We start from the raw sequence: 55,749 nt of genomic DNA, 5'->3' as shown, positions 1-55,749 counted from the left end.
CCTTGGCTACGGCGCATTCACCGGGGGCGCGGTCAACCTCACTGGCATGACGCTTGATCAGGTCATAGCCCTACAAACGCAAATGCTTCGGCACCCAGCGAACACCTTCAATTCGTCAGCGGTAGGCCGCTATCAGATCACTCGCACGACACTGCAAAGCCTGATTCAAGAGCTTGGGCTCACAGGTGATCGCATGTTTGATCAGGAGACCCAAGACGAGCTTGCCCGCGCCCTTCTTCGGCGTCGTGGCAATGATCCGGCAGGACTTCGCAACGAGTGGGAAGGTTTGCGCCGCGTGGATGATTCCACCATTCGCAACGCCTACACCGGGACCGCGACGGGTGCGCAGCCCCTAACCCCGACCGATAACCAGCAGCGGCAAACGGAAATCCTTCGCCAGCAAGCGGAAGCCCGCCGCAATCTGAATATGTCTGTAGAGGAAGGACTTCGCCTTGCTGAATTCGAGCGCTCGATTTCCGGCATGTCGGAAAGCCAACAGCGAATTGAGCTTCAGCTTTTCCGCGTGAAGGAGGAAGCCCGCCGAAATGGGATCACCCTCTCGAATGAAGAGATTGCCAAGCTTCGCGAACAGATCACCCTCACGCAGCGCCTGGACACCGAAAATCAGAAGACCGCTAAGGGCGCTGAAGGGCTAAAAAACGCTCAGCAGTTCTTCGCGCAGTCGTTCACAAGCAGCCTTTCCGGCCTGCTCACCGGCACGACTAGCCTTAATCAGGCAGTTCAGAACCTCCTGAACAGCCTGATTGACGCCACTCTTCAGGCGGCGCTTCTCGGGCAAGGCCCGCTTGCCGGTCTATTCGGTGGCATGGGTAGCGGAATTCTCGGCGGGCTATTTGGCTTCAGCGAAGGCGGCTACACTGGCGATGGTGCCAAATATGCTCCGGCAGGCGTTGTCCATCGCGGCGAGTATGTCATGTCGAAGAAGGCCACTAGCCGGATCGGCGTTCAGAACCTTGAGGCCCTGCATAACGGCGCTCTTCGCGGCTTTGCGGATGGCGGATTTGTCGGCAACGCGCCATCCTATAGGCCGCTTAAACTGAAAAACGCTGGTAGCGCAGCCCCGAATATTCAGATCAATGCACCTGTCACCGTGAACGCGACAGGTGGAACCCCACAACAGAATGAAGACCTCGCCAAAAGGGTAAGCAAGGAAATGGACGCCACTATGCGCAACGTTGTCGTGGATGAACTACGCAGGCAGATGCGCCCCGGAAACATGCTCAATAACGGACGAAGGGGATGAAAAAAACGGGTGCCGCCAGACACCCGTTTTTTTGGAGGATCGGCCATGCCCACAACCAATCTGAAAACATCCTAATTCAGCGCCCAATTTGGTGCAATATAATTATTTTATGTATCATCAAATATTAATTTAAATGGAACCGTCGCCTGACTGCTATACTATGTAAAAGGCCAGCGCTTGGGGAAGCGCTGGCCTGAGTAACTAGGGTTTCCAAACCTACATTCTCTCGCAAGAAAGAACTTGATATGCAGTATAGCAGAATTATTGAACAATTCATTCAGAAAAAGTCTGAACGCATAAAAAAAGATCGAGCGGAGTTCAGCGATCTTTACGCGCTCGCTTCTGAACTGAACAAGACTCCCGACCTTAGACAAAAAACATACGGCGATTGCGGCCTTGAAGAACTTCTTCAAGAGCTTGAGGCGATGGTTGCCGCGCTGCCGGATGATGACGACGCTGAACCCGAAACTGTGCAACAAGTTTCTGCGCACAATGCTACGCAAGCCCATACAGCGCAGGCTATTCCGGAATCTTTTGCGCCTTCATCTGAGGAAGGTGTAGTAGATGAGGATACACAACAACCCTCTAAGCTCTACTCCGAATCCCCTTCCCCCCTCGCTACCCTTCAGCAAATCGTTGAAACGATTCGCAAGCATTGGAAGCCCGTAGCGATCCGCAAGCCGCGCCCGGTTGAAACCTTCGGCGCGTGGGAAGACCTCGATAGCTTCGCCCGCCTTCATCTTTCTTTCCGCAATGCTGAGCGACAGGAAGGGATTGCCTTCAGTCTGAACTTCTCCCGGAGGAAGGCAGATCAGCTTTTAGCTTCCGGCGATCCTGCCCGCGCCCTGTCCCGGTCTATCAATCGGTCTCTCAAGCAGGAATTCGGCTACATCCTCGAATATGCGTTCGTCTTTGAATTCACGCCTGACAAGCGCATTCACGTTCATGGGTGCATCGTGCTTCCGGCTATCGATGAAGAGCGACTTGCAAGGCTTCGCGCCTGTCTGAAGCGTTCGGGCGGCAAAGCTCTTGCAGGGCGTTACTCCGGTTATGGGCGCGGAAGGCAGGTTGATTTGAAGGAGCTTTATAACGGCGCACGCTGGCATAGCTACAGCCTGAAGGATTGGCAGCGGACGGTTGAACTTCTTTCGACTGAGAAGATCAGCTTCATTTCCCAAAGCCTTCGCCGGGACACCGAAGCGCGGCATAGGGCAGAACGGGCCAAAATGACCCACGGGCGCGTTTCGAGGGCTTCCCCGGCACCAACCCCTACCCTGCACTAAATGCCTCTCAGCGGGCCGTTATGAGTCAAACAGGAATAGCGGCCCTGGACTATTCGTTTCCGGCAGGGGTTAGACGGGATAAGTCACCGCTTACTTACTTGTTTTTATTGTCTTTTTAGCTTTACAGATCGTTTCGCCTTGCTATGATTCTTGCAAATCAACAGGGAGAAACCCGCAATGCCGACGACCTACCTCAACACCGAATTCCATTCCCGGTTTGTTGAACAACTTTTTGAATTCATCGTCTCAGGCGGAATGGAATGCCCCGCCACCTGCAAGCCCGATATTGACCGGCTAAGGGATGCGGTTTGCACCTATGGGGATATCTGGCCTGAAAACATCAAAAAGGATGATGAAAATGTTCGCACTGCATAGTCCTAGCGTGGTCCCCGGCAAGAAGGGGTGCCTTGTATCGGCAACACAGAATTTCGATCATTTCGAGTATGTGAAGGACTGGAATCGCGCCCGACGGTTTAGCACGATTGACGACGCACTGAGGGCGAAGGAAGGATCACGGCATATCGTCAATCCGATTTCCCTCGAAGAGTGGGAACGCCTGTAAGCCCGCGATTGAACGGCTCCCACATTAGGCTTGATCCACTGATACACTCTACAGGAAGCGAGTGGAGACTGGGAAACAAAATATACGTGTCATTAACTGATAGGCGGCGGGGCTTACTACGCCCCGCCCGCCCGTATTTACCAAGCAACTCTAAGGCTTTGCGTCGCCTTTTAAGCCTCGCTCTTTGTGCACAGGAAGAGGGGGGAGACTTGTGTCTGCGGCCCAATCCAGTTGAGCGACCAACGACCTAAAGTAAGGATAGCAGGTGAACTCCCCTACCCTCCTAAGGAACATTTTCACGGCCTCTTCATCACACTTCTCTTCAATGCCATAAGCGACTGAGTATCGAGCCTTAGCAATTACGAGTGGGTCGGCTTCTTCATCATCGCCAGATTCATGGTTACCATCGACTCGCTGCTCTTCTTCAGGCGATGCATCAAGGTCAGATTTTTGAATGGCTTTGTGAGCAGTAACTTCGGCATCGACAAAGCATGCAGCAAGACCAGACTCTTCGTCGTAGTGTGCACTCATAACCTTGATAATATATCCGAGATCTCTGTCTTCAGGTGCCGTTACGTAAAGCTCAGGCTGCACGTCGAAATTCAAATCTATTAGTCGAACGTGAAGGAGCTCGGCAGCCCTCACTACCGCATTATACTTCTCAACTCTTTCATCAACTTCTTTGTTAGCTTTATTCTTAGCACTCTTAGCCATTACGCAGCGCCCAATTCCAAATCACAGTAGTTACCATTGGCAACGGTTTTGCTTTGCGGAACCCACGACTTAAAATTGCCGGGAGCTCTTTGAGAGGCATGCCAACCTGCAACACCGGGCCGGCGGCTATAGATGCTATCATTACTTTTCTTGATGGCCTCCCAATCAGCCTGAGGATCCTTACGCAGTTTATTGCGGTATTCCGCTTTAAGACCCAGAACGTCGAGGGCTCGACCGACCAGTTTGATCGTCGGATTTGCCTCAGACGAGAGCATCTGACTAACTCGCGCCCGCGATACGCCAAGCAGTTCCGCAAACTCCGTTTGAGAAATCCCACGAGCGTTGAGTGCGTCAATCACTGCAAACTGGAAATCCATCAGAGCATCCTCTGCAGCGATAATTTCAGAAGGAGTGAGCACGCGATTAGCCTTAGCCATTTGTAATCCTCAGATATTCCTCTGCCGCCTTACGAAGCTTCGCAGGATCGGCCTTGTCTTTCTTTTTGTCCGGGTCACAGGCAGTGCCCAAAAAACATCGTTGACCTTCGTATTCCCCGATCACGCCGTAGATCCGAAACTGCCAAGCCTTGAATTCCCAAATCATCACCTCCGTTCCACCAATCTTGATTCTCGACTGCTTCTTGAACATTTTCTCATTAAGAGATGTAGGCCCTAGCGCCACGAAGCGTTCGAAATAGCGGGAAATGGTTCGGAGCTTTTTGACGCTCAGTTCGTCAGTCTTGGGATCAAGTGCATGGAATTCATCGTATGCCTCACCGAATAGTCGCACACCCGCATAGTCACCCTTGCATTCAAGAGTTCCAACCTTGGTTTTCGGATCGTTTCGACTGCTTTTCTTCATCTAACACATACAGAGTTAAGTTATGCCTAAACAGGAATCAAGGCCTTGCACCTAGAAGTGGGGGCTTTTAGGCGACCGTGTCAAGCACGACACACCCTTAAGCAGCCTTTAGGTTGTGTCTCACCTTGCCATTCACGTTCCTTACAAAACAGGTTGTGGTTGTCGATTCGCGTAAGTTGATGCCTCGGGCAACACGCAGATCGCACGAGAGCATCCGCCTAAAGATTTCGCAGGGCTTCCAATTCTGGAAAGCTATAGTATTTCACTTCCGGCATATAGCACCCCGGCGCATCTTGTAGCGCACCTACGATTTTTCCGTCCTTGAAGCGAACGGAAGTGGCCGTTCGTCCCGTGTAACCACCCATCCTGTTCTTGGAATTGGCCTTCACGCAAACCGCTAGATAGCCCGTATCGAGCAACGTCCGCACATCGGAAATTTCAGCATCGCGCACCGAATAGGGATCAATCAAATAATCGCGAGCGGCGGAAACAATTAGCGCCTTCTCACTTGCAGTCGCGGGCCGCGCCGATGCGTTGATTTTCTTAATTTGCTCTTGTGTTACGCATCCGGTGAGAACAACCGCGCACCCAAACACTACAATCTTTCTAAACATTCCCGCTCCATCCCCTGCTTTAAGGTTGCATGGAGTGTATCCATGGAAGATCCACAGCCTACAAGTCGTAAAAACGATTGCTCACCGAAAATGTATCGATTGCGGATCGTCTTCGCGGCTTATAGCGTCACAAAACACAACCCGTCACAACGTCACAATTCATACAGTTATGATATTCTGATATATCCACTAATTCAGCATATTAAATGTCGTTATTATGAGAGATTTGAGTCTTCGAGTCTCTCATCGCCCACCATTCCTTCCCTTTCTGCCTAATTGGTGTTTTGGTTTCGCTTCGTGTTAAAGGGCGAATCGAGGCTTTCCATGGGACATCGCAGGCCTGATCTCACGCGTGACATAGGCATTCGGGGCTTTAACGCCTGGTACTGGCTGAAGGCGGAATTGACGGCTTTTTGCCGTGCCCATGCCCTTCCCGGATCCGGCAGCAAGGAGGAGCTTCAGCAGCGGATCAGGGCCTTTCTCGCCGGCGCTACTCCCACCTCGCAACCCACGGAAAGAGCACCCGCGTCCCGGGCGTCCCTGCCTGACGACCTTACGCCCGCAACGGTCATCGGAACGGGCTGGAAGCTCTGTGCCCGGCTGCGCGCCTTCTTTGTCCTCCATCTCGGCCATTCCTTCCGGTTCAATCAGGGCCTGCGCGATCTGTTCCGCAATCCGGCGGGAGCGACACTTGACGATGCGCTTCGGCTGTACAGGGCCTCGAAGGCCACACCTTCCGTCGAGATCGGACCGCAGTTTCAGTATAACCAGCATCTGCGCGCCTATTTCGCGGCAAATCCCGCGGGAACACGGGAAGAAGCCATCCGATTGTGGAGGGAAAGGCGGCTTACCGGCGGCGCCATTCCCCACAGCGACCGTCCGCTGGACTGAGTCTGAAACAGGACTTTTCTGCGGGCGCACCAGGTTCGCCCATCGGCTAATTATGTGTCCGTATAATTTCTTCCATTGCCAGCAGCCTTGCTGTCCGCTTAGCCTGTGTCCGGATCGTCAACACAGCAGGGCTGCATCATGTCTCATTACGCAGAGGTCATCGTCGTCAATGCGCGGGTCAAAACCATGGATCCGGACAACCCCCGCGCCGAGGCCATTGCAATTGCCGGCGGGCGTTTCCTGAAGGCGGGGAGCCGCGCGGACATCGAACCGATGAAGGGGCCTCATACGCGCATCATCGATGCGCAGGGCGGTTCCGTACTTCCGGGCTTCTCCGAGAATCACATGCATATCTTCTCCGGCTCGGCGGAGCTGGATCATCTCCAGCTCGCCGGCGTTTCGGGAGAAGCGGAACTGACGGCCCGGATCCGGGCCTATTCTGGGGAAAAGCCGGATGAAATGGTGCTCTATGCACAGGGTGCCGATTACACGCTGCTCGGCACCGGCGTTTCCGTGACCCGCCAGGACCTCGACCGGATGATGCCGGACCGGCCGCTGGTCATCTTCGCCCATGACCACCACACGGCCTGGGCCAATACCCGCGCCCTCGAGATGGCCGGCCTGCTGCATGGCGGAACCGTGCCGCCCGGCAACGAGATCGTCATGGCCGCCGATGGAACGGCGTCGGGCGAGCTGCGCGAGATGGAGGCCTTCAATCCGCTGCTGGAAATTTCCGGCTTCGACCGTTTTCGCCAGGGGCTCGCCACCGGCCTCGAACCCAACCCCTATCCCGACGAGGCGACCTTCCGCCGGGACATGGACGTGATGCGGCGCGGGCTTGCCTATTGCGCGGCGCACGGCATTACCTCGATCCACAACATGGATGGCAACCGTTACCAGCTGGAGCTTCTCGAAGCCGTGCTGAAGGAAGACGGCTACCTGCCCTGCCGCATCAAGATACCCTTCCACTTCAAGCCGTTCATGGAGCTTTCGGCGCTGGAGCGCGCGAGCGAGATGGCGGCCCGCTACAACAACGAATACCTTTCCTCCGGCCTGGTGAAGCTTTTCCATGACGGGGTGATCGACAGCGGCACGGCGGTGATGGTCGAGCCCTATGCCGATGACGGTAAGAATGGAGAACCGCTGTTCACCGAAGAGAAGTTCCGCGCCGCCGTCATCGAGGCAGACCGTCGCGGGCTGCAGATTGCGGTCCACGCCATCGGCGATGGCGCGGTGCGCGCAGTACTCGACGCCTACGAGGCGGCGCAGAAGGCCAACGGCCGGCGCGACAGCCGCCACCGCATCGAGCATATCGAAGTGATTCACCCCGACGACATTGCCCGCTTTGCGGAACTCGGCGTGATCGCCTCCATGCAGCCTCCGCATCCGCCGGGAGCCATGGGCCTGCCCCTCGAGCCAACCGTGTCGAAGATCGGCCGGCATCGCTGGCGCTACTCCTATGCGTGGCGCACGCTGAAGGAGGCGGGAGCCCATATTCCCTTCGCGTCGGACTGGCCGGTTTCTCCGATCTCGCCAGTGCTCGGCATCGAGGCGGCGGTCAACCGGAAGCCCTGGGGGCCCGAGGATCTCGATCAGTCCTTCTCGCTGGACGAGGCGATTGCAGCCTATACGGCAGAGGGCGCCTATGCGGAATTTGCCGAAGACCGGAAGGGAATGATCCGGCCGGGCTACCTTGCCGATCTCGTTTTCCTGTCGGGGGATATCGAAGCGGTGGCGCCATCCGAGATCCACACGCTCGGCATTCGCGGCACGCTGATCGGCGGAAGGACCGGTTTTTCCGATCACTCCGATTGGCAAAACGGATAACGCGCAGCGCTTGGTTTTATTGCGAAAACAGCATTGTCAAAGGAGGGGCAGCATGGTCTTCTGCCCTCCAAGGGGAACATAAACAGGGGTGACGAAAAGATCATGCCTTCGTCCAATGCCATCGACATCCGTAGCGTCTCCAAGACCTACGGTGCCGGCGAAGGGGCGGTGACCGCCGTCCGGAGCGCCAGCCTTTCCATACGCCAGAACGAATTCTTCACGCTGCTTGGCCCTTCCGGCTGCGGCAAGACCACGCTCCTGCGGCTGATCGCCGGCTTCGAGTTTCCAACCACCGGGGAGATCCTGCTCGATGGGAACGAGATCGGAGCGATGCCGCCCTACAAGCGGCCGATCAATACCGTTTTCCAGAACTACGCGCTCTTCCCGCACATGACCGTTGCGGAGAATCTCGGCTTCGGTCTCAAGATGCTCGGCCGGCCCAAGGCGGAAATCGACGCGCGGGTTGCGGAAATGCTCAAGCTTGTGCGCATGGAGAAATTCGGCGGCCGCAAGACCAGCCAGCTTTCCGGCGGGCAGCAGCAGCGCGTGGCCCTTGCCCGAGCGCTCGCACCGAAGCCCAAGGTGCTGTTGCTGGACGAGCCGCTCTCGGCGCTCGACTACAAGCTGCGCAAGGAAATGCAGGTGGAGCTGAAGCGGCTGCAGGCCGAGACCGGCATCACCTTCGTCTTCGTTACCCATGACCAGGAAGAAGCGCTGACCATGTCGGACCGCATTGCCGTCATGGAAACCGGCAACCTTCTGCAGGTCGGCAATCCGCGCGAGATCTACGATCAGCCGAGTGTGCGCTTCGTCGCCGATTTCATCGGCGAGTCCAATTTCGTCACGGCACGCCTCGTGTCGCGGGAGGGAACGTCTGCGCAGGCAGAACTCCCCCACGGGAAGATCGTGGGCGCTTCCGTGCCCGCGGATTTCGATGCCTCCGGCGAGGTGACGCTGATGCTGCGTCCCGAACATGCGGTGCTGACCGCAGCGGACAGCCCCGATTCGGTTCTGTCCGGCACGCTTGCCGACATCATCTACTTCGGCACCGATACATTCTTCGATGTCGATCTCGGCGAGGGACGCGGCATATTCAAGGTGCGGGCGCAGAACAAGCCGAGTCAGAGCTTTGGCCTCGAGAAGGGCGCCCGGGTCGGCATCCGCTTCGAACCGGGCGCGGCCCGGATACTGAGGAACTGAGCCCATGAGCGCCGGAACCGATCTCATCGAAAGTGAACGGCAGCGGCGGATACGCAATCGCTGGCTGCTTTCGGCCCCTGCCCTGCTCATCATCCTTCTGGCCGCCACCGGCCCGCTGCTCATCGTGGTGGTCTATTCCTTCCTGACACCCGGCGACTACGGTAACGTGAAGTGGATCTTCTCGACCGAAGCCTGGTTCAGCGTGCCCTTCGAGCGCGACATCTTCGACGATACCGTCTCGATCGCCAGCGCCCATCTGACCATCTTCAACCGGTCTGTCGGCCTGTCGCTAGTGACGACACTGGTGACCCTCTTCTTCGGCTTCCCGACCGCCTATTTCATCGCGACGCGGCCCGAGCGCACCCGCGAACTGTGGCTGTTCCTGATCACCATTCCCTTCTGGACGAACATCCTCATCCGCACCTTCGCCATGCTGGAGATCATCCGCAACGAGGGCCTGATCAACACGGTGCTGATGCGGCTCGGCATCATCTCCTCGCCGATCCAGATGCTGTTCACCGACGGGGCCATCCTCGCCGGCATGGTCTATGTCTACCTGCCGCTGATGGTGCTGCCGCTCTACGCCAGCATGGAGAAGATCGACTTCCGGCTCGTGGAAGCGGGATACGACCTCTACGCAACGCCGCGGCAGGTGCTGTGGAAGATCATCATTCCGCTTGTAAAGCCGGGGATCATCGCCGGCTCCATCCTCGTCTTCATTCCCTCGCTCGGCGCCTATGTCACGCCTTCCATCCTGGGCGGCGGCAAGAACATGATGCTCGGGAACCTCATCGAACTCCAGTTCGGACAAGGGCGCAACTGGCCGCTCGGCTCGGCGCTGTCCATCACGCTGATGGCCATCGTGATGATCGCCATGCTGGCCTATGTCCGCAATGCGGGAAGCCAGAAGGGAGGCGCCCATGGCTAAGAAGAGCTTCTCGGTCCGCCACCAGAGCGGCTTCACCTTCATCGCGCTGTTCTGCTTCTTCGCGCTTTATCTGCCGATTGCGGTGCTGGTGGTATTTGCCTTCAATGCGGGCAATTCGCTCTCGGACTGGCAGGGGCTTTCGCTGCGCTGGTTTGCCAAGGCCGCGGAAAACCAGCTCGTGATCGACACGTCGATCCGTTCGCTGCAGATCGCGGCAGTGGCTGCGATCCTGTCGACGGCCGCAGCGACGCTGGCCGCGATCGCCACGACGCGCACCGAGCCCTACCGGGGCCTCACCTTCAAATATGCCTTCATCAACCTGCCGCTGATGGTGCCGGAAATCGTGACGGCCGTCGCGCTGCTGATCTTCTTCGCGCAGATCAAGCAATGGACCGGCTATTCCGGCCTCGGCTACCTGATTGCCGCCCACACGGCCTTCTGCGTGCCCTTTGCCTATCTGCCCATCCGGGCACGTCTCGAAAACATGGACGAAACGCTGGAGCGGGCCGCGGCCGACCTTTACGCAACGCCCTTCCAGGCCTTCCGATACGTGACGCTGCCGCTGCTCTGGCCCGGCATCCTGGCCGGTCTGATGCTCGCCTTCGTCATCTCGCTCGATGACGTGGTGATCACCCAGTTCGTGAAGATGGCGGGGCAGGATACGCTGCCGACCTACATGCTCGGCCAGCTGCGCCGCTCCATCACGCCGGAGATGAACGCCATATCGACGGTCTTCCTGCTGCTCTCCGTAGCGGTGGTGACCATCTTCTTCTTCGTCAACCGAAAACAAGCCTGATCATAACAGAGAGGAACCGAACCATGAAAAAAACAGGATCGATTGCGCTGGCGCTGGCTGCGCTGATGGCTTCCGCGACCTTCGCGGCCGCCGATGGCGAACTCAACATCTACAACTGGGGCAACTATACCAGCCCGGACCTGATCAAGAAGTTCGAGCAGAAGTACAATGTGAAGGTGACGGTCACCGACTATGACTCGAACGACACCGCGCTTGCCAAGGTGCGTGCCGGCGGCCACGGCTTCGACATCGCCGTGCCCTCCCAGTCCTTCATCCCGACCTGGATTGCCGAGGGACTGCTGCTGGAAACCAATCCCGGACAGATGGAAAACGCCAAGAACATCGCGCCCGAATGGCAGAACCCCGACTTCGACCCCGGCCGCAAATATTCCGTTCCGTGGCAGCTCGGCACGGTTGGCGTTTCGGTGAATACCGACGTCTACAAGGGCGACATCAACACCTGGGGCATCATCTTCGATACGCCTGAGGAGCTGAAGGGCAAGGTGAACGTGGTTCCGGAAATGAACGACGTCATCTATGCGGCCATCAAATGGAACGGCGGCAAGATCTGCGACAACGACAAGGAACTGCTGAAGAAGGTCCGCGACACGCTGGTCAATTCCAAGCCGAACTGGATCGCCATGGAATACTCGACCGTCGAGAAGATGACGGCCGGCGACTATGCCGCGACCTCCGACTGGAACGGCTCTGCCCTGCGCCAGCGCCTCGCCAAGCCGTCGATCAAGTACGGTTACCCGAAGGAAGGCATCAATTCCTGGTCGGATAACGTCGTGGTCCTGAAGGACGCGAAGAACGTGGAGAACGCCAAGCTCTTCCAGAACTTCATCATGGATCCGGAAAACGCCGCCATGATCTCCGCCTTCGCCCGCTATGCGAACGGCATTGCCGGCTCGGACAAGTTCATGCCCGAAGACATGAAGGGCGCGCCGGAACTGACCGTCCCCGAGGACATGAAGGACAAGGTCGACCTCATGAAGATGTGCGATCCGGCCACCCAGGAAATCTACACCAAGATCTGGACCGAACTGCAGAAGTAAGGGCGAGATTCCCCTCCCCCTTGTGGGGAGGGGCCTTCCGGTTTTCAGAAGCAGGCCTTCATCCGTGCCGCCCCCTCACCCGGCGCTTGCGCGCCACCCTCTCCCCGATGGGGAGAGGAGGGAGTATGCGGCCGCCGCTCCGGATCTCTTCTCCCCACCGGGGAGAAGGTGCCGGCAGGCGGATGAGGGGGCCTCACATCGTTCCATCGATTGGGAGCAATCATGAAGTCAGTCTATTCGCCGCGCCACATGGGTCACTCCGGCAATGTGGAGCTGGTCGCCGGGGCGATCGTGCCGGCATTCGAAATGCCCTCGCGGGCGGAATTCATACATGAGCGGTTGAAGGAAACGGGGCTTGGCCCCATCCTCGCGCCCGAAGAACACGATCTTTCGACCGCCGCCCGGGTGCACAAGCAGAATTACCTCGATTTCCTGCCGACCGTCTGGGATCGCTGGACGGCGCTGGGGCGCGATGGCACGGCGCTTCCCTATACCTGGCCGACGCGCGGGCTTCGGCAGGATGTCATCCCCGAGCATCTCGATGCGCAGCTCGGCTATTATTCCTTCGATGCCGGCATCGGCTTCGTGAAGGGCACGTGGGATGCCATCAAGTCCTCCCATGACGTGGCCCTGACGGCGGCTGGCCTCGTCAACGCCGGAGAGCGGTCCGCCTTCGCGCTCTGCCGTCCGCCGGGCCACCATGCGGGCTCGGATTTCATGGCGGGCTACTGCTTCATCAACAATGCAGCGGTGGCCGCGCAGTGGTTCCTGGACAAGGGTGCAAAGCGCGTCTCGATCCTCGATGTCGATTATCACCACGGCAACGGCACGCAGGAAATCTTCTACCGCCGCGGCGACGTGCAGGTCATCAACCTCCACGGTGACCCGAACGACGAGTATCCCTATTTCCTCGGCTTTGCCGACGAACGCGGCGAAGGCGCCGGCGAAGGGTTCAACATCAACTATCCGATGCGCCACGGCACCGGCTGGGACCGGTGGTCGGAAGCGCTGGAGGACGGCTGCCGCAAGCTCGCCGACTACGCGCCCGATGTCGTGGTGGTTTCCCTCGGCGTCGACACGTTCGAGAAGGACCCGATCAGCAAGTTCCGGCTGAAGACCGAGCATTACCCGCTCATCGGCGCCCGCATCGCCAAGCTCGGCCTGCCGACCCTCTTCGTGATGGAAGGCGGCTATGCGGTTGCCGAAATCGCCGTCAATGCCGTCGGCGTTCTGCAGGGTTTCGAGGGGGCGTGAAGCCTGCCTCGCGCTTTCAGCTCGCCCATACCGGCGCCCCGCCACGCGGCGGGGCGTTTTCATTTGCCGCTCGGGTTCAGGCAAAGACGAACTGGCTGGCGTTCAGTCCGGCAATGGCGGTGTCGACCTGCACCAGCTGCTGCGCCGCCCCTGCCCCGCTGCCATCCGCATCCCACCAGACACCCCTGTCGTTTGCGACAAGATAGCCGTGATCCGCTTTGAGCGCGGCCGTACCGATCACCAAATAATCCGCAATGCTGGCATTGGCGGCAAGACCGAAGCTTGCGGCGTTCAGGACAATCTTGTCTCCCTGTGCAATAGAGAAATCCCTTATCCTGTCCCGCCCGCCATTGGCTGAAAACACGAAGCGGTCGGCACCGAAGCCACCGGTCAGGATGTCATTTCCAAGCCCGCCGTTCAGCGTGTCGCGGCCCGACCAGCCGTAAAGCTGGTTGACGCCGGCATCGCCAGTCAGAACGTCGTCGTAGTTCGTTCCGCTGACATTCTCGAAACCGCTCAGTGTATCCATGCCGGCAGCACCGGTATTCTGCGCAGTGGTAATGGAAAGGTCGACGGTGACACCCGCGTTTCGACGTTTGCTCCGAGCGGACGTACGGAGTTGGGTATTGTTATTGGGAAGATACGCGACGCTCCGTTATGCCGAAAACAAAGAGCTGGATCTCTACTGATTTTAAATGGATTGAGTTCTGATGCGGGGTTGTAAACGCCTGTTGTGAGCTACTTGACTACGATCGCCACCGCAGAGGCTTCGCCGCCAGTACCCCCCACTGCAGAAAATATCATCAACATTCCATTAACAACTTAAATTTAGTATTTTATATTATTCGAATCAATTTCACTGTAGTCATCCATGCTTGCCATATCGAAATCGATGAATACCGGCTTGCTGCTGTTGCGGCAGGGTGGCACCACTGGCCAGGAGAAGGGTTCTGCGGACCAGATTCTCAACATTGTAAATCAGGCGAAGAGCAGCAGTGTTTCGACACCGAAGGCTCCGGCCGAGTCAAAACCGAAAGAAGCCCAGGAGGGTGATGCCAAGTCTCCAGGCTTCCGCAATCCCATATTGGCCAACCCTTCAAAATATCAGCAGCTGTCCGCGAAAGAAATCGACGCCTTTTCGGCGCAACAGCAGCAGACCATGGGGACCTCCAATATCAGCGGCTACGCACGCTATGCCCAGGATTTCGGGAATGAGGCTTTCAGGATCATCGAACGGAAAATCAGCGGCCTGAATGCTTTTGGTAAAGATGCAATTTATAACGGAAAGGTAATTGAAGCAACCATACTAAATAATTCAGAGAAAACCGGCTGGCAAAAAGAAGTAGAAAACGCTGAGAAATTAACGTCGATGCTCGTAGGCACTGTCACGGAATACAATATCTACTATCACGATATCAATAATATAGATGAAAGCCGACAAGATATAGACCCCTCTGTGGCTCGCATAATCAACAATTACATTGACGACGAAAGATCGACCATAAAGAATTTCAACAAACCTGAATACACCGAGGGCCGCCTTTCCATGCTCGGTGATACGATTGGCATTGGCCACATCAGCAAGCGCGATAACGGCGAGTACAAGATTGAGCCGTATAAAGTGATGAGCAAAGACGGAAAACTGGTCGCCGAAATGAAGGATGATGGACACTTCGTGACGTATAACGAAGATGGCTCCGTGCTAAAGGAGCGCAGTCGTTTCGAGGTGTGCGCTGAACTCTCAGATGGACATGACGTCAAGTGGGGCTTTGGGGAAACCCGATTTGCCCGGTATGCAACCCTTGTCTATACCGAAGACAAGGACCTGATGTTCTATTGATGCACCGTGTGAAATCCCAAAAGCCCCGCGCGAAGATCGCCGCGGGGCTTTTGCTTTGCGCTCCCCTTTTTCGCGGGATGCTGATATGGAGGATTGCCGCGGTTCCGTGGCAGGGTTTCAAGTCAGCGAGGAGTTTTTCATGCGCCAGCATCAATTTGGCCGCCTTCCCTTTACCGTGTCCGAAGTGGGTTTCGGCGCCTGGCAGATTGGCGGTGCCTGGGGTGAGGTGAGCGAGGCCGACGGTCGGAATGCGCTGAATGCGGCGCTCGATGCCGGCATGACCTTCATCGATACCGCCGATGTCTATGGCGACGGGCGCTCGGAGAAGATCATCGCCGAGGTGCTGAAATCGCGCTCCGGGCCACGCCCGATGGTGGCCACCAAGGCGGGCCGCCGGCTTTCCCCGCATGTGGCGGACGGTTACACCAAGGCCAATATCGAGGCCTTCATCGAGCGCAGCCGCCGCAATCTCGAGATGGACTGCCTCGATCTCGTGCAGCTGCACTGCCCGCCGACCGACGTCTATTATCGCCCCGAACTGTTCGACGGCATGGACGAGCTGGTGGCTTCGGGCAAGATCAAGGCCTGGGGCGTCAGCGTCGAGCGGGTCGAGGAGGCGCTGAAGGCCATCGAGTACCAGAACTGCGCCAGCGTGCAGATCATCTACAATCTCTTCCGCCAGCGGCCGGCCCAGCTCTTCTTCGAGGGCGCAAAGATGAACGATGTCGCGGTCATCGCACGGGTGCCGCTCGCCAGCGGCCTGCTGTCCGGCAAGATCACCCGCGAGACGACCTTCGCAGCCGACGACCACCGCCTGTTCAACCGGAACGGCGAGCAGTTCGATGTGGGCGAGACCTTTGCGGGCGTGCCCTTCGAGGTCGGCCTGCAGGCGGTGGAGGAAATCCGCGCGCTGGTTCCGGCCGGCGCGTCCATGGCCGCCTTTGCGCTCCGCTGGATCCTGATGAACGATGCGGTGACGGTGGTCATCCCCGGCGCGCGCAATGCCGAACAGGCCAGAGCCAATGCCGCGGCCGCCGATCTCGAGCCGCTCTCCATCGACGTGATGACGGCGGCCCGGGAAATCTATGACCGGCTGGTGGCGCCGCACGTCCACCATCGCTGGTAAAGGGACATCAGGCGGCGGAGAGCCTCGCCTCCGCCCGCCGTTCCGCCAGCAGGATGAAGAGGGAAGCGGCGAGGATCATCGCCGCGCCCAGCCAGAGCGGCCCTTCCGGCGCATAGCCGAAGACCATGTAGCCGGCGAGCAGGTTGAGCGGCAGCTTCAGATCGTCGAAGGGCTGCACATAGGCGGCATCCGCCGATTCATAGGCCCTGGCGAGGAAATACTGCGCGCCGACCATCAGCAGCCCGGACACGACCAGCCAGCCGAGAACGGCGCCCTGCGGCCACTGGAAGCCACCCCAGAGGGCAAAGCCCGCATTGACGGGCGACATCAGGATGAGAAGCCACAGCGTTGCCGTGCCGGAGCTGTCCTTGGCCAGAACGCTCTTCGTCAGCAGCGAAGCCCCCGCCCAGAGAGCCGCCGCCGCAACGGGGGCTATGGCGGCCAGCGTAACGCCGCCAGCCCATGGCTGAAGGATGATCATGGCGCCGGAAAAGCCCACCGCCGTTGCCAGCCAGCGCTCCTTGCCCGCCCGTTCGCCGAGGAAAAGCGCCGCACCCGCCGTCACGAAGAAGGGCGAGGTCATCACCAGGGCGATCGCCTGCCAGATCTGCACCCCATGCGCCAGGCCGAAAACCCATGCCTGCACGCCGAGCACCGAAAGCACCACGCGAGCGACATGGGTATAGGGATGGCGGGTCTTCAGCGAGCCGAAGCCGGAGCGCGCCAGAAGCGGCACGGAAAAGCACAGCGCGAGGAAATACTGCCAGAAGGCATCCGATGTGGAGCTGAGGCCGAGATTCATCGTCAGGTGCTGGGTGATCGTGTTGAGCGCGGCAAAGGCAGCGCCCGCGAGGATCATGAAAGCCGCGCCGCGAAAGGCCGGGGAGCGGGTAAAGGATGTCAGGCTCTGATTCATGTTCGTTCCCTTGGAACCGGTTGACACAAATCAGGACGCACGGGGACAAGCGCAGAAGACGACCCAGCCTCTTTCACGGAGAACCAAGGTGCGTCAGTCCGGACCGCGGCCCCGGCCCGACCCTTCACGGGACAGCCTCGGCATGCGGCGCCATTTCCCGTTCTCTTTCATCCGGACTTTCACCGTCGGCTCCGGAATCGCACCGGATCTGCTGACCCTCCCCCCATTCGGGAAGAGGCGCTCGCGGGCTATGGGGCTACCCCCTTTACCGCCGGTGGGGACTTTCACCCCGCCCTGAGAACAGGACCATTCGTAATGCATTGCCGCAAGGCAGACAAGGCAGGTTGCGACGGACGCAGCGTTCACAACGGCAAAGGGCGGCCACAAGAGCCGCCCTTCCCGGAAAAACATTCCCGGCCTTACTGCGTGGCAAGATCCACGGGGAAGAACAGCGTTTCGCCAGAGCTGTCGTCCACGCCGTCATTGTCGGTCACCGCATAGGCCTTTCCGGCCGCATCGAAGGCAAAGCCTTCGAGCTTGTCCACCACATAGCCGTTCGTGGCCTTCAGGGCGGGCAGAAGATCGGCGACCTCCTCCTTCCGCACGACCGGCAGCTCGCCGCCGATCGGAGCGCCCTTCAGCTCAGACAGAGCAACGCGGAAGAGCTTCTTCAGGCGGGCCTTGTCGCCGATCTGGTTATCCCGTTCGATCAGATAGGCATGTTCGCCATGAATGGTCAGCTCGGAAAGACCGACCCAGCCCTCTTCCGTCTTCTCCAGCGGATAGCGAACGGCAGCCCATTCCCTGGAGGCCGGCTTGTAGGAAACGAGCTTCACCATGCCCTCGGGATCGTCCTTCCATTCGCGCTGGACGGCCATCCACAACACCGTGTCATCGCCGGAGCCGGTCACGGCCACGCCTTCGAAGCCATAGCGGGTTTCCTGGGCGAGCAGTTCCTTCGGCAGCGCGATCTCTTCCTTGATCTCGCCTTTCGGGTTCACGTGATAGAGGGCGTGCGGCACGAGCTTCTCCGCATTGCCTTCCGAGGCCAGCCAGTACCAGCCGTCTCCATCGACCGCCACGCCTTCCACATCCAGCTTCTGGGCCGGCTCGCCATTGCGCCTGACCGGAAGGACATCCGTAATCTCGGCGGGGTTCTTCGCGGCATCGATGGTGTAGATGGCGGGTGCCATGCCATAAACGCTGTCGCTCACGGCGTAGAGCTGGCCCGGCTTCTCCGGCACGGCGGCAAGACCGGAAAGAGCGCCCCAGCCGATGGGCTGGCCGTCTTTGAGCGCAGAAACAAGCATGGGATAGCGCGGCGCACCTTCGGCGCGCTCATATATCATCACATGGCTGCGGGCACCGTCGTCCTCCACAAGGTCGAGTTCGTTGGCGGTGACCAGAAGGTTGCGCGACGGGATGGCTACCGCCCCTTCCGGAGAAATGCCGGACGGCAGGAGCTGGGTGAGCTTCGGCTCCTCGCCCGAAAGATCGTAGACGCCGACCAGAGACGCCCGCTCTGCCAGCAGGAAGCCGTAGGGCTTGCCGTCGAAGCTGGCGATTTCGAGACCCTCCGGTTCGGTCCCCTTCTTGCCGGCGCGCTTTTCCGGATAGTGGCCTGCGAGTGCTGCGGCAACCTCGAAACCATTGCTGGAGTCATGCAGCACCCTGCCGCTGCGGTCGAAGATGGTGAAGCCCCGCGTCCCGCCCTTCCAGTCGCCCTCGTTGGCCACAATCAGACGGTCATCGCCGATCCATTTGATCGAGTCGGGCTCACGCGGCGTTTCCTCGAGCGTACCGGAGAAATCGAGGCGGCCGTCGGTCCGGGCGTCCACCTTGTCGAGGCTTGCGGAGCCGGCGGAGAAGTGGCTGACGACCTTGCCCGACGGGCCGTCGACGATGACGATGTGGTTGTTCTCCTGCAGCGTCACGGCGATTTCGCCCTTGCCGTTGATCGCTACGAATTCGGGCTCCGGGTCATCGCCCGCGACAGCGGCCAGGCCCGTGAGTGCGACGTGGCGGATCGCGCCGCAATCGGCGGCACCGTCCTTCAGCGAAACGATCGCCAGATCGCCCGCAGGCATCTGGGGCAGATCGCCGTCATTCACGTCCTCGTCCCGTTCGTTCTCGATGGCGATGGCGGCAAAGCGGCCGTCAGCCGAGATGGCTACCGAATCCGGCTGGCCGCCCAGCTCACAGGCTGCCTCCGCCTTGCGGGTCGCGAGATCGACCGTCACGAGCTTGCCGGACGGCTTGGCCTTCGATGCGGACGTATTCACGGCCGCCAGAACCTTTGCCCCACGCGCAGCGACGGAGGTAGGCTCCCCATCGAGCTTCAGGGCACCCAGCGCCTTCGGAGCGCGCGGATCGGTGATGTCGATGAAGCCGATCGCCCCCAGCGGACTGTCGGAATAGACGAGCGTATTGCCATCGTCGCTTGCGGTCACGATTTCCGCCGAGGTCACCGTCTTCGAATCGCTGCCCTCGGGCAGGTTTGCGGCAACCGGAAAACTGGCGATGCGGTTGAATACCGGTTCGGCGGAAAGGCCGAGCGCGGACGTTGCGAGAAGCGCCGTCGTCAACGTCATGCGCTTGAAACCACGGATCATGGAAACCTCCTGCTTCCTTCGATTTGACCCGTGCTAAGTGCGCGATGCGGATGTCACGGACATGACAGCCAGCTTACGGTTTTGCGACAGAGGCCGAGCTGCCGCCGCAAATGGAAACGGCACGCCAACCTCGTCAGGCTGGCGTGCCGTTGATATCGGGAGCCCAGGGGCCCCGGGGCGTCAATGGCCTTAGCTGTTGACGGCGTCCTTCAGGCCCTTGCCTGCGGTGAACTTCGGAACGTTACGAGCCGGAATATCGACTTCGGCGCCGGTCGACGGGTTGCGGCCCTTGGAGGCTTCGCGGCGCGAAACGGTGAAGCTGCCAAAACCGGCGAGGCGGACGTCGCCACCGGCCTTCAGAGCGGACTGTACGGTTTCGAATACCGCATCGACGGCAGATGCTGCATCAGCCTTGGTCAGCCCGGCCTTTTCGGCCACTGCGGAGACGAGTTCATTCTTGTTCATGTTTCCACCCCTTTCAATGGTTTGAAACGACTCAATTATGCATCGGGCGCAGAATACGAAAGCTCCTGCTCGCCGCAACTCAAAAGCCCTGCAATACCCCGAAATGCAAGCGTTTCAGGCGCATTTTCACAAAAAAGGCCGGCATGAAGCCGGCCCTTTCCTCAGTTTTCTGTGTAGATCAGGTCCAAAACCCGGTCCGTCGTTCAGTGCGCGATGGTCTGGCCGGCGTCATCCGACCCTTCAACCGTAGCGATTACCGGGGTCTCGACGGTGCCGTCCCATTCAATCGGTTCAGGCACCCGGGCCAGGGCATGGCGGATAACCTCGCCCATGCGGGACACAGGCACGATCTCCAGATTGTTCTTCACGTTATCCGGAATATCGGCCAGATCCTTGGCGTTCTCCTCGGGGATCAGCACCTTCTTGATGCCGCCGCGAAGGGCTGCAAGGAGCTTTTCCTTGAGGCCGCCGATCGGCAGGACACGGCCGCGCAGCGTGATTTCACCCGTCATCGCGACGTCGTGGCGGACCGGAATGCCGGTCATGACCGAGACGATGGCCGTTGCCATGGCGACACCGGCGGACGGACCGTCCTTCGGGGTCGCGCCTTCAGGCACGTGCACGTGGATGTCGGACTTGTCGAAGCGCGGAGGCTCGATGCCGAAATCGACGGCGCGCGAGCGGACATAGGAGGCCGCTGCGGAAATCGATTCCTTCATCACGTCCTTCAGGTTGCCGGTCACGGTCATGCGGCCCTTGCCGGGCATCATGACACCTTCGATCGTCAGCAGTTCGCCGCCGACCTCGGTCCAGGCCAGACCTGTCACGATGCCGACCTGATCCTCGCCCTCGGCCTCGCCATGGCGATAGCGCGGAACGCCGAGGAAATCCTTGACGTTCTCGGCCGTCACCTCGACGGACTTCACCTTGCCCTTGATGATTTCGGTGACTGCCTTGCGGCCGAGCTTCATCAGCTCGCGCTCCAGGCTGCGCACACCGGCCTCACGGGTATAGGCGCGGATGACTTCCATCAGGGCTTCGTCGGTAACCGAGAATTCCTTCGGCTGGAGCGCATGCTCGCGGATCGCCTTCGGCAGAAGGTGGCGCTTGCAGATTTCCAGCTTCTCTTCCTCGGTGTAACCCGCAATCCGGATGATCTCCATGCGGTCCATCAGCGGGGCAGGAATGTTGAGCGTGTTGGCCGTGGTGATGAACATCACGTCCGACAGGTCGTATTCCACCTCAAGATAGTGGTCCATGAAGGTCGAGTTCTGTTCCGGATCGAGCACCTCGAGCAGCGCAGAGGACGGATCGCCGCGGAAATCCATGCCCATCTTGTCGATTTCGTCGAGCAGGAAGAGCGGGTTGGACTTCTTGGCCTTCTTCATGGACTGCAGCACCTTGCCCGGCATGGAGCCGATATAGGTGCGGCGGTGACCGCGGATCTCTGCCTCGTCACGCACGCCGCCAAGCGCCATGCGGATGTATTCGCGGCCGGTTGCCTTTGCGATCGAGCGGGCGAGCGAGGTCTTGCCCACGCCGGGCGGGCCGACGAGGCACAGGATCGGACCCTTCAACTTCGAAGAACGGGCCTGTACGGCCAGATATTCGATGATGCGCTCCTTTACCTTGTCGAGACCGAAATGATCCTCTTCGAGAATCTTCTCGGCGTTCAGCAGGTTGGTCTTGATCTTCGAGCGCTTGCCCCACGGCAGGCCAAGCAGCCAGTCCAGATAGTTGCGCACCACGGTGGCTTCCGCCGACATGGGGCTCATCTGGCGCAGCTTGCGCATTTCGGCTTCGGCCTTTTCCTTGGCCTCCTTCGAAAGCTTGGTCTTGGAGATGCGCTCTTCCAGTTCGGCCATCTCGTCGCGGCCGTCCTCGCCGTCGCCGAGTTCCTTCTGGATCGCCTTCATCTGTTCGTTCAGGTAGTATTCGCGCTGGGTCTTCTCCATCTGGCGCTTGACGCGCGAGCGGATGCGCTTCTCCACCTGGAGAACCGAGATCTCGCCTTCCATGAAGCCGAGCGCCTTCTCGAGGCGAGCCTTGACGCTGGTGGTTTCCAGCATCTCCTGCTTCTCGGTGATCTTGATCGACAGATGCGATGCGACCGTATCGGCCAGCTTCGAGTAATCCTCGATCTGGCTTGCGGCACCCACCACTTCAGGCGAGATCTTCTTGTTGAGCTTGACGTAGCTTTCGAATTCCGAAACCACGGAGCGGCTCAGGGCCTCGACCTCGACCGGATCATCCTTCGGCTCTTCGAGGATGTCGGCATAGGCCTCGTAGAATTCCTCGCGATCGGAATATTCGTGGATCTTGGCGCGCGCGCGGCCTTCCACCAGCACCTTCACCGTGCCGTCGGGCAGCTTCAGGAGCTGCAGGACGTTGGCAACGGTGCCGACCTTGTAGATGCCTTCCGGCGACGGATCGTCATCGCCCGCATTCATCTGCGTGGCGAGCATGATCTGCTTGTCGGACCCCATGACCTCCTCAAGCGCGCGGATGGACTTCTCGCGCCCGACGAACAGCGGAACGATCATATGGGGGAAGACCACGATGTCGCGGAGTGGCAGCACCGGATAGGCGGCACGCTCACCTGCAGCAGACGTTTTTTTCGTCATCATTGTTCCTTTCCAAAGCCCCGGGAGGGGCTTCAATCCGTCGGCGCCCTCGGGCGCCTCGGCCTTTCCTAGATGCTCCACAAGTGGAGATTAGCACTCACGATTTCAAGGCGGCCCTGCCCTGTCTCGGAGGAGCAACGGCCCGGGAACGGCGCATCTCATTTGCCAGAACCAGAGCCTATGACCGGGAGCTAACGTGTGGCTTGCCAAGCCAACCGCCCCGCACGGCGATCGCGGCATCAACGGATCGCACCCCGAGTCACTGTTTTAACCTTTGTGGCGCCAGACGCAAACAATCAAAAGCGGACTGAGCATCTCTCGTCACGACAGGACTAACGCTTTGCGGACGGCAAGTGCTCCCGAAAGGTTTCGCCCTGTGTCACTTTTTCCCGCGGCCTGAAACGAAAAGGGCCCGCTTGAAGCGGGCCCTCTGACATTCGGATGCATCGTTCGGTCAGGCCGAGGCGTTTGCCTTTTCGTCCACGCGGTCGGCATAGATGTAGAGCGGACGGGCAGCACCACGCACCACCTCTTCCGAGATGACCACTTCGCGCACGCCGTCCAGTTCCGGCAGGTCGAACATGGTATCCAGCAGGATCTTCTCCATGATCGAACGGAGGCCGCGGGCGCCGGTCTTGCGGATGATGGCCCGGCGGGCAATCTCGCGCAGGGCGTCCTCGTGGAAGGTCAGTTCCACGTCTTCCATCTCGAACAGGCGCTGATACTGCTTGACCAGTGCATTCTTCGGTTCGGACAGGATCTGGATCAGCGCATCCTCGTCCAGGTCCTCGAGCGTTGCCAGGATCGGCAGACGACCGATGAACTCGGGAATGAGGCCGAACTTCACCAGGTCTTCCGGCTCGAGATCGCGCAGCACTTCGCCGACGCGACGGTCTTCCGGAGCCTTCACGGTCGCTGCGAAGCCGATCGAGGTCTTCTCGCCGCGGGCGGAGATGATCTTGTCCAGGCCGGCGAATGCACCGCCGCAGATGAACAGGATGTTCGTCGTGTCCACCTGCAGGAATTCCTGCTGCGGATGCTTGCGGCCACCCTGCGGGGGCACGGAGGCAACGGTGCCTTCCATGATCTTCAGCAGGGCCTGCTGCACACCTTCGCCCGATACGTCACGGGTGATCGACGGGTTGTCGGACTTGCGGCTGATCTTGTCGACTTCGTCGATGTAGACGATGCCGCGCTGGGCGCGCTCGACATTGTAGTCGGCGGCCTGGAGCAGCTTCAGGATGATGTTCTCGACGTCCTCGCCGACATAGCCGGCTTCCGTCAGGGTCGTCGCATCGGCCATCGTGAAGGGCACGTCGATGATGCGGGCGAGCGTCTGGGCGAGATAGGTCTTGCCGCAGCCGGTCGGGCCGACGAGCATGATGTTCGACTTCGCCAGTTCGACATCGCCACCCTTGGAGGCATGGGCGAGACGCTTGTAATGGTTATGCACGGCAACGGAGAGAATGCGCTTGGCCTGCTTCTGGCCGATGACATATTCATCCAGAACCTTGATGATATCCTGCGGGGTCGGCACGCCGTCCCGCGACTTGACCATCGAGGACTTGTTCTCCTCGCGGATGATATCCATGCACAATTCGACGCATTCATCGCAGATGAAGACGGTCGGTCCGGCAATCAGTTTCCGGACTTCGTGCTGGCTCTTGCCGCAGAAAGAACAATAGAGGGTATTCTTGGAGTCCCCACCGTTGTTACCGCTGACTTTGCTCATGTTCACATTCCTTCCAGCACGCCGAGGATCCGACTTGTCAGGCGGATTACGGTCTTTCTTGGTCCGTCCTTGAAGGGGGCGTCTTGCCTCCCTCTTGGACCGAAACCCGACAAAAGCCTTGACCGTGAACTCGGAACATCCAGTCCCTGGCCGCGGGGGCCCTTTACGGGATCATGCTATGTTAGATCATTCAACATAGCATTAATCGAAACTCTTCATACAACAAGGAAGAGAATTTCCTCCCTTGGACAACAATTGGGCGGGAACTGTGGCGCAGCCCCCTCGCCCGGAACATTTTAGCCGGCGTCGCCTTCGATCTCGGCGCGCGAGGTCAGAACGCGGTCGATGAGGCCCCAGTTGAGGGCTTCGTCCGCATCCATGAAATGGTCACGGTCGAGCGTCTGTTCCACTTCCTCGTAGGTACGGCCGCAATGCTTGACGTAGACTTCGTTCAGGCGGCGCTTCATCTTCAGGATGTCGCGGGCGTGGCGTTCGATATCCGAAGCCTGGCCCTGGAAGCCGCCCGAGGGCTGGTGCACCATGATGCGGGCATTCGGCGTTGCGAAGCGCATGTCCTTGTGGCCGGCGGCGAGCAGAAGCGAGCCCATCGAGGCCGCCTGTCCGACGCAGAGCGTGGAAACGGCCGGCTTGATGAACTGCATGGTGTCGTAGATCGCCATGCCGGCAGTGACGACACCGCCCGGAGAATTGATGTAGAGGGCGATTTCCTTCTTCGGGTTCTCCGCCTCGAGGAAGAGGAGCTGCGCGCAGACGAGGGTCGCCATGTGGTCTTCGACCGGACCGGTCATGAAGATGATTCGTTCCTTGAGCAGCCGCGAATAGATGTCGTAGGATCTTTCGCCGCGGTTGGTCTGCTCAACGACCATGGGGATAAGGGCCATGGCAGTATCAACTGGATTTCGCATATCCGTCCTTTGTCATGCTTTCCCCGACGCCCGCGACGGCAGGGAATCAAAAAAAGAAGTCCTCGTCCTTACATAGAGTGTGACTCCCCCCCACTTCAAGAGAAGCAAGGGAAAGACGGTCGCTTTCGAACGCCTGCCACCCCATGTTCCGGGGGCAATGCCCTCAAGGCAACGGCACGACTCCAGCCTCGGCCAGCACCTTACTTGCATGATTCCCGATTAATGGCGGGTTACAGCGTGCTTCGGCAGCCCAAATTTCGGCCGATAGGTAAAAAGCGCGTGAATATGCACCGCGGCATTTGCTTGCATTCCTGTCCGGGCACGCCTTTGTGCCAGCTGAAGGGACGGCGGCTGCCCGCCTCTTTTCCATCTGGTCAAATTCCGCTACGACAGCGCCATGACAAAGCTTCCCTTCCTTTCCATCGATCCGTCCACACGCGAAGTCTCGCTCGACGCCGCAGATCCGGCCTTCTACAGCGATCCCAACCGGACCTATGCCGCCCTTCACGCGGCCTGCCCCACCTTTTTCTGGAAGGAGCAGAAGCGCTGGTTCTTCACGGGATACGATCATGTGAACGCACTTCTCCGCGACCGTCGCTTCGGCCGGCAGATCCTCCACATCGCCACGCGCGAGGAGCTCGGCATGCCGGAGCCGCTGGAACACACGCGGCATTTCGATCTGGCGGAATCGAAGTCCCTCCTCGAACTGGAGCCCCCGGAGCACACCCGCCTGCGCACGATGGTGAACCGCGCCTTCGTGTCCCGGCACGTCGAGAGACTGAAGCCCGAGGTGGAAGCGCTCGCCAACCGGCTGATCGACGGCTTCGCCGACAAGAAGGAGGTGGAGCTGCTGTCCGCCTTCGCCGACATCATTCCGGTGACGATCATCGCAAGGATGATCGGCATTCCGGAAGAGATGGGGCCGCAGCTGCTGGCCTGGTCGCACGACTACGTCAAGATGTACATGTTCGGCCGCACCCGTGAGGACGAGCTGGCTGCCGACAAGGCCTCGAAGGAATTCGCGGACTATGTAAGGACGGTCATCGCCGAGCGGCGGGCTTCGCCTCGCGACGACCTTCTCACCCACATGATCACCACGGAGCACAAGGGCCAGCACCTGACCGAAGAGGAGCTGATCTCCACGACCATCGTCCTGCTGAACGCGGGACATGAGGCGACCGTGCACCAGATCGGCAATTCGGTGCGGGTCATCCTCGAAAGCGGCATCGATCCGGCGACGCTCTTTGCGGACGAAAAGGCGACAGAGCGCACGGTGGAGGAAAGCCTCCGCATCTGCGCGCCCGTGCATATCTTCCAGCGCTACGCGCTCGAGGAGACGGAGGTGGATGGCGTATCCCTCAAGCGTGGCGACGTGATCAGCCTCGTGCTGGCGGCCGCCAATCTCGATCCGGAAAAGTTCGAAGACCCCCTCGTCTTCCGCCCAGAGCGAAGCGAAGCGCCCAATCTCTCCTTCGGCGCCGGCATCCATTTCTGCATCGGAGCGCCGCTCGCGCGGCTGGAACTGAATGTCGTGCTGCCGCTTCTGTTCAAGCGCCTCCCCGGCCTGAGGATCGCAAGACCGCCCGTGGTGAAGGATGTCTACCACTTCCACGGCCTGGAGGCCCTGCACCTCGCCTGGGACTGAGGGTGCGCGGCCTTCGTTCCCCGCCAGGCAGGGAGCGAAGGCGGCCATGGCCCCGTGGGCCGTCCGCAGGCAGGGCTCACAGGCGGATGACGTAGTCCTTTAGAGTCGTTTCAATCACTTCCCAGGTTCCCTTGAAGCCGGGTCTCAGGATCAGGCGGTCGCCCGCCTTCAGGGTGACTGCCTCGCCGCCATCTTCCGTCACGATGGAATGACCCGACAGGATGTGGAAGTACTCCCATTCGTCATAGCTGATGCGCCACTTGCCGGGCGTCGATTGCCAAAGGCCGGCATAGAGGCCGCCGGGCGCCTCTTCGAGATTCCAGGTGGTGAATTCGGGGTTGCCAGAGATCAGGCGGTCCGCCGAAGGAGCACCCTTTTCCGGCTCCACCCCTTCGGGAACGAACTTCAGGTAATGGCTCATGCGCGATTCCTTGGTATGGGGAGCGGCCAGGGCCGCTCCCGCCGGGCTCAGACGGCAGCCAGGGCCTGTTCCAAGTCGCCGATGATGTCGGAGACATCCTCGATGCCGACAGAAAGGCGCACCACATCGGGACCGGCACCTGCGGCGATCTGCTGTGCCTCCGTCAGCTGGCGGTGCGTGGTGGAGGCCGGGTGGATGACCAGCGAGCGGGTATCGCCGATATTGGCAAGGTGCGAGAACAGCTTGAGGTTCTGGACGAGGTTCTTGCCCGCCTCGTAGCCGCCCTTCACGCCGAAGGTGAACACCGCACCGGCGCCCTTCGGAGAATACTTCTTCTGCAGGGCGTTGTTCGGATCGTCATCGAGGCCGGCATAGGAAACCCAGGCTACCTTGTCGTGGCTCTTGAGCCACTTGGCGACGGCCAGCGCGTTGTCGCAGTGACGCTGCATGCGCAGCGGCAGCGTCTCGATGCCGGTGAGGATCAGGAACGCGTTGAAGGGCGAAATCGCCGGGCCGAAATCGCGCAGGCCGAGCACGCGGCAGGCGATGGCGAAGGCGAAGTTGCCGAAGGTGGCGTGCAGCACCATGCCGGCATATTCCGGCCGCGGCGCGGAAAGCATCGGGAACTTGTCGGTCTTGGACCAGTCGAAGGTGCCGCCATCGACAATGACGCCACCCATGGAGTTGCCATGACCGCCCATGAACTTCGTCAGCGAATGCACGACGATATCCGCCCCGTGTTCCAGCGGGCGGATGAGATAGGGGCTTGCCATCGTGTTGTCGACGATGAGCGGCAGGCCGTGTTTCTTGGCAACGGCGGCAACGGCAGCGATATCCACGAAGGTGCCGCCCGGATTGGCAAGGCTTTCGATGAAGATGGCGCGCGTGCGGTCATCGATCTGGGATTCGAAGGACGCCGGATCGGCGGGATCGGCCCAGCGCACCTGCCAGCCGAAGGACTTGAAGGCGTTGCCGAACTGGTTGATGGAGCCGCCATAGAGGCGCTTGGCGGCGACGAAGTTGTCGCCGGGCTGCATCAGGGTGTGGAAGACGATCAGCTGCGCGGCGTGGCCCGACGATACCGCGAGCGCTGCCGTGCCCCCTTCGAGGGCAGCAACGCGCTCCTCGAGGACGGCCTGCGTCGGGTTCATGATGCGGGTGTAGATGTTGCCGAACTGCTGCAGACCGAAGAGCGCGGCCGCATGATCGGCATCGTTGAAGACGAAGGCGGTGGTCTGGTAGATCGGCGTTGCCCGGGCACCGGTGGTCGGATCGGGCTGGGCGCCCGCATGGACTGCCAGTGTGTTGAAGCCGGGGTTGTTGCTGGACATCGTATCCTCCTCGTGGGTTTGTCGGGAGGGATCATAGAGCAAGTTCCGGAAATCTGAGAAGCGCTTTCCCGCCCAAATTGCGAGAAAACAATACCTTGGCTCATATAAGCGAGCAGGTGGAACGCCGCGCCCCGTGGCGCTCTCCGCACCGGATGATTATCCTTCCCATACCGGCTGCAGCCGGAAGATAATTCCTCGCAAGGGCGATTGATCGGGATCAAGGCGCGGTTCCGGGCGCTGCCGCATTCTGCGCTCCGCACAACGAGGAGAAGCCCATGCTTGCCAATGACGCCCTTCCCTGCGACCGACCTTCCCAGGACATGACACGGGAAATGCCCGACATGATGCTCGCGCTCGGCATCGAACCCGCCCTGCTGCGTCTCGACCATCCGGCGCTTTATGCCGGCATGGAGAGCGTGTGCGCCGGCTGCGCTTCGAAGGGCCAGTGCCAGCACGACCTGAAGACCGATTCCGCAGCCGACCACTTCACCGATTACTGCGGCAATGCGGCCACGCTGAGCCTGCTTTCCGGCCGGCCGGACCTCGCACGGGATTGAGCGGTTTCAGAGACCGAGGCGTGGGATCTCGATGGCGGGGCAACGGTCCATCACGACCTGCAGGCCTGCCGCCCGCGCGGTATCGGCTGCCATCTCGTTGACGACGCCGAGCTGACCCCAGATGACCCGGGGCTTCGGATCGAGGGCGATTGCCTCGGCCACAACCTCGGGAAGCGCATCGGCGGCCCGGAACACGTCCACCATGTCGACGGGCTCGGGAATATCGGACAGCCGGCCATAGACTGTCTGGCCCAGCAGCGTCTTGCCGGCCTGGCCCGGATTGACCGGCAGCACCCGGTAGCCGCGCGAAAGCAGGAACTGCATGACCCGGTGGCTCGGCCTTTCCGGATTTGGAGACGCGCCAACCAGAGCGATCACCTTGACGGAGGTCAGGATGTCCCTGATCGTTTCGTTGCTGTGGCCGTCGATGCTCATCGGTTTTTCCTTTCGTGCCGCACACATTTGCGTGACAGCTCTTTTCCGTTCCGGACGTTGCTCCATTTTGTCCCTGATCGGAAGGAACAACGCAACCGCCAATGGCACATCCGCGTTGCCTCCGACTTGTCTCACATAGGAATTACACCGATGAGTTCAATAAAACGCCTCATGATCGTTGCCGGGCTCCTCGCCGTGGGCGTCTCCGCCGCCAATGCCGAACCCCGTTACAATCCGCGCAAGATGACATGCGAAGCCGTGCAGGACGTGATCCGCGCCCATGGAGCGGTGACACTGCGCTACAACTCGACGCGCGTCAAAAACCTTCCGCTCTACAACCGCTACGTCCGCAACTCCTATTTCTGCGACACGAACGAGACGGCCGTGCCTGCAAGCGTGCCCACGGCCGACCGGGATCGTTGTCCGGTCAAGGTCTGCGAGCAGAGGGACTTCGAAAGAGATCGCCGCATCCCGTGGCTGCTCGATCGCTAGGCCAGTTCAGCATCTTCAGGGGGCAGCAAAGAGCCTGCTGCCCCTTAACAATATCTTCACCAATATTAGCAGTTCACTTATTGATCCATTTCCGTTCTTCATGCAGTCGCACTTTGTATTATTAACATTAGGTTTTCTTAATTTAATTCTGTCTGATTTGAGAACATTTGTGCACAAGCGTTCTGCAGGAGACGAGCGGAGCGAAGGGCAGCAAATACGTTTTATATAATAATTACAATATATTACCGATGGCGTGAAATTCCTTTCCGGCGACGTTAAATATTTCATAAAGTATAATGTTCTTTGGTATGCCGATCTTCAGAAATTCTTTTTCGTCCCGACAAAAGCGTGGCTTTCGCGAGCCGGGGCGTTCCGAAGTGACTGCCAGCCGGCTATATAGGTTGCAAAGGCGCTGTACCGGGCGATTCCCGTCCACTGGACGCGCAAGCGAGGGTGCAGACCAATGCCCGTTGACGTGATCCTGCTGGTGTTGCTGGGGGCGCTTCTTCACGCTTCCTGGAATGCAATCGTCAAGGCGGGCAGCGACAAGCAGTTGGGGGCCGCACTGATTTCTGCTGGCGCAGGCCTCACTGCCGTGCCGTTCCTTCCCTTTCTGCCGCTTCCAGCTCCAGAGGCCTGGCCTTTCGTCGCCGCATCCGCGGTTCTGCAGTTCACCTATTTCCAGCTGGTTGCCGCCGGATATCGCGCCGGGGATATCGGACTGGTCTATCCCCTCATGCGGGGTGTTGCCCCGCTGCTGGTGGCCTTGACGAGCAGTATCGTCATTCAGGAGCACCTGACACATGGCGCCATGCTGGGGGTTGCCACCATCTCGGCCGGCATCCTGACGCTCGCCTTCGAGGCGCGGCGTGGCGGAAGCAAGGCCATCGTGCTGGCCCTCATGAACGCAGCTGTCATCGCAACCTACACCTTCGTGGACGGGCTCGGGGCGCGCAAGGCAGGAAATGCGATTTCCTATACGCTCTGGATGTCGCTTCTGCCGCCGGTGCTTCTCTTCGGCTGGGCTTTCTACAGCCGGGGGGCGGCCACTGTTGTCGCCTATGTCCGGCGTGAATGGTGGCGCGGCTGGTTTGGCGGCGCGGGATCGATCGCCTCATACGGGCTTGCGCTCTGGGCGATGACGAAAGCGCCCGTTGCCGCAGTCGCCGCCTTGCGCGAAACCTCCATCCTGTTCGCCCTGGTGATATCCGTCGTCATCCTGAAGGAGAAGGCAAGCGTCTGGCGATATGTGGCCGGGGCGATCATCGCCCTTGGCGGGCTCATCCTGAAACTGGGCTGAGGCGAAACCACATTGACAAGCGGGCGCGGCGGGAGCACATAAGCCGCCACGGTCCGCAGTTCACCGAGGCATCGCCGCCCGAGAGGGCACGCTAAACCTGCCAGAGCACATTTCGATCCGACTCACGATCCGTGCCAGTTCGGAAGGGCGATCACCGGAAATTCCGCAAGGAATGCAAGGCACCACAAGGATTGTGTGATGTCTCGTACACTTTTAGCCTTTCATGCAGATGACATGTCTGCCCTCGCCAAGGCGCTGCGCAAGCAGCTGATGGAGCGCACCGGCGCGCCAACCCATCTCGAAATGCTCAACATGCTGGCCCGCGCCATCGGGCACCGGAATTTCCAGGAGTTCAGGGCAGGCGCCGAGACGCCAGCAGCTCCCGACGAAGCGAGGGCCGATGCCGGCCTCGAGCCGGCGGAAACGATTGCCGAAAGCCGCCATCATCAGGAACAGGTCGATCGGCTGGTTCGCTGCTTCGACGAGGCGGGCCGCCTCCTGCGATGGCCATCGCGCCGGACCGATCAGGTCCACGCTCTCTGGGTGCTCTGGACCCGCCTACCGGCACGGCAGGACCTCACGGAGCGGGATATCAGCGACAGGCTCAAGGCCCTCAACGCCTTCGGCGATCACGCGATCCTGCGCCGCGAGCTCTGCAGCACCGGCCTGATGCGGCGCACGCCGGACGGGCGGGTCTATCGCCGGGTGGAACAGCCACTTCCCCACATCGTGGCCGAGGCGCTGAAGCGCATCGCCTGAACCCCTTCCCTTCGATCAGCGACCTTCGGCAGCGCAAGCGGCGAAGGCAGGAGCACGACATGACCGATATCGAAACCGGCCTTCACGCCGGACGCATTCCCTATGCCCGCGCGGGCGGCAGGGGCAAGCCGCTGGTTATCCTCAACGGAGGACAGGGCTTCATGCGCAAGCTGACGCCGGCACGCATGGTCCGCGATGCCCGCCGCATCGCCGGACTGCTTCCGTCCGGCCAGGCTTTCATCCTCGTGCAGTATGACCCGAAACCCGCCGGGAAGCTCGACCTTGCGCTCCTGGCGGACTCGGTGAACGATCTCGTCAGGACGCTCGCTGAAGAGCCTGTCACGGTGATCGGCATATCCTTTGGCGGCATGGTGGCCCTGCGGCTGGCCGAGCGGCATCGGGAAACAGTCGCGCGGCTCGTCCTGCTTTCCAGCGCGCATCGCTTTTCTGAAGCGGGACAGTCCCGGCTCCGCCAGCAGGCGGCCTGGGTGAGGCAGGGCGAGCTCGCCCGCGTGCTGATGGATTATACCGACATCTTCCGCCGGCCCTGGTGGAACTGGCTGATACGCCTCCGCTTTCGTGCCGAGAGAGGGCGTATCGCAGGCACCATGGGCGATCCGGAAGCGATCACCGCCTATCTCCTGGCGGCCGTCGATCCGACCCCCGTGCGTCTCGAAGCGCTGGACCTGCCGGTTCTGATCATCGGCGGCGGCGCGGACCAGTATTTCGCCGGTGCGATGGAAGAGGCTGCCACCGCCATTCCCGGAGCAAGGCTCTGCCTGCTGCCGGGAGAGACGCATATGGTGGCGGTGGAACGGGCAAAGGCCGTCGCCCGCATTCTGGAGCCATTCATCCGCGGGAGCTAGTCACTCCCCCGTCCACACGGCATGCCGCTTGTCGAGGAAGGCGCCGATGCCTTCCTCGGCATCGCGGGCCAGCATGTTCTCCACCATCACCCGGATGGTGTAGTCATAGGCCTCGTCCGTCGACAGGTCGGCCTGCGCATAGAACGCTTCCTTGCCGATCTTCAGCGTCAACGGCGACTTGGAGGCTATCACGGAGGCGTATTTGTTCACCACCTGGGTGAGGTACTGCTTCGGCACGATCCGGTTGACGATCCCGAATTCCTTCGCGGTCGAGGCATCGATGGTCTCGCCGGTCAGGAGCATCTCCATCGCCTGCTTGCGGTGGGCGGCGCGCGAGAGCGCCACCATCGGCGTGGAGCAGAACAGGCCGATATTGACCCCCGGCGTGCAGAAGGCGGAGGTATCCGTGCAGATCGCGAGATCGCAGCTTGCGACAAGCTGACAGCCGGCGGCGGTCGCCAGTCCATCCACCTCTGCAATGACCGGCTTCGGCAGTTTCTGGATCTTCAGCATGAGATCCGCGCAGAGACGCATGGTCTTCTCGAAAAAGGCCCTGCCCCGATCCCCGTCGCTTCGGCGGGCCGTCATTTCCTTCAGGTCGTGGCCTGCGGAAAAGAGCTTGCCATGCGCCGCGATGATCAGAACCCTGACCTCACGGCTATCGGCTGCGGCATCGAGTTCCTGGTGCAGCCTTTCGAGCAGTGCCACCGACAGCACGTTGGCCGGCGGATTGTTGAGCGTCAGGCGCAGGACGCCATCGGTCAGGCAGACGCCGAGCGGCGTCTCCGGCGCGCCCCCTTCCCTGGAAAGCGAAACGATATCGGCCATGGCGTTCTCCTTTCGGCGGGCTTGCTTCGCCATCTTCCATGCCACAAAAGAGGGGCATGCCGCCAGCAGCAGACGGCAAGTCCTTCCGATTTCAGGGGAAAACCATGCAGCCGGTGATGAGCATAGAAGAGATCGAGGCCTTCCTGGAGACCGATTTTCCGCAGATCCATACCGATGGGCGGGTTTTCGAGGTCACCGCGGTCCGTCCGGGGGAAATCGACATGGTGCTGGCTCCTTCCGACCGGCATCTGAGACCGGGCGGCACGGTGTCGGGTCCAGCGATGTTCACCCTGGCGGATGTCGCCTGCTATGTGGCGATCCTCGCCCATATCGGTCCGGTGGCCCTGGCGGTCACGACCAATCTCAACATCAACTTCCTGCGCAAGCCCGAACCGGCGCGGATCACCTGCCGGGCGCGGATCCTGAAGCTCGGCAAGAGGCTGGCGGTGGTGGAGGCGACGCTGTTCCAGACGGATGCGGAGGAGCCGGTGGCCCATGCCGTCTCCACCTACTCCATTCCGCCGCGCTGAAATTCTTGTGGTAATATTTTACCACACTATCAAGCTATTGTTTTCATTAAATTATTTTTACAGGTCCCGAAAGAGGCATTCTTGACCCCGATCGCCGAGCCGCGTATAAGCCGCCTCGGTGATATTCACCGCCAAGCAACAAGAAACGCCCCCTTTCGTCCACGGACTGAATTCGGGGATCTCGAGAAAGAGTTCAAACTCATGTCTACCTTCGTTCAGAAGCCCGCCGAGGTGGAGAAGAAGTGGGTCATCATCGACGCCGAAGGCCTCGTTGTTGGTCGCCTCGCCAGCCTCATCGCCATGCGCCTGCGCGGCAAGCACAAGGCAACCTACACCCCTCACGTCGATGATGGCGACAACGTCATCGTCATCAATGCCGAGAAGGTAGCCTTCACCGGAAACAAGTATTCCGACAAGAAGTACTACTGGCACACCGGTTACCCGGGCGGCATCAAGGAGCGTACGGCTCGCCAGATCATCGAAGGCCGCTTCCCGGAGCGCGTCATCGAGAAGGCCGTCGAACGCATGATCCCGCGTGGCCCGCTCGGCCGTCGCCAGATGAAGAACCTGCGCGTATACGCCGGCTCGAACCATCCGCATGAAGCACAGCAGCCCGTCGCTCTCGACGTCGCCAAGCTGAACAGCAAGAACACAAGGAGCGCCTGATCATGGCCGATCTTTCTTCCCTGAAGGACCTTGCCCCGGCACAGGACGCAGCTCCCGCGCACGTTCGCAAGGTGGATTCGCTCGGCCGCTCCTACGCGACCGGCAAGCGCAAGAACGCCGTAGCCCGCGTCTGGGTCAAGCCGGGCTCCGGCAAGATCACCGTCAACGGCAAGGAATTCAACGCCTACTTCGCCCGTCCGGTTCTGCAGATGATCCTGCGCCAGCCGATCGTCGCTGCTGCCCGTGACGGCCAGTTCGACATCGTTGCCACGGTTGCAGGCGGCGGTCTTTCCGGCCAGGCCGGTGCCGTTCGTCACGGCATCTCCAAGGCGCTGACCTACTTCGAACCGGGCCTGCGCTCGGTCCTGAAGAAGGGCGGCTTCCTGACCCGCGACAGCCGCGTGGTCGAGCGCAAGAAGTACGGCAAGGCAAAGGCCCGCCGGTCCTTCCAGTTCTCCAAGCGTTAATCGCTGGCTTGTCCTTCGATTTCGGAACGGCCGCCTTCGGGCGGCCGTTTTGCGTTTCGGGTCTGTCCGCATGACATGCCGATGAAATCTCGCGCCACTTGACCTAGCGCAAGGAATTGCGCCGCTGCAACCCGCAGTTTGCACCTGCCTCAGGGGCAGAACAGCCAAGCCAAAGCGGAGTTTAGGACATGCGCATGCAAGGACAGGTCATTCTCGTTACCGGCGGGGCCAGCGGCATCGGCCTTGCCACGGTCAAGCGCGCCCTGGAAGACGGCGCAAGCGTCATCATGGCCGATCTCGCCACGTCCGAAGGCGCCGAAAGAGCCGCCCATCTCGACACGCTCCATCCCGGCAAATGCCGTTTCGTCGCCGTGGACGTTTCCTCGTCGGCGGATGTGGATGCCATGATCGGGACGGCGCTTCAGCATTTCGGACGCCTTGACGGCGTCTTCAACAATGCCGGCATCGGCGGCATGAGCCCCGCCACCGATTATGCGGACGAGGATTTTCTCCGGATCATCGACATCAATCTCAATGGCGTCTTCCGGGTAGCCCGCGCCTCGCTCAAGGTCATGTACGGGCAGGGCAGCGGCAGCATCGTCAATTGCGCCTCCATCCTCGGTGTCTTCGGCCAGTCGATGACGGCGGCCTATTCCGCCGCAAAGGGTGGCGTGGTCAACCTTACCCGCACGCTTTCGCTGGAAGCCGCACCGCACGGCGTGCGGGTGAATGCCATCGGCCCCGGCTATATCGACACGCCTCTTCTGTCTGCGGTCGACGACGACATGATGAAGGCGCTGGTTTCCCTTCATCCCCTTGGGCGCCTCGGCCGTCCGGAAGAAGTGGCAAGTGCCGCCCTCTTCCTCATGAGCACGGAGGCCAGCTTCATCACCGGCGCGCATCTGATGGTCGACGGCGGCTTCACCGCCGGCAAGTCGTGACCTTGTTCCGGAACGGGGGCAAAAGAGACAGCGCAGCGAACAGTAGTTGTGGAATACTACATTCCGCCCAAAAGCGGTCCTGTTGCCCCCTGCCCTTGCCGATAATGTGAGGACAGGGAAGCCCGCAGGATTTTGATCGACAATGGCACTACACGAGGACCTTCTCGTCCTTCTCATCAATCTCGACGACTGCAGCGACCGGCTGACCAGCTCTTCGGCCTTTCTGGACAGAGAGGGCATCGCCTATACGCGGCTTTCGGCGGTGGACGGCCGCCACAGGCCGGCGGCCTCCTTTCCCGAATATGACGAGCGGCTGACCCATCGAAGAATGGCCCGCTCCATGTCATCCGGCGAAGTCGCGTGCTTTCTCAGCCATGCGCAGGCGCTCTGTACCTTTCTTCAGACGGACAAGCCGTTTCTTCTGCTTTTCGAAGACGATCTGAGACTGGACGCCGGTTTTGCCGATCTCATGCGGGCTTCCGTGGATTTCCTCAAGGCATGGCCGGGCCGCTGGGACGTCGTCAATCTCAGCCGGGGCGTCAAGCGGGTGTGGACACCGATTGCAGCCATTCCCTCCGCCATGGGGACGTTCACCCTCTCCGCGTCCCACTATTTCCCGATGACCGCGACGGGCATGCTGTGGTCGAGGGCGGGCGCGGAAGCCTTTCTGGCACATGCCTTTCCGGTCCACGCGCCCATCGATTTCTACATCCGCGATCTCTGTCACCGGAGAAGCAGCGGGCTTGCCTTCGACCGGCCACCGGTTCTGGTCACCACCGCCCCAAGCGTCACCGACGATGCGGGGCGACGCAAGGAGCTGCCCCGCGCCCTGCATCCGATCTCCTACTTCGTCTACCGCCAAAGACAGGCGCTGGCGGAATACCGGGCCGCTTTCGTCAACCGAACCGCGTTCCGGGCGGCGCAAGGCGGAATTTGAATTCAAAAGGGCGCGGGAATCTGCTTGCATGCGGTCCGCGAGGAGACCCAATCATGTCCGATACCGTTGAAAACCCGTTCGCAACCCTGCCCGAACCGCCCTATTACATCGTCGCCTTTTCCTCTGCCCGCCGCGACGGCGACCATGGCTATTCCGCCATGGCGCAGCGCATGGTGGAGCTGGCAGCGGAGCAACCGGGCTTTCTGGGCGTCGAAAGCACCCGCGGCGCGGATGGCTTCGGCATCACCAATTCCTACTGGCGCGACCTTGAAAGCATCCGGGCCTGGAAGGCGGTCATGGAGCACGTGACCGCACAGCGGCTGGGGCGCGAGCGCTGGTATTCCCATTTCGAGATGCGCATCGGCAGGATCGAGCGCGCCTATTCCTTTGACATGAGCGAGATCTGACCCATGCCGTCCAAATCCATCGACAATGCCTTTACCGCCCGGTCCATCCGCGGGGGCGCGACCGACCCGACCTATGCAGGTGCGCTCTCCTTCATGCGGCGAAAGTTTTCCAAGCAACTGAAGGACGTGGATGCGGTCGTGCTCGGCATTCCCTTCGATGCCGCCGTCTCGAACCGGCCCGGCGCCCGCTTCGGGCCGCAGGCAATCCGCCGCGCCTCGGCCATCTTCGACAACGACCCGCAATATCCCTTCGCCCGCGATCTCTTCGAGGCCATGGCCGTCATCGATTACGGGGACGTGCTGCTGGATTATGGCAACCATCAGAAGACGCCCGGCCTGATCGAGAAGGAAGCATCGAAGATCATCGCAGCGGGCGCCTATCTGTTTTCGCTCGGCGGCGATCACTTCGTCACCTGGCCGCTCCTGAAGGCCCACGCGGCCAAGCACGGGCCTCTGGCTCTCGTCCACTTCGACGCCCATCAGGACACCTGGGACGATGACGGAAAACGCATCGACCACGGCTCCTTCGTCTGCCGCGCTGTCCGCGAGGGCGTCATCGATCCGGCCCATTCCATCCAGATCGGCATCCGGACGGAAGCGCCTGACGATTTCGGCATCCGCATCATTCCCGGTTACGCGGTGGAGGACATGAGCGCACAGGCGATTGCCGATGCTATCCTTGCCCATGTGGGTGACCGGCCCTGCTACCTGACCTTCGACATCGATTGCCTCGATCCGGCCTATGCGCCGGGCACGGGAACGCCGGTTGCGGGTGGCCCCTCCTCCGCGCGGATGCTGTCCGTCCTGCGCAAGCTCGGCGCGCTCGATATCCGGGGCTCCGACATCGTCGAGGTTGCGCCCGCCTATGATCATGCCGACATCACCGCCATTGCGGGAGCGACGGTCGCGATGTATATGCTCGGGCTCAGGGCCGAACGCCTGGCGAGGGCCCGTTGAAAGATTGAATCAGGCAGCGGACAAAATGATTCCGCTGCCCTTTCCAACCTCCTGAAAAGACGGACAAAGACATGAGCGCGAAAATCTTCATCGATGGCGAACACGGCACAACGGGCTTGCAGATCCGCACCCGCATGGCCGGCCGCCGCGATGTCACGCTCCTGTCCATTCCGGAGGCGGAACGCCGCAATGCGGCCATGCGGGAGGATCTGCTGAACAGCGCCGACATCGCCATCCTTTGCCTGCCGGACGACGCCTCGAAGGAGGCTGTCGCCATGCTCTCCGGCAACAACAAGGTCAGGATCATCGACACCTCCACCGCCTATCGCATCCATCCGGACTGGGCCTACGGCTTTGCCGAGATGGACCGGGCGCAGGCCGCGAAGATCCGCGACGCGCGTTTCGTCGCCAATCCCGGCTGCTATCCGACCGGGGCCATCGGCCTCATCCGGCCGCTGCGGGATGCCGGCCTGCTGCCCGCCGCCTATCCCGTCACCGTCAATGCGGTATCGGGCTACACGGGTGGCGGCAAGCAGCTGATCGCGCAGATGGAGCAGGCCGATCACCCCGACCATATCGATGCCCCGCACTTCCTCTACGGGCTCACCCTCAAGCACAAGCACGTGCCTGAAATGACCGTTCATGGCAGGCTGGAGCGCGCGCCGCTCTTCTCGCCTTCGGTCGGCAAGTTCCCGCAGGGCATGATCGTGCAGGTGCCGCTCTTCCTTTCCGACCTCGAGAAGGGTGCGACCATCGAGGGCATCCATGCCGCTCTCGCGGCCCATTATGCGGGCCAGGAGATCGTCACCGTGATGCCGCTCACCGACAGCGCCAGGTTGCCGCGCGTCAATGCAGTAGAGCTCGCCGGCCAGGATACGATGAAGCTCTTCGTCTTCGGCACGCCGGGCGGCGACCATGTCAATCTGGTCGCCCTGCTGGACAATCTCGGCAAGGGCGCCTCTGGCGCCGCCGTCCAGAACATGGACCTGATGCTCGCCGCCTGACCTTCCATTAAAGCTGAACGATCTGTACAGAAATTGCCATCTCGATTGAACAATCGGGATGGCCTATATCCTTGGCACAGGTTTGCCAGAGGTATGGTCATGTCGAATCGGAAGCTGCCCGTCTATTTCATTCCCCATGGAGGCGGCCCCTGGCCGTTCATGGATTTTCCCAAGAATGCCGCAGGCAAGGGTCCCTGGGACGACCTGGGCACCTTTCTGCGCGGGCTCTCCGGCGATTTCGGCGGCAAGCCGAAGGCTGTTCTGGTGGTCTCGGGCCATTGGGAGAAAGAGCCGAAGGTCGCCGTGAGCACGGCTTCCCAACCGGGCATGCTCTACGACTACTACAACTTTCCGCCCCACACCTACGAGCTTCGCTATCCCGCTCGGGGCGCGCCCGATGTGGCCGAGCATGTGCGCGAAGTTCTCTCTGAAGCGGGGATCGAGACCCGGGCCGATGCCGAACGGGGCTTCGATCATGGCGTCTTCATTCCCTTCATGCTCATCTATCCCGATGCCGATGTGCCGATCGTCATGATGTCGCTCGACAACGATCTCTCCGCTGCCACCCACCTGAAGCTCGGCAAGGCGCTGGAGCGGCTCCGGAACGAGGACATCCTCATCATCGGGTCGGGCATGAGCTATCACAACATGCGCAAATTCCGCTCCGACGAGCCCGACCATGTGGAAGAGGCAAAGCGCTTCGACCGATGGCTGACGGAAGCAGTGGAAGCCGGCGATCCCGAGACCCGCAATGCCACGCTCGCCCGCTGGGAGGAGAACCCCGACGCGCGGGCGTGCCATGTGCCCGACCACGATCATCTCGTGCCGCTCTTCGTGGCGGCGGGCGCAGCCGGTCCCGACCGTGGCCGCAAGATCTTCGAGACGGATTTCCTCGGCAAACCCTATTCTGCCTATCGTTTCGGCTGAGGCCGAACAAAACAGAAATGGCGGCCCAAGGGGCCGCCATTGTCGTTTGACGGGTCCCTGGAGTTCAACTGCGCTCGACGATGGCCGTCTGGAGCGGGTATGCCCCCTTGAAGCCGCGCCAGTGGGCGACCGCAAAGCCAAGCACGACGATGGCACCGGCCTGATGGGTAAGCGCGGTGTGGATCTGTACCTCGGTCAGCAGGGTCATGATGCCGAGGCCGGCCTGGGCGAGCACCAGACCGAAAAGCAGGATGGAGCGGCGCGCATGGGCCGTGCCCGGCAGTTCGCGGTTTACCTGGAACAGGTGATACAGCGTCAGGCCGAAGAGCACGTAGGCGCCGAGCCGGTGCACGAACTGCACGGTCTTCGGGTTTTCGAACAGGTTGATCCACCACGGATTCTGGATGAACAGATCGCCCGGAATGACGGCGCCGTCCATCAAAGGCCAGGTGTTGTAGGAAAAACCGGCATCGAGGCCCGCCACGAGCGCCCCCAGGTAAATCTGAAAGAGCGCAAAGAGCGCCAGCACCATCGCCATGCGGATGGAAGACGAATATCGGGCGGGCGCTTCCTCATGCGGGGTCACGGCGCGCATGACCCACATGGTGGAAGCGAAGATGATGCAGGCCATGGTCAGATGCACGGCCAGACGATACTGGCTGACGTCGGTGCGCACCGACAGGCCGGAGGAGACCATCCACCATCCGATGAAGCCCTGCAGGCCGCCGAGCGCCAGAATGCCCACGAGAGGTGCCTTCAGGCGGCTCTCGATCCGCCCGGTCAACCAGAAGAAGGCAAGCGGCAGCGCGAAGATGAGGCCGATGGAGCGCGCAATGAGCCGGTGCGCCCACTCCCACCAGAAGATGCGCTTGAACTCGTCGACCGTCATGCCGGCGTTGATCTGGGCGTATTCCGGTATCTTCTTGTAGAGCTCGAACTCTTCCTGCCATTCCGCCGCATTGAGAGGGGGAATGACCCCATGGATCGGCTTCCATTCGGTGATGGACAGACCGGAATCGGTCAGGCGGGTTGCGCCCCCCACGAGCACGAGCGCAAAGAGAGCAACAAGCACGCATCCCAGCCATATGCGAATGGCTCGACGGTCGCGCTCCTGCTTCTCGATCCCCTTCAGTACAAGGCTTTCAAATGCCGCTGCTGCCATGATGTCGCATTCTCCTTCACGTGCGGCATGATGTGCATCACACGGGTCCATAAAACAAGGCCCGGAGGTTTGCGGCACGCCGTCGCGGGGGCTATATGAAGACGCGTCGACAACCCATCGCCCACCCGAGGAATGAAGAGCATGCCGCTGCGCCTGAAGAAACTGATTGGCACAATCCTGATCGTCGTTCTCGTCATTCTGTATGCGCTGCTTGCCACGAGCTTTGCCTCGGCCTATCTCGGCTCGTCGTCCGGCTGGGTCCACCTTCTCTATTTCGCCCTCTCCGGCCTGCTCTGGATCCTGCCAGCCATGCTGATCATCAAGTGGATGGCAGGCCCGCGCCAGAAACCCTGAACTGGGCTATGGTTGTACATTAAAACAATCTTATCGATTGCGCGGGCAAGATCGCCCCGACATTGCACCCATTCGAGACAGGACCGCCCTTGAGCTCCAGCCGCATGATCCTGCAGGCTAAGCCACCCCTGCTGCCGCCTGCCGCCGGCGAAACGGAGCGGCTGGAGATGCGGGTGCATGAGCGCATGGAAGCGCTCGAAGCGGCCTGGCGCGCGCTGGAACGAGATCCCTCTGTTTCGATGCACCAGGGATATGACTGGTGTTCCGCCTGGGTCCGGGCCCATCCGGGTCTGCGCCTGGCGCTGGTGGAAGGCCGTGCGGGTGGCAGGACGGTGATGATCCTGCCGCTGGTCATCGCCAGGAGGCGGGGCAGCCATGTCGCCGGCTATATCGGCAGCGCCTACAGCAACATCAATGGCGGGCTTTTCGATCCCGCTGCAAGGATCGATCCCGATGCTCTCGGGAACGGCATCCGACAGGCCCTGAAAGGCAGGGCGGATCTCATGGTTCTGGAGCGGGTGCCGCTCCAGTGGCGCGAGCGGCTGTCTCCGCTGGCCTATCTTTCCCATACCGAAAACCAGAACCGCGCCTTCCAGGTGCCGCTCTTCCAGAGTTTCGAGGACACGCTCCGGCAGGTCAATGCCAAGCGGCGGCGCAAGAAGTTCCGTCTCCAGCAGCGGCGACTGGAGGAGGCAGGCGGATACCTTGTCATCGACACGCTGGAGCCTGCAGAACAGCACGCATTGCTTGACGAGTTCTTCCGCCAGAAGGCGGAGCGTTTCAAGGCCCAGGGTCTTCCGGATGTCTTTGCCGATGCGCCGGTCCGGGCCTTCTTTCACGCCCTGCTGGATGCGCCAAGGGATGATGCGGATTATCCGCTGCGACTTCACGCGCTGCGGCTGAAGGAGGACGGCGGTCCGATCCTCGCGGTCACCGGGACGTCGCGCAAGGGCGATCACGTGATCTGCCAGTTCGGTTCGATCCGCGACGACCTGCTGCCCGAGGCCAGCCCGGGAGAATTCCTGTTCTGGTATGTGATCGAGCAGGCCTGCCACGAGGGCGCCAGCATCTTCGACTTCGGCATCGGCGACCAGAACTACAAGCGGTCCTGGTGCACGGTGGAAACGGTGCATTACGATGTGCTGGTGCCCATCACGCTCCTCGGCCACCTGTCCGCAGGCATTCACCGGCTGGCGGTAAGGGCAGTGGCGGAAATCAAGGCGCGCCCCCGGCTTTATGGGGCGTTGCAGCGGCTGCGCCAGCGGAGAACCGCTGCCGGCGCGTCAGAGCCGGAGACCGGTGAAGAGCCGGCCTGACCGTCAGCTCCGAGGGACCTGCGGAGCGTCAGGCCGCCTGCCCCTTCGACATGCGGGATAGCCATCCCTTCGGGGCTGTCGCGCGCGGGTCCGCCATCAGCATCAGTTCCGAATAGCCAGCATCCGCACAGTCGCCGATCAGGGTGGCGAGCATCTCTTCGTCCGGCACCGGCATGGAGAGTACGATGTGCTCGGAGGGATTGCGCGTCAGGCGTGCCAGCGCCTCAACTGTCGTCTGTCCGCATTCCACGAGGACGACATCATAGGCATCGGAGAGCGCACCGATGATGATCGACAGCCGCTCGGCACCCCGCATGGCTTCCTCGAGCTCCGCACGTCCGCGGGGCACGACATGTGCATTGGACAGACGATCGGAATGGATGGTTTCGCCGAAGGCCGCATCGCCGGTCAGCAGGTCGGTGATGCCGGGCAGATAGCGGTCGGCCGCCATCAGGCGCGTCGGCAGAAGGGTGGACGTCATGTCGATCAGGATGACGGACGGACCGATCTCCGCAATCTGGCGCGCCAGCATGACCATGGAGGTGGAGCCGTCGTCACCGGTCGGCGACAGGCCGAAGGCGACCGGGATGCGGGCTGCGGTGATGTGGCGGGCGACCGCCTCGATGGAATAGTCGCCGTCTACCTCCGCCTCGGGACCGGCGATGGCCACCTCTTCCTCTTTCACCGGCGGCGCCTCCGCGACGGCGGCCGGCGGCGGTGCGTCGACGGGCTTTGCCGCAGGCGCCTCGACTGCAGGCATCGGGAGGGGATCCGGCATGCGCGGCGCCTTTTCGGCGCGCGCGGGAACGGTCACATCCTCTTCCCGCGGGATCAGCGGAACGGCCGGCTTGAGGGCCCTGCCGGAGAAAAGCTCCATCAGCAGGATGGTCACCGCGCTGAGGATGAAGGTCGCAAGACCTGCGATGATGGTGATCGGCAGGATCTTCGGGAAGGTCGGCTCGCGTGGCTCGATGGCATTGGAGATGACGCGCGCATCGGCCGGGCTCGAGTTCTTGCCGGAGCGCGAGGCCGCCTCGCGGTAGCGCGCCAGATAGGTTTCCAGAAGCTGGCGCTGCGCATTCGCCTCGCGTTCGAGCGCCTTCAGGCCCACCTCCTGCTCGCTGGTGCGGGCAGCATCCACCTTTGCGGCATCGAGCTGCCGGACAAGCTCCTCCTCGCGCAGCTTGGCGACCTTGGCCTCGTTTTCGATGGAGGAGAGAATCTTGGTCGTTTCCTGCCGGATCTGCACCTGCACGCCCCCGAGCTGGGAGCGCAGCGCCTTGAGGCGCGGATGACTGTTCAGGAGCGTGGTGGAGAGATCGGCGATCTGCGCCTTGAGATTGGCCTCCGTCTCCTTCAGCTTCTGCATCAGGGCGGAATTGGCGATATCGGCCAGCGTATCGGCCGATCCGCCGCTGGCCAATGCGTTGCGCACTGCCGCGGCGCGTGCCGTTGCGCTCGCCCCATCCGACCGCACCCGGGCCAGTTCGGTCGAAATGTCCTTCAGCTGCTGGGCCGCGAGCGAACCCGTATCCCCCGACTGGGGAATGTCCTTCATCGCCCGGTAATCGGCGACCTTTTTCTCCGCCTCCTGCACCTTCTGCCGCAGGGTGGCGATCTCCGGCTCGAGCCACTGGGTCGCCTCGAAATTCGAATCGATCTTGGCGTCGCTCTGCATCAGCGAATAGATCTTCATCATCGTATTCGGAATGGCGGCGGCGAGCTTGGGATCTTCCGAATTGAACTGGATCCCGATCACCCGCGACTTCTCGACCTGATAGACCTGGAGCTTCTCGATGAACTTGTCGACCACCCTCTCCTCGGGTGTCAGCTCCGTATCGGCCTTCTTCAGGTGAAGCGCCCGGAGAATGCGGGTGGACAGCGACCGCGAGCTGTCGAATTCGGAGAGGCCGGAGAGGTTCAGCTCACTTGCAACCCGCTTAATCAGATCGGCGGAACTCAGCACCTGCACCTGGCTGGCGATGTTCAGCTCATCCAGAAGAGGCTGCGTGTCTCCCCCGGCCTGCTCCGTCTTGGAAAAGGCGGGTGCCCGCGGTTCGATCAGCAGGCGTGCCTCGCTCTGGTAGCTGGGGGTGGCAAGATTGGCCCCGACGAACGCCAGGGCGGAGACCGTTGCCGTCAGGGCCAGAATGCGAAGCCTGCGCTGCCAGATCGCGCCCAGAAGCTGCTTCAGGTCAATATCCACATCCTGCTGGCTCACCGTTCCATCCGGCATGTCACACTCCGCCTCGATACATCCGCGGGATAGTAAAGAGGTATGGTAAATCGCGCGTTAATCGTGCCGCCCGACATAAAACAGGAAAGTTTCTCCGTACATTTACCAGCCATTAACCCTAACGGAACGATAACAAAGTCCAGACTCGCGATGAGGCGGACAATTGGCAATGGCATCCCACAGGACAGGACATATCGTGGCGTTGGCGCTCATGGCTGCGGCAGCCATTCTGCCCGGCTGCACCACCTATAGCCCGCCCAGCCGTGCCTTCAACGAAGCATCGATCCAGCCCTACACGCTCGATTCCGGCGACCGGCTGCGGATCACCGTCTTCGAGCAGCCCGGCCTTTCGAATACCTATACCGTGGACCAGGCCGGCTACATCGCCTTCCCGCTGATCGGACAGGTGCCTGCCCGCGGCCAGACCCTTCCCAAGCTCGAGAAGGCTATCGCCCAGAAACTGCAGCAGGGCTATCTGCGCGATCCGGATGTATCCATCGAGGTGGATCGGTACCGCTCCATCTTCGTCATGGGCGAAGTGGGCCAGGCTGGCCAGTATTCCTACGTGCCCGGCATGACGATCCAGAACGCCATTGCTGTTGCGGGAGGCTATTCGCCCCGCGCCGCGATGCGCGATGTCGACGTGACGCGCAAGATCAATGGCCAGATCCTGACGGGTCGGGTCCCCATCACCGATCCGGTCCTGGCCGGGGATACCATCTACGTGCGCGAGCGTCTGTTTTGAGGGCACATGCAACAGGACAAGCCGCTGCGCATCATTCATTGCTTCCGATCTCCGGTAGGCGGCATCTTCAGGCATGTGCGCGATCTTGTCATCGAACACAGCAAGCAGGGGCACCAGGTCGGCATCCTGTGCGACAACAACACGGGCGGCGAATACGAGGAAAGGCAGATAAGGGAGCTTGCGCCTTATCTTTCCCTCGGCATCGTGCGCATGACCATCCAGCGCGCGATCACGCCGAGCGATATCGGCGCGCTGCTCAGGAGTTACAGAGAGATCAAAAGTTTGCAGCCTGATGTCCTGCACGGGCACGGCGCCAAGGGTGGCGCCATTGCCCGGCTCATCGGCTCAGCCCTGCGGGTTCAAAGGTATCGCGTAGCCCGCCTTTATACGCCTCATGGAGGGACGCTTCACTACAGCCGCCGAAGCCCGGTCGGCCTCGTGGCCCTCAGCCTCGACCGATTTCTCGAGCGGCTGTCGGATCAGCTCGTCTTCGTGTGCGATTACGAACGGCGCACCTATGAGGAAAAGCTCGGCATCCCCCGGGTGCCGTTCCGCATGGTCTATAACGGCATCAGCGATGCTGAATTCGTTCCCGTCCCGACCCAGTCCGATTCGGTGGATTTCCTCTATGTCGGGATGCTGCGCGACCTGAAGGGACCCGATGTGTTCATCGATGCCTTCGCAATGACGGAACGGGCATTGGGACGCCCCCTGCTGGCCCTGATCGCGGGCGACGGACCGGATCGGGAAAAATACAAGCATCAGATCCGGACGAGCGGCCTGGGAAATCGGATCGGCATGCTGCCGCCCATGCCGGCCCGCGATGCCTTCCGCACCTCGAACATTCTCGTCGTTCCCTCGAGGGCGGAGGCCATGCCCTACATCGTTCTGGAGGCGCTGGCCGCCGGCAAGACGCTGATTGCAACGCGCGTCGGCGGCATTCCGGAGGTTCTCGGCCAGGACAATCCGGCACTCACCATTCCCGGCGACGCAGCCGACCTCTCGCGCGTCATGGTCGATGCGCTCACTCGCCCCGGCTGGCATGCAGCCAACATGCCCCGCCCCGACAGCTTCAAGGCCCGCTATTCGGCGGCAACCATGGCCCGCAGCATCATGGAGATCTATCGCGGCTTGACCGCCTGAACGTCGATGCAGAAAGCCACCGGACCCGTTTTGACGCATCAAAACGGTACAAATGAACTATTTTGGCGTAAATCTTTCTTAGGGGCTTACTGCTAGCGTCGGACCACTTGTGAGGTCCATGACATGAGCCAGCCGCAACCCAAAAGCCCCATCGATCTGGACGAGATCCGTCGTTCAATGTCCGAACAGCAGGCTTCGGGAGCGTCTCAGCGCGCGCGCACGGAGCTGAATGCCTTCGCTCGACAGATCGCGGAACAGTTTCGCGAACACAGCCATTCGCCCAGCATGCTGATCGGAGAGATCCGCATTTTCGAAGGGCTTTGCCTGCTGGCTGTCGGCTGCGCGTCCCACTTCTTCGCCGGTACGGCAGGCACGCTGTTCTCCAACCACATCCTCGGCTCGCTGGTCTTTGCGCCGGTCATGACCGTTCTCTTCCTCCAGATCGTCGATGCCTATCAGGTCCAGGCGATGCGCGGCGCTCTGAAAATGCTTCCGCGCGTGCTTGGCTCCTGGCTCGGTGTCATGGGGCTTGTCACCATCGGCTACTATTTCTCGCGGTCCGGCGGCTGGTTCGACCGCGGCTTCCTGTTGACCTGGCTTGGCTCCGGCATCGTCTTTCTCACGATCGAGCGCCTGATCATCGCCTATGCGGTAAAGCACTGGGCCCGCGACGGAACCATGGAACGCCGCGCCGTCATCGTGGGTGGCGGAGAGGCTGCAAAGCAGCTCATCCGCTCGCTCGAACAGCAACCGGAGAACGACATCCGGATCTGCGGCATCTTCGATGACCGTGACGACAGCCGTTCCCCCGTGATCGTGGCCGGCTATCCGAAGCTCGGCACCATCGACGAGCTCGTCGAGTTTGCGCGCCTCGCGCGCCTCGACATGCTGATCATCTCGCTGCCGATCACCGCCGAAGCCCGCATCCTGCATCTGCTGAAGAAGCTCTGGGTTCTGCCGCTGGACATCCGTCTTGCCGCCCATGCAAACAAGCTGCATTTTCGCCCGCGCGCCTATTCGCATGTGGGCAGCGTGCCGATGCTCGACATCTTCGACAAGCCGATCCGCGACTGGGATTCGGTCGCCAAGCGCGTCTTCGACATCGTGTTCTGCCTGGGTGCCCTCTTCCTTCTGTGGCCGGTGATGGTCGCGACCGCGATAGCGATCAAGCTCGATTCGAAGGGTCCGGTGCTCTTCGTGCAGAAACGGCATGGCTTCAACAACGAGGTCATCAACGTTCTCAAGTTCCGCTCCATGTATACGGAAATGAGCGATCCGACGGCGAAGATGGCCGTGACCAAGGGCGATCCGCGCGTGACCAAGGTCGGCCGCTTCATCCGCAAGACCTCGATCGACGAGCTGCCTCAGCTCTTCAACGTCTTGCGCGGCGACCTTTCGCTGGTCGGACCTCGCCCTCATGCGGTCGAGGCGCAGACCCGCGACCGGCGTTTCAACGATGTGGTCGAAGGCTATTTCGCCCGCCATCGGGTGAAGCCGGGCGTAACCGGCTGGGCGCAGATCAACGGCTGGCGTGGCGAGGTCGACAGCGACGACAAGATCAAGTTCCGCACGGCCTATGACCTCTTCTACATCGAGAACTGGTCGCTGTTCTTTGATCTGAAGATCCTGCTGCTCACGCCGATCCGGCTTCTTAACACGGAAAATGCCTATTGAGCGCCCTTGCAGAGACAGGGGCGCTGTCCTTCAGCCCGCAGAAGGCGGCCTGGCAGAAGCTTGCCTCCTTCTTCACGGCCTTCGGGGTATTTCTCTCGGGTTTCGTGATCTCTGAGCCGGCGCCCTACGAGCTGATGATGGTGGCGCTGATCGCGGTCTTCTTCCTCTGCGGACTGAAGATCTCGCGAACCGTCGCGATCCTCCTTGCCGCGCTGCTGATCTTCAATGTCGGCGGCCTGATGTCCCTGACCCAGATGAAGGACCTCACCGACGGGCCGATCTATATGGCCGTGTCGATCTTTCTGGCGCTGACGTCCGTTTTCTATGCCGCGGTCATTGAGGACAGGCACCAGCGGCTCGAGATCATGTTCACCGGCTGGGTGATTGCCGCGCTCGGCACCGCGACGCTCGGCATTCTCGGCTATTTCCACGCCTTTCCGGGGGCGGAGCAGTTCACGCTCTACGATCGCGCCAAGGGTGCCTTTCAGGATCCGAACGTCTTCGGCCCCTTTCTGGTCTCCCCTGCCCTCTACCTGATCTATGGCCTCCTCAACGGCCGTCCCTCGATGATCCCCCTTCGCGCGGCAGCCTTGCTGGTGATCGCGCTCGGCATCTTTCTTTCGTTCTCGCGGGCGGCCTGGATCCTGTTCCTGTTCTGCGCGGTGATGCTCGTCTTTATCATGCTGATGAAGCAGCGGAGCACGGCCTTTCGCCTGAAGATCATGACGCTTGCCCTTCTGGCCGCCATGCTGATGGCGGGCGGGCTTGCGGTCGCACTTCAGTTCAAGCAGGTCTCCGAACTGTTCTCGAACCGCACCAAGCTGGTGCAGGATTATGACGGGGGGCATCTCGGACGTTTCGAGCGCCACAGGATCGGCTTCCGCCTCTCCCTTGAGCACCCGCTCGGAATCGGTCCGCTCGTCTTCGGCAAGACCCTGGGCGAGGATGAGCACAATATCTGGCTGAAGACGCTGACAAGTTATGGCTGGCTGGGTTTCGCAACATTCGTGACGACGGTTCTGGCAAGCCTCCTGATGGGGTTTCGCCTTCTTCTTCGCGAACGGCCATGGCAACCGTTCCTGATGATCGCGTGGACGGTGGTCCTCGGTCATGTCATCATCGGCAACGTGATCGACATCGATCACTGGCGGCATTTCTATCTTCTTCTCGGCATCATCTGGGGAAGCATTGCGCTGGAAAACCGATGGCAGAGGCAGCGCCGCGGCCTGTCCGCGCGCACGGATTTAATCCCCTCTTTCTCTGCCGGTCGATGATTTTTGGGCTTGCGCTTCCGCCGCCAACCTCTTAAAGCAAGCAAGCCTTTTGGCGGGTCGGGGTGTAGCGCAGCCCGGTAGCGCACTTGACTGGGGGTCAAGGGGTCGTCGGTTCAAATCCGGCCACCCCGACCAATAAAATCAAATACTTAGCCTTCTCCCCCAGAGCTGGCTAAAAATAAAATAGCCACATTGTAGCCAGACGAACGGCTGAGCCCAAAAGCTCAGACGCCCGTTTGGTTTGTGGATTCTCCCCTGCCCGCGGATCTTCCAAGGTTTTCGCATGGCAATTGGCAGGCGGGGGAGATTCGCCAGCCGCTCCCCGAGATCGGGGCCGCTGGGGGTAGTCAGCGGGTGGTGACGGCTGGCGAATTTGGACGGCGCGCGGCTCGTGTGGGGGCCGGTGGTGTCGCGCTTTCCATTGGTATTGGTGGCGGCCGCGGCGCGATTCGAACGCGCATCTCCCCTCCAGTTACGGCGTCCGGTTTAGAAGACCGGGCCGATACGCGGCCAATTTCGTTATGCGGCGTCTTCTAGGGTCATGCCCGCGCCCTCCGGCGAATTTCCGCCCATTGCGCCTGCCGCAGTCCTTCCAGACCATCCAAAGCCGTGTGCACGGCGGCACCCTCTAACCTCATCTCCCCTGCCTCGGCGTCAATCAGATCTGCCGCAAAGCGAAACTTGTTGGCAGCATCTCGTTCGCAGGTGACGGGCGCATCGACGATTGCCTGGCCGATAATCGAAAGCGCTTCATTGATGTGGTCCAGCGCGCCAGCGGGCCAGCCGTTTCGCGATGACGCGAGGGCATCGAGGTCGCGATGCATTTCCAGCCCGAGGGTTGTTTCAGGTTCGCATTCCATTCGATGTATCGGCATCCACCAACTCCTCTTTTGCTGTCATTGTTAGCATATTGCTGCAAATGATCGCGCTTGTCAACTGACATTTACAGCAATCTGCTAACAATGTAAGAATGTAGTTGCGGCCACCACCCGCAACGCCACCACATGAGGAGACACCATGAAAAATGCCGCGCTTGGCATCCGTATAGATGCGGATGTGAAAGCCGCCCTTGCGAAGGCGGCTAGACAAGATCGAAGATCCGTTGCCAGTTACGTGGAGAAGCTTATAGTGGAGGATCTTACTGCTAAAGGCCTAATAGACGGCGAGGCCAAATAGCTCGACGCAACCTGACAGGCCGAGGTGTAGGCCCATGCGTCTGGCCGCGTCCCAACTGGTGGTGCAGAAAGGTATTGATCCTGTTACGGCATCCAAGCTTGGCGGTTGGGCGAGCCCAAAAGTGATGATGGACACCTATGCAAAGGCTGATCCGTCTCACCAAGTCATTGATGACATCTTTGGTTGATTGCTCGTCAATCAAAAAAGGGTGCCGCTCGGCACCCTAAACTTACGCAAATTTCTTTGGCCTATCGCGAAGCTTGTTTCTTGCTTCGCGATGCATTGCCCGCGTCACGGCCTCTGCTGATTTTCTTTCGGAGATCGACATAACCCGCACAACCGAGAACTCGATCGGCTTCGGGACCCGTGAACCCCCTGTGATCAAAGCCGAGAAACTCGTGGCAAAATTTTGCAAGATCGCTCCCATATGATTTCTCCAGCTTTGTTTGGTTATCATTGTCAAGTCGGATCTGAACATCACGTCCATCCTTCGAGGCGATTGTGCTCATACCAATAACACGGCCGCCTTTCCCGAGGATGAACGACCGAAGGTCGGCCAATGTTCCACCAAGCGTGATAACGTCATCCACTATGACATATGGTGACGCCTTGTCAATTTCTCCATAGAACGTAGAGCGGTGGGCTATTCTGACCCAGCCATTCAATTTGTCCTTGGAGAAATCTTTGATTTGGTAAACGCCCTCGTCAACGTCCCAACCCAGTTCGTGTCCAAGCCAGTTTGCATAACCGATTGCAAGTGCGTTGTTAGAATCGCTTGGTTGAGCAGCGGGAGCGATAAGCTTCGGCTTCATACCGCACTTTGCTTCGAGCTCGCGAAGCTTCATGATAGTGTCTTCCACGACGAGATCATCAAGAAGGCCCAGCGCAGCGTCCATATCCCGCTGCCCCTTCGCAGCCGTGTATAATGCGTGATCGGCCAAGCAAACGGTTTTCGCGTTTGGTGACTTCCACATGCAGTTCACGAATACATCGGGGAAGTCCGCTTCCCATGGCGCTCTAACCATAAACCGAATCACATATTTGCAACTTTCCGTTAGTTACATCCAGAAATTCGATGCCTCAAGGTTACAGCGCTAGGATTGCCCGCAATTCACAGTCCGAGGTTGGTCCGCCACCTTAGATCCGCGACACATCACCTCTCCAAAACCCGCCTCACTTCCGGAATGCGGGCCATGGTGTAGTTGGTGGTTACAACCTTGCCGTTCTCGTTGCGCATGGTTGCGACGTTGGCCCAACCACCACAGGACGAAGAGCGGCGAGCCTGGGCGGCCAGCAGCGCTGGCATGCCAGCAATAGGATCCGCGGCGTATTTCGCGAAGTCCTCCGGCGATACAGAAGGCGTTGCGCATCCGCCAGGCAGGTCAAGAACCTCGGCGCGGCCGTCTACTATGGAGATCCGGCAAGCACGCGGGCGACCGCCGTATATGCCGCCTAGGAACACCTCTTCATCGGCGTCCGTCAGTCGCGCCTTCACCACGTCGATCGCCGTCAGATAGTCGGTGCTATACTCCTGCACCAGGCGGCTGTATTTCTCGAGCGCGGACAGCTTGCCGCGGGTAGCCAGCATCAGCGCCATGTGATTGAAAACGGCCGTTTTCATCACGTCGAAACGCTTGACGCCACCAGCGACCACGGCGCGGGTGTCCGTAACAAACGTTACGTGATCTTCCCCCAAAACAATGTTCACAATGCTCACTTTGGCCTCGCTTCGATTACCTGAATTCCGCCAACCGCCGCAGTGGTGACAAGGGCAGTAACGATCCCTTGCACTGCTGCGGGTACTGCTCCGAATGCGGCTGTGAGAATGCTTCCAACAATGGGGGAGATGATTGGATCGTGGTGCACGCCAAGAGCATGTTTGCTGGCGCTTGCCCACAGGTCCATCTGGCGAACTCGGCGGAAGATTTCCGCCGAGTCTGCATTTTCGTAATGTGCGCAGGGCGCAAAATGTCGATACGGCATATCAACCCTTCTGGCTGCTATAGCGGTTGTTCATTGTACCGAAGCCACCGCGGCGCATTTGCGAGCCGGCATTCCGGCTAGCTAAAATACTGATCCGCTGGGTCTTCCGGATTGTCGCAGAGGATGGATGCGAAACGTGCTGTCGCCGGCGTAGCGCCCAGCTGACCAAGGCAAAGTCGCAGCAGGTTTAGGCCCGAGGTGCACAACGTCTGGCGCGCCATCTGGGCTCTAAGAATGGATGTGATCTCCAAGATGCCGCGGTGCGAGCTGTTGAGCCACGGAAGTTCGTCCGCCAGTTCGCGCCAAGCAGTTGCAGCCGCGGAATCCATGAAATCTGGCGGGCCACCTATTGGTGACGATGAGTTTGGTTCTATCCGCGGGCGATATCGCTGCGGATCTTTCAGAATGGCGCCGGTCACGTGGGCTAGCGCGAGCGGTTTTCGAGGTCGAGCCATTGGATACCACCCATATTTTGAATTGCGGAAATGTGCGCGTTTGCCCATCGCCGATACGGCGGCCGGATCGGGCCAGAGATCGGACCCACCCCTCCCTCAGGAGGTGATGCCGCGGGCCCGCATCTTCGCCGCGGCACGGGCGGCAGCGCCGGCTGTGCCCGAAAGGGCAGCTTCCGTGTCGTCGCCGTAGGCCGGAAAGGCGGTCAACGTGACTTCGAAGAGCTCGACATCCTTGATAATGCGAAGCGGAAGGCGCTTGCCGCCATCCTGCCACTCTTCGTCGGTGACAAAGAAGCCGAAGGAGCAGCCTCGCACATCACCGCGGCGCACCGTGCCAATTGCTTCCTGGCCGGATGGCGTGGAGGGATCAGGCAGAAGCCTGAAGCGAAGCCCCTGCGCGTCTTCAGAAAGCTCTAGAGTTCCCGCCGAAGTCCTGCCGATCACCCGGCCGCTGTCGTGGTCCAGCAACGCGACTACGTCGGGGAAGTCGCGCAATGATCTTGTGAAGCAGCCCGGAGCCAGCACTTCACGCCAGGCTCCGGCAATTACCGCCTCGCGATTGAAGCGGGCGACATAACCTTCGATATTATCGGCCATTTTCATACTTCCGCAGCTTGGCCTCGGCTTCGGCTAGCTTCGACCGCGCGCGCAACTTTTCCGCGATCTCTCGCGCCGTTGCCGATGTGCGGATTGCCGCGCCACCAGGCATTGTGACGAGGCGCTCGCGCGTTCCAGACTTTGAAACCGCACGCTCAACCGACATGGCCAGCCTCTTTCGCTTCAGCGATAAGACGGGTCATCGCATTATCATTGCCAGCGAAGAACGGAACCCGCACCGGGTGGAGATACCCGATTTGCGCCCCCTGGCGCTCCAATGCATCAGGAACTTCATCTACTGCATTGTAGGCATCCTTCGCGGCCCGCAGGGCTTCAATGAATACAGCCACTCGCTTTCCGTACTCGGGGCGCGCCGCATTGCAGGCGGCAACAGATGCAGGGCTAATTCGCTCGGCGCGCCGACGCTCAACGATGCTGACGGCCTGCTCCAAATCTCGCTCTTCTGCAACAAGCTCGCGAAGTCGAGCGCGTTTTCCTACAGTGCTAGACGTGCTATCGCCTTCACCCAAGAGGGCAGCGACGTTTGCACTATAGCTGCCGCCCTGCGGCGCGTTTGCGAGCTCTTCCTGAAGCTCCAGTTTTTCCGCCGCAAGTTTCCCCAGCTTCTCATGCAGCAGAGCCAGCCGCGTGGTCATATCCCGATAGTCGGT

General features: G+C 60.6%; 57 protein-coding genes, 1 tRNA gene and 1 riboswitch (1 of these 59 only partly in view). Of the genes, 35 read left to right on the top strand and 23 right to left on the bottom strand.

Going from position 1 to position 55,749, the window contains the following annotated elements; translation table 11 throughout:
• From GGR23_RS21570 to GGR23_RS21560, 3 genes are all read left to right on the top strand, one after another.
• Nucleotides 1–1,264, top strand: partial view of a phage tail tape measure protein gene (locus GGR23_RS21570; RefSeq protein WP_183368400.1) — the 3' portion only. The gene continues 1,391 nt to the left of window position 1, outside the view; 1,264 of the gene's 2,655 nt are visible here — the last part of the coding sequence; its start codon lies beyond the left edge, outside the window; it ends in the stop codon at nt 1,262–1,264.
• A 245-nt stretch (nt 1,265–1,509) separates the two neighbouring features.
• Nucleotides 1,510–2,547 (top strand): hypothetical protein, encoded by a 1,038-nt coding sequence (locus GGR23_RS21565; RefSeq protein WP_183368399.1) that lies wholly within the window; start codon nt 1,510–1,512, stop codon nt 2,545–2,547.
• A 177-nt stretch (nt 2,548–2,724) separates the two neighbouring features.
• Nucleotides 2,725–2,922, top strand: coding sequence for a hypothetical protein (locus tag GGR23_RS21560; protein WP_183368398.1), 198 nt, complete (start codon nt 2,725–2,727; stop codon nt 2,920–2,922).
• 337 nt (nt 2,923–3,259) lie between these two features.
• Here the strand turns inward: GGR23_RS21560 and GGR23_RS21555 are convergent, their stop codons facing one another.
• From GGR23_RS21555 to GGR23_RS21540, 4 genes are all read right to left on the bottom strand, one after another.
• The gene (locus tag GGR23_RS21555) at nt 3,260–3,823 is read right to left on the bottom strand and encodes a hypothetical protein (RefSeq protein ID WP_183368397.1); all 564 of its coding nucleotides are present in this window, start codon (nt 3,821–3,823) and stop codon (nt 3,260–3,262) included.
• A complete protein-coding gene (locus GGR23_RS21550) occupies nt 3,823–4,260 on the bottom strand; it encodes a helix-turn-helix domain-containing protein (RefSeq protein WP_183368396.1) in 438 nt (145 codons plus the stop codon). Before GGR23_RS21550 ends, GGR23_RS21555 begins: the two co-directional genes overlap by 1 nt.
• A complete protein-coding gene (locus GGR23_RS21545) occupies nt 4,253–4,684 on the bottom strand; it encodes a hypothetical protein (RefSeq protein WP_183368395.1) in 432 nt (143 codons plus the stop codon). Before GGR23_RS21545 ends, GGR23_RS21550 begins: the two co-directional genes overlap by 8 nt.
• Nucleotides 4,685–4,902: 218 nt before the next feature.
• Complete coding sequence (locus GGR23_RS21540) at nt 4,903–5,298, bottom strand: hypothetical protein (RefSeq protein ID WP_183368394.1); 396 nt, start codon at nt 5,296–5,298, stop codon at nt 4,903–4,905.
• A 324-nt stretch (nt 5,299–5,622) separates the two neighbouring features.
• Here GGR23_RS21540 and GGR23_RS21535 point away from each other — a divergent pair, with 324 nt between their 5' ends.
• The 7 genes from GGR23_RS21535 to GGR23_RS21505 all read left to right on the top strand — a co-directional run bounded on the left by GGR23_RS21535 (nt 5,623) and on the right by GGR23_RS21505 (nt 13,252).
• A complete protein-coding gene (locus GGR23_RS21535; RefSeq protein ID WP_183368393.1) occupies nt 5,623–6,189 on the top strand; it encodes a DUF6434 domain-containing protein in 567 nt (188 codons plus the stop codon).
• A gap of 138 nt (nt 6,190–6,327) precedes the next feature.
• A complete protein-coding gene (locus tag GGR23_RS21530; RefSeq protein WP_183368392.1) occupies nt 6,328–8,016 on the top strand; it encodes an amidohydrolase in 1,689 nt (562 codons plus the stop codon).
• A gap of 102 nt (nt 8,017–8,118) precedes the next feature.
• Nucleotides 8,119–9,216 carry an ABC transporter ATP-binding protein gene (locus GGR23_RS21525; protein ID WP_183368391.1) on the top strand — a complete coding sequence of 366 codons (1,098 nt, stop codon included), beginning with the start codon at nt 8,119–8,121 and terminating at the stop codon, nt 9,214–9,216.
• A 4-nt stretch (nt 9,217–9,220) separates the two neighbouring features.
• Entirely contained in the window at nt 9,221–10,144 is a 924-nt protein-coding gene (locus GGR23_RS21520) for an ABC transporter permease (RefSeq protein WP_183368390.1), read from the top strand.
• The gene (locus GGR23_RS21515) at nt 10,137–10,940 is read left to right on the top strand and encodes an ABC transporter permease (RefSeq protein WP_183368389.1); all 804 of its coding nucleotides are present in this window, start codon (nt 10,137–10,139) and stop codon (nt 10,938–10,940) included. Before GGR23_RS21520 ends, GGR23_RS21515 begins: the two co-directional genes overlap by 8 nt.
• A gap of 23 nt (nt 10,941–10,963) precedes the next feature.
• Complete coding sequence (locus GGR23_RS21510) at nt 10,964–11,998, top strand: ABC transporter substrate-binding protein (RefSeq protein ID WP_183368388.1); 1,035 nt, start codon at nt 10,964–10,966, stop codon at nt 11,996–11,998.
• 222 nt (nt 11,999–12,220) lie between these two features.
• Complete coding sequence (locus GGR23_RS21505) at nt 12,221–13,252, top strand: histone deacetylase family protein (protein WP_183368387.1); 1,032 nt, start codon at nt 12,221–12,223, stop codon at nt 13,250–13,252.
• 76 nt (nt 13,253–13,328) lie between these two features.
• Here the strand turns inward: GGR23_RS21505 and GGR23_RS21500 are convergent, their stop codons facing one another.
• Nucleotides 13,329–13,781, bottom strand: coding sequence for a calcium-binding protein (locus GGR23_RS21500; protein WP_183368386.1), 453 nt, complete (start codon nt 13,779–13,781; stop codon nt 13,329–13,331).
• 342 nt (nt 13,782–14,123) lie between these two features.
• Here GGR23_RS21500 and GGR23_RS21495 point away from each other — a divergent pair, with 342 nt between their 5' ends.
• Together GGR23_RS21495 and GGR23_RS21490 are read left to right on the top strand one after the other, a co-directional pair.
• The gene (locus GGR23_RS21495) at nt 14,124–15,092 is read left to right on the top strand and encodes a hypothetical protein (protein WP_183368385.1); all 969 of its coding nucleotides are present in this window, start codon (nt 14,124–14,126) and stop codon (nt 15,090–15,092) included.
• Between the two features lie 139 nt (nt 15,093–15,231).
• Nucleotides 15,232–16,218: an aldo/keto reductase gene (locus GGR23_RS21490; RefSeq protein WP_183368384.1), complete on the top strand. Its 987-nt coding sequence runs from the start codon at nt 15,232–15,234 to the stop codon at nt 16,216–16,218.
• A gap of 7 nt (nt 16,219–16,225) precedes the next feature.
• On the opposite strand, the gene GGR23_RS21485 is transcribed toward GGR23_RS21490, so the two are convergent.
• From GGR23_RS21485 to GGR23_RS21460, 6 genes are all read right to left on the bottom strand, one after another.
• Nucleotides 16,226–17,134, bottom strand: a complete 909-nt coding sequence (locus GGR23_RS21485; RefSeq protein WP_183368383.1) for a DMT family transporter — start codon at nt 17,132–17,134, stop codon at nt 16,226–16,228.
• A gap of 155 nt (nt 17,135–17,289) precedes the next feature.
• Nucleotides 17,290–17,440: riboswitch (FMN riboswitch) on the bottom strand.
• A gap of 113 nt (nt 17,441–17,553) precedes the next feature.
• Nucleotides 17,554–19,746 carry an esterase-like activity of phytase family protein gene (locus GGR23_RS21480; RefSeq protein ID WP_382340837.1) on the bottom strand — a complete coding sequence of 731 codons (2,193 nt, stop codon included), beginning with the start codon at nt 19,744–19,746 and terminating at the stop codon, nt 17,554–17,556.
• Between the two features lie 189 nt (nt 19,747–19,935).
• A complete protein-coding gene (gene hupB / locus GGR23_RS21475; RefSeq protein WP_183368382.1) occupies nt 19,936–20,211 on the bottom strand; it encodes a DNA-binding protein HupB in 276 nt (91 codons plus the stop codon).
• 203 nt (nt 20,212–20,414) lie between these two features.
• Nucleotides 20,415–22,835, bottom strand: coding sequence for an endopeptidase La (lon, locus tag GGR23_RS21470; protein ID WP_183368416.1), 2,421 nt, complete (start codon nt 22,833–22,835; stop codon nt 20,415–20,417).
• Nucleotides 22,836–23,289: 454 nt separating this feature from the next.
• Nucleotides 23,290–24,567, bottom strand: coding sequence for an ATP-dependent Clp protease ATP-binding subunit ClpX (clpX, locus tag GGR23_RS21465; protein ID WP_183368381.1), 1,278 nt, complete (start codon nt 24,565–24,567; stop codon nt 23,290–23,292).
• Between the two features lie 296 nt (nt 24,568–24,863).
• Nucleotides 24,864–25,493: an ATP-dependent Clp protease proteolytic subunit gene (locus tag GGR23_RS21460; protein WP_183368380.1), complete on the bottom strand. Its 630-nt coding sequence runs from the start codon at nt 25,491–25,493 to the stop codon at nt 24,864–24,866.
• Nucleotides 25,494–25,890: 397 nt separating this feature from the next.
• On the opposite strand from GGR23_RS21460, the gene GGR23_RS21455 reads away from it, so the two are divergent.
• Nucleotides 25,891–27,138 (top strand): cytochrome P450, encoded by a 1,248-nt coding sequence (locus tag GGR23_RS21455; RefSeq protein ID WP_183368379.1) that lies wholly within the window; start codon nt 25,891–25,893, stop codon nt 27,136–27,138.
• A 76-nt stretch (nt 27,139–27,214) separates the two neighbouring features.
• Here GGR23_RS21455 and GGR23_RS21450 read toward each other — a convergent pair whose 3' ends face one another.
• Together GGR23_RS21450 and GGR23_RS21445 are read right to left on the bottom strand one after the other, a co-directional pair.
• Complete coding sequence (locus GGR23_RS21450) at nt 27,215–27,559, bottom strand: cupin domain-containing protein (RefSeq protein ID WP_183368378.1); 345 nt, start codon at nt 27,557–27,559, stop codon at nt 27,215–27,217.
• A gap of 47 nt (nt 27,560–27,606) precedes the next feature.
• Entirely contained in the window at nt 27,607–28,890 is a 1,284-nt protein-coding gene (locus GGR23_RS21445) for an O-acetylhomoserine aminocarboxypropyltransferase (protein ID WP_183368377.1), read from the bottom strand.
• A 275-nt stretch (nt 28,891–29,165) separates the two neighbouring features.
• Between GGR23_RS21445 and GGR23_RS21440 the strand changes: the two genes are divergently transcribed.
• Complete coding sequence (locus tag GGR23_RS21440; RefSeq protein ID WP_183368376.1) at nt 29,166–29,447, top strand: DUF6455 family protein; 282 nt, start codon at nt 29,166–29,168, stop codon at nt 29,445–29,447.
• A 6-nt stretch (nt 29,448–29,453) separates the two neighbouring features.
• On the opposite strand, the gene GGR23_RS21435 is transcribed toward GGR23_RS21440, so the two are convergent.
• Complete coding sequence (locus GGR23_RS21435) at nt 29,454–29,882, bottom strand: CoA-binding protein (RefSeq protein ID WP_183368375.1); 429 nt, start codon at nt 29,880–29,882, stop codon at nt 29,454–29,456.
• Between the two features lie 150 nt (nt 29,883–30,032).
• On the opposite strand from GGR23_RS21435, the gene GGR23_RS21430 reads away from it, so the two are divergent.
• From GGR23_RS21430 to GGR23_RS21415, 4 genes are all read left to right on the top strand, one after another.
• Complete coding sequence (locus tag GGR23_RS21430) at nt 30,033–30,374, top strand: hypothetical protein (protein ID WP_183368374.1); 342 nt, start codon at nt 30,033–30,035, stop codon at nt 30,372–30,374.
• 463 nt (nt 30,375–30,837) lie between these two features.
• A complete protein-coding gene (locus GGR23_RS21425; protein WP_183368373.1) occupies nt 30,838–31,674 on the top strand; it encodes an EamA family transporter in 837 nt (278 codons plus the stop codon).
• A 198-nt stretch (nt 31,675–31,872) separates the two neighbouring features.
• Entirely contained in the window at nt 31,873–32,433 is a 561-nt protein-coding gene (locus GGR23_RS21420) for a DUF2087 domain-containing protein (protein WP_183368372.1), read from the top strand.
• 59 nt (nt 32,434–32,492) lie between these two features.
• Nucleotides 32,493–33,299, top strand: a complete 807-nt coding sequence (locus GGR23_RS21415; RefSeq protein ID WP_183368371.1) for an alpha/beta fold hydrolase — start codon at nt 32,493–32,495, stop codon at nt 33,297–33,299.
• Here the strand turns inward: GGR23_RS21415 and GGR23_RS21410 are convergent, their stop codons facing one another.
• Nucleotides 33,300–34,127, bottom strand: coding sequence for an enoyl-CoA hydratase (locus tag GGR23_RS21410; RefSeq protein ID WP_183368370.1), 828 nt, complete (start codon nt 34,125–34,127; stop codon nt 33,300–33,302). It abuts the gene before it with no gap.
• A gap of 104 nt (nt 34,128–34,231) precedes the next feature.
• On the opposite strand from GGR23_RS21410, the gene GGR23_RS21405 reads away from it, so the two are divergent.
• From GGR23_RS21405 to GGR23_RS21365, 9 genes are all read left to right on the top strand, one after another.
• The gene (locus GGR23_RS21405; RefSeq protein WP_183368415.1) at nt 34,232–34,657 is read left to right on the top strand and encodes a PaaI family thioesterase; all 426 of its coding nucleotides are present in this window, start codon (nt 34,232–34,234) and stop codon (nt 34,655–34,657) included.
• 201 nt (nt 34,658–34,858) lie between these two features.
• Nucleotides 34,859–35,323, top strand: a complete 465-nt coding sequence (gene rplM, locus GGR23_RS21400) for a 50S ribosomal protein L13 (RefSeq protein WP_183368369.1) — start codon at nt 34,859–34,861, stop codon at nt 35,321–35,323.
• A gap of 2 nt (nt 35,324–35,325) precedes the next feature.
• Nucleotides 35,326–35,790 (top strand): 30S ribosomal protein S9, encoded by a 465-nt coding sequence (rpsI, locus tag GGR23_RS21395; RefSeq protein WP_183368368.1) that lies wholly within the window; start codon nt 35,326–35,328, stop codon nt 35,788–35,790.
• 188 nt (nt 35,791–35,978) lie between these two features.
• Nucleotides 35,979–36,731 carry an SDR family NAD(P)-dependent oxidoreductase gene (locus tag GGR23_RS21390; protein WP_183368367.1) on the top strand — a complete coding sequence of 251 codons (753 nt, stop codon included), beginning with the start codon at nt 35,979–35,981 and terminating at the stop codon, nt 36,729–36,731.
• Nucleotides 36,732–36,873: 142 nt separating this feature from the next.
• Nucleotides 36,874–37,668 carry a glycosyltransferase family 25 protein gene (locus GGR23_RS21385; RefSeq protein WP_183368366.1) on the top strand — a complete coding sequence of 265 codons (795 nt, stop codon included), beginning with the start codon at nt 36,874–36,876 and terminating at the stop codon, nt 37,666–37,668.
• Between the two features lie 53 nt (nt 37,669–37,721).
• Nucleotides 37,722–38,075: an antibiotic biosynthesis monooxygenase family protein gene (locus GGR23_RS21380; protein ID WP_183368365.1), complete on the top strand. Its 354-nt coding sequence runs from the start codon at nt 37,722–37,724 to the stop codon at nt 38,073–38,075.
• 3 nt (nt 38,076–38,078) lie between these two features.
• On the top strand, nt 38,079–39,032 hold the full coding sequence (gene speB / locus GGR23_RS21375; protein ID WP_183368364.1) for an agmatinase: 954 nt from the start codon (nt 38,079–38,081) through the stop codon (nt 39,030–39,032).
• 71 nt (nt 39,033–39,103) lie between these two features.
• A complete protein-coding gene (gene argC / locus GGR23_RS21370) occupies nt 39,104–40,036 on the top strand; it encodes an N-acetyl-gamma-glutamyl-phosphate reductase (RefSeq protein WP_183368363.1) in 933 nt (310 codons plus the stop codon).
• A 99-nt stretch (nt 40,037–40,135) separates the two neighbouring features.
• A complete protein-coding gene (locus tag GGR23_RS21365) occupies nt 40,136–40,963 on the top strand; it encodes a DODA-type extradiol aromatic ring-opening family dioxygenase (RefSeq protein ID WP_183368362.1) in 828 nt (275 codons plus the stop codon).
• 64 nt (nt 40,964–41,027) lie between these two features.
• On the opposite strand, the gene GGR23_RS21360 is transcribed toward GGR23_RS21365, so the two are convergent.
• Nucleotides 41,028–42,125: a COX15/CtaA family protein gene (locus GGR23_RS21360; RefSeq protein WP_183368361.1), complete on the bottom strand. Its 1,098-nt coding sequence runs from the start codon at nt 42,123–42,125 to the stop codon at nt 41,028–41,030.
• Between the two features lie 141 nt (nt 42,126–42,266).
• Here GGR23_RS21360 and GGR23_RS21355 point away from each other — a divergent pair, with 141 nt between their 5' ends.
• Nucleotides 42,267–42,479: a DUF2842 domain-containing protein gene (locus tag GGR23_RS21355; protein ID WP_183368360.1), complete on the top strand. Its 213-nt coding sequence runs from the start codon at nt 42,267–42,269 to the stop codon at nt 42,477–42,479.
• A gap of 89 nt (nt 42,480–42,568) precedes the next feature.
• On the top strand, nt 42,569–43,795 hold the full coding sequence (locus tag GGR23_RS21350; protein ID WP_183368359.1) for a GNAT family N-acetyltransferase: 1,227 nt from the start codon (nt 42,569–42,571) through the stop codon (nt 43,793–43,795).
• Nucleotides 43,796–43,823: 28 nt separating this feature from the next.
• On the opposite strand, the gene GGR23_RS21345 is transcribed toward GGR23_RS21350, so the two are convergent.
• Nucleotides 43,824–46,031, bottom strand: a complete 2,208-nt coding sequence (locus tag GGR23_RS21345) for a GumC family protein (RefSeq protein WP_183368358.1) — start codon at nt 46,029–46,031, stop codon at nt 43,824–43,826.
• 211 nt (nt 46,032–46,242) lie between these two features.
• On the opposite strand from GGR23_RS21345, the gene GGR23_RS21340 reads away from it, so the two are divergent.
• The 5 genes from GGR23_RS21340 (at nt 46,243) to GGR23_RS21320 (ending at nt 51,002) form a co-directional block, all read left to right on the top strand.
• On the top strand, nt 46,243–46,776 hold the full coding sequence (locus GGR23_RS21340; protein ID WP_382340867.1) for a polysaccharide biosynthesis/export family protein: 534 nt from the start codon (nt 46,243–46,245) through the stop codon (nt 46,774–46,776).
• A 6-nt stretch (nt 46,777–46,782) separates the two neighbouring features.
• Nucleotides 46,783–47,919, top strand: a complete 1,137-nt coding sequence (locus GGR23_RS21335) for a glycosyltransferase family 4 protein (protein ID WP_183368356.1) — start codon at nt 46,783–46,785, stop codon at nt 47,917–47,919.
• A 123-nt stretch (nt 47,920–48,042) separates the two neighbouring features.
• Nucleotides 48,043–49,593 (top strand): undecaprenyl-phosphate glucose phosphotransferase, encoded by a 1,551-nt coding sequence (locus GGR23_RS21330; RefSeq protein ID WP_183368355.1) that lies wholly within the window; start codon nt 48,043–48,045, stop codon nt 49,591–49,593.
• Nucleotides 49,590–50,867 carry an O-antigen ligase family protein gene (locus GGR23_RS21325; protein WP_183368354.1) on the top strand — a complete coding sequence of 426 codons (1,278 nt, stop codon included), beginning with the start codon at nt 49,590–49,592 and terminating at the stop codon, nt 50,865–50,867. The genes GGR23_RS21330 and GGR23_RS21325 overlap by 4 nt, the downstream gene beginning before the upstream one ends.
• 58 nt (nt 50,868–50,925) lie before the next feature.
• Nucleotides 50,926–51,002 (top strand) — tRNA-Pro (locus GGR23_RS21320).
• Nucleotides 51,003–51,406: 404 nt separating this feature from the next.
• Here the strand turns inward: GGR23_RS21320 and GGR23_RS21315 are convergent.
• Complete coding sequence (locus GGR23_RS21315) at nt 51,407–51,727, bottom strand: hypothetical protein (protein ID WP_183368353.1); 321 nt, start codon at nt 51,725–51,727, stop codon at nt 51,407–51,409.
• Nucleotides 51,711–51,956, bottom strand: a complete 246-nt coding sequence (locus GGR23_RS21310) for a hypothetical protein (protein WP_183368352.1) — start codon at nt 51,954–51,956, stop codon at nt 51,711–51,713. The genes GGR23_RS21315 and GGR23_RS21310 overlap by 17 nt, the downstream gene beginning before the upstream one ends.
• Nucleotides 51,957–52,077: 121 nt before the next feature.
• Between GGR23_RS21310 and GGR23_RS21305 the strand changes: the two genes are divergently transcribed.
• Nucleotides 52,078–52,230, top strand: coding sequence for a hypothetical protein (locus tag GGR23_RS21305; RefSeq protein WP_183368351.1), 153 nt, complete (start codon nt 52,078–52,080; stop codon nt 52,228–52,230).
• Between the two features lie 61 nt (nt 52,231–52,291).
• Here the strand turns inward: GGR23_RS21305 and GGR23_RS21300 are convergent, their stop codons facing one another.
• The 4 genes from GGR23_RS21300 to GGR23_RS21285 form a co-directional block, all read right to left on the bottom strand.
• A complete protein-coding gene (locus GGR23_RS21300; protein WP_183368350.1) occupies nt 52,292–52,984 on the bottom strand; it encodes a phosphoribosyltransferase in 693 nt (230 codons plus the stop codon).
• Between the two features lie 212 nt (nt 52,985–53,196).
• Nucleotides 53,197–53,760: a hypothetical protein gene (locus GGR23_RS21295; RefSeq protein ID WP_183368349.1), complete on the bottom strand. Its 564-nt coding sequence runs from the start codon at nt 53,758–53,760 to the stop codon at nt 53,197–53,199.
• Nucleotides 53,761–54,577: 817 nt separating this feature from the next.
• Nucleotides 54,578–55,078 (bottom strand): HK97 family phage prohead protease, encoded by a 501-nt coding sequence (locus GGR23_RS21290; RefSeq protein ID WP_183368348.1) that lies wholly within the window; start codon nt 55,076–55,078, stop codon nt 54,578–54,580.
• A 155-nt stretch (nt 55,079–55,233) separates the two neighbouring features.
• Nucleotides 55,234–55,749 (bottom strand): hypothetical protein (locus tag GGR23_RS21285; protein ID WP_425486198.1); only part of this gene is annotated, 516 nt, incomplete at its 5' end.

Origin of the sequence: Gellertiella hungarica, from assembly GCF_014197145.1 — a bacterium.
GTDB lineage: Bacteria > Pseudomonadota > Alphaproteobacteria > Rhizobiales > Rhizobiaceae > Gellertiella > Gellertiella hungarica.
The sequence above is the reverse complement of the archived record's forward strand: the minus strand, read 5'-3'. Positions and strand labels throughout refer to the sequence as shown.

What these genes read in the sequence shown, in the direction of transcription:
- GGR23_RS21315 (WP_183368353.1), bottom strand. Translation starts at nt 51,727, where the DNA reads ATGGAATGCGAACCTGAAACAACCCTCGGGCTGGAAATGCATCGCGAC.
- GGR23_RS21520 (WP_183368390.1), top strand. Translation starts at nt 9,221, where the DNA reads ATGAGCGCCGGAACCGATCTCATCGAAAGTGAACGGCAGCGGCGGATA.
- GGR23_RS21555 (WP_183368397.1), bottom strand. Translation starts at nt 3,823, where the DNA reads ATGGCTAAGAGTGCTAAGAATAAAGCTAACAAAGAAGTTGATGAAAGA.
- rpsI (WP_183368368.1), top strand. Translation starts at nt 35,326, where the DNA reads ATGGCCGATCTTTCTTCCCTGAAGGACCTTGCCCCGGCACAGGACGCA.
- GGR23_RS21435 (WP_183368375.1), bottom strand. Translation starts at nt 29,882, where the DNA reads ATGAGCATCGACGGCCACAGCAACGAAACGATCAGGGACATCCTGACC.
- argC (WP_183368363.1), top strand. Translation starts at nt 39,104, where the DNA reads ATGAGCGCGAAAATCTTCATCGATGGCGAACACGGCACAACGGGCTTG.
- GGR23_RS21550 (WP_183368396.1), bottom strand. Translation starts at nt 4,260, where the DNA reads ATGGCTAAGGCTAATCGCGTGCTCACTCCTTCTGAAATTATCGCTGCA.
- GGR23_RS21460 (WP_183368380.1), bottom strand. Translation starts at nt 25,493, where the DNA reads ATGCGAAATCCAGTTGATACTGCCATGGCCCTTATCCCCATGGTCGTT.
- GGR23_RS21565 (WP_183368399.1), top strand. Translation starts at nt 1,510, where the DNA reads ATGCAGTATAGCAGAATTATTGAACAATTCATTCAGAAAAAGTCTGAA.
- GGR23_RS21290 (WP_183368348.1), bottom strand. Translation starts at nt 55,078, where the DNA reads ATGGCCGATAATATCGAAGGTTATGTCGCCCGCTTCAATCGCGAGGCG.
- GGR23_RS21335 (WP_183368356.1), top strand. Translation starts at nt 46,783, where the DNA reads ATGCAACAGGACAAGCCGCTGCGCATCATTCATTGCTTCCGATCTCCG.
- GGR23_RS21480 (WP_382340837.1), bottom strand. Translation starts at nt 19,746, where the DNA reads ATGATCCGTGGTTTCAAGCGCATGACGTTGACGACGGCGCTTCTCGCA.
- GGR23_RS21560 (WP_183368398.1), top strand. Translation starts at nt 2,725, where the DNA reads ATGCCGACGACCTACCTCAACACCGAATTCCATTCCCGGTTTGTTGAA.
- rplM (WP_183368369.1), top strand. Translation starts at nt 34,859, where the DNA reads ATGTCTACCTTCGTTCAGAAGCCCGCCGAGGTGGAGAAGAAGTGGGTC.
- GGR23_RS21380 (WP_183368365.1), top strand. Translation starts at nt 37,722, where the DNA reads ATGTCCGATACCGTTGAAAACCCGTTCGCAACCCTGCCCGAACCGCCC.
- GGR23_RS21390 (WP_183368367.1), top strand. Translation starts at nt 35,979, where the DNA reads ATGCGCATGCAAGGACAGGTCATTCTCGTTACCGGCGGGGCCAGCGGC.
- GGR23_RS21425 (WP_183368373.1), top strand. Translation starts at nt 30,838, where the DNA reads ATGCCCGTTGACGTGATCCTGCTGGTGTTGCTGGGGGCGCTTCTTCAC.
- GGR23_RS21305 (WP_183368351.1), top strand. Translation starts at nt 52,078, where the DNA reads ATGCGTCTGGCCGCGTCCCAACTGGTGGTGCAGAAAGGTATTGATCCT.
- GGR23_RS21410 (WP_183368370.1), bottom strand. Translation starts at nt 34,127, where the DNA reads ATGGCCGATATCGTTTCGCTTTCCAGGGAAGGGGGCGCGCCGGAGACG.
- GGR23_RS21530 (WP_183368392.1), top strand. Translation starts at nt 6,328, where the DNA reads ATGTCTCATTACGCAGAGGTCATCGTCGTCAATGCGCGGGTCAAAACC.
- GGR23_RS21365 (WP_183368362.1), top strand. Translation starts at nt 40,136, where the DNA reads ATGTCGAATCGGAAGCTGCCCGTCTATTTCATTCCCCATGGAGGCGGC.
- lon (WP_183368416.1), bottom strand. Translation starts at nt 22,835, where the DNA reads ATGACGAAAAAAACGTCTGCTGCAGGTGAGCGTGCCGCCTATCCGGTG.
- GGR23_RS21340 (WP_382340867.1), top strand. Translation starts at nt 46,243, where the DNA reads ATGGCTGCGGCAGCCATTCTGCCCGGCTGCACCACCTATAGCCCGCCC.
- GGR23_RS21515 (WP_183368389.1), top strand. Translation starts at nt 10,137, where the DNA reads ATGGCTAAGAAGAGCTTCTCGGTCCGCCACCAGAGCGGCTTCACCTTC.
- GGR23_RS21505 (WP_183368387.1), top strand. Translation starts at nt 12,221, where the DNA reads ATGAAGTCAGTCTATTCGCCGCGCCACATGGGTCACTCCGGCAATGTG.
- GGR23_RS21355 (WP_183368360.1), top strand. Translation starts at nt 42,267, where the DNA reads ATGCCGCTGCGCCTGAAGAAACTGATTGGCACAATCCTGATCGTCGTT.
- GGR23_RS21430 (WP_183368374.1), top strand. Translation starts at nt 30,033, where the DNA reads ATGAGTTCAATAAAACGCCTCATGATCGTTGCCGGGCTCCTCGCCGTG.
- GGR23_RS21545 (WP_183368395.1), bottom strand. Translation starts at nt 4,684, where the DNA reads ATGAAGAAAAGCAGTCGAAACGATCCGAAAACCAAGGTTGGAACTCTT.
- GGR23_RS21345 (WP_183368358.1), bottom strand. Translation starts at nt 46,031, where the DNA reads ATGCCGGATGGAACGGTGAGCCAGCAGGATGTGGATATTGACCTGAAG.
- GGR23_RS21540 (WP_183368394.1), bottom strand. Translation starts at nt 5,298, where the DNA reads ATGTTTAGAAAGATTGTAGTGTTTGGGTGCGCGGTTGTTCTCACCGGA.
- GGR23_RS21440 (WP_183368376.1), top strand. Translation starts at nt 29,166, where the DNA reads ATGCTTGCCAATGACGCCCTTCCCTGCGACCGACCTTCCCAGGACATG.
- GGR23_RS21420 (WP_183368372.1), top strand. Translation starts at nt 31,873, where the DNA reads ATGTCTCGTACACTTTTAGCCTTTCATGCAGATGACATGTCTGCCCTC.
- GGR23_RS21490 (WP_183368384.1), top strand. Translation starts at nt 15,232, where the DNA reads ATGCGCCAGCATCAATTTGGCCGCCTTCCCTTTACCGTGTCCGAAGTG.
- GGR23_RS21455 (WP_183368379.1), top strand. Translation starts at nt 25,891, where the DNA reads ATGACAAAGCTTCCCTTCCTTTCCATCGATCCGTCCACACGCGAAGTC.
- GGR23_RS21495 (WP_183368385.1), top strand. Translation starts at nt 14,124, where the DNA reads ATGCTTGCCATATCGAAATCGATGAATACCGGCTTGCTGCTGTTGCGG.
- speB (WP_183368364.1), top strand. Translation starts at nt 38,079, where the DNA reads ATGCCGTCCAAATCCATCGACAATGCCTTTACCGCCCGGTCCATCCGC.
- GGR23_RS21485 (WP_183368383.1), bottom strand. Translation starts at nt 17,134, where the DNA reads ATGAATCAGAGCCTGACATCCTTTACCCGCTCCCCGGCCTTTCGCGGC.
- GGR23_RS21445 (WP_183368377.1), bottom strand. Translation starts at nt 28,890, where the DNA reads ATGTCCAGCAACAACCCCGGCTTCAACACACTGGCAGTCCATGCGGGC.
- GGR23_RS21385 (WP_183368366.1), top strand. Translation starts at nt 36,874, where the DNA reads ATGGCACTACACGAGGACCTTCTCGTCCTTCTCATCAATCTCGACGAC.
- clpX (WP_183368381.1), bottom strand. Translation starts at nt 24,567, where the DNA reads ATGAGCAAAGTCAGCGGTAACAACGGTGGGGACTCCAAGAATACCCTC.
- GGR23_RS21500 (WP_183368386.1), bottom strand. Translation starts at nt 13,781, where the DNA reads ATGGATACACTGAGCGGTTTCGAGAATGTCAGCGGAACGAACTACGAC.
- GGR23_RS21405 (WP_183368415.1), top strand. Translation starts at nt 34,232, where the DNA reads ATGCAGCCGGTGATGAGCATAGAAGAGATCGAGGCCTTCCTGGAGACC.
- GGR23_RS21525 (WP_183368391.1), top strand. Translation starts at nt 8,119, where the DNA reads ATGCCTTCGTCCAATGCCATCGACATCCGTAGCGTCTCCAAGACCTAC.
- GGR23_RS21510 (WP_183368388.1), top strand. Translation starts at nt 10,964, where the DNA reads ATGAAAAAAACAGGATCGATTGCGCTGGCGCTGGCTGCGCTGATGGCT.
- GGR23_RS21330 (WP_183368355.1), top strand. Translation starts at nt 48,043, where the DNA reads ATGAGCCAGCCGCAACCCAAAAGCCCCATCGATCTGGACGAGATCCGT.
- GGR23_RS21360 (WP_183368361.1), bottom strand. Translation starts at nt 42,125, where the DNA reads ATGGCAGCAGCGGCATTTGAAAGCCTTGTACTGAAGGGGATCGAGAAG.
- GGR23_RS21535 (WP_183368393.1), top strand. Translation starts at nt 5,623, where the DNA reads ATGGGACATCGCAGGCCTGATCTCACGCGTGACATAGGCATTCGGGGC.
- hupB (WP_183368382.1), bottom strand. Translation starts at nt 20,211, where the DNA reads ATGAACAAGAATGAACTCGTCTCCGCAGTGGCCGAAAAGGCCGGGCTG.
- GGR23_RS21450 (WP_183368378.1), bottom strand. Translation starts at nt 27,559, where the DNA reads ATGAGCCATTACCTGAAGTTCGTTCCCGAAGGGGTGGAGCCGGAAAAG.
- GGR23_RS21415 (WP_183368371.1), top strand. Translation starts at nt 32,493, where the DNA reads ATGACCGATATCGAAACCGGCCTTCACGCCGGACGCATTCCCTATGCC.